Source organism: Paraburkholderia sp. USG1 (assembly GCF_031570135.1).
Lineage (GTDB): Bacteria > Pseudomonadota > Gammaproteobacteria > Burkholderiales > Burkholderiaceae > Paraburkholderia > Paraburkholderia dioscoreae.
This window is the reverse complement of sequence record NZ_JAMWXW010000015.1, coordinates 115344-172760: the sequence shown is the minus strand read 5'-3', so window position 1 is coordinate 172760 and position 57417 is coordinate 115344. Positions and strand designations below refer to the sequence as shown.

Below are 57417 nucleotides of genomic sequence, written 5' to 3'. Positions count from 1 at the left end.
TGTTGTTGAGCCGGTGCGCCGGAGTTGGCGTCGTACGCGCTGGTCTGAGCGCCAGGAACCGGCGTCGGCGACACAGCGCCAGCCTCACGCGCCTGGATCTGCGCGGCGCTCATGCCGGGCGGTGGCGGCTCAAACGGATCAGCTTGTGCCGATGCAGTGAGCGGCTGAGCCTCCGCAGTCAAAGGTGCGCGAGGCGCCGCTGCAACGCGGGCCGTCTGCTGCGGCTGGGATTGGGGCTGCAGCGCACCTGCGGCATAGACCGGCGGCTGTGTCGCCGTCTTCGCCGAGGTCGGCGCCACCACGGTCGCCGTCGTGCCCGCCGCACCAGCATACGCCGGCGTTGTTTGCGCCACCGGCGCGACGCGCTCAGGCTGCGGTGCCGCAGCCTGATAGCTCGGCGTATCGAACGGCGTTGGCGTTGCAGCCGGCGCGGCCACGCGACGAATGCCGTCGAAGCGTTTGGCCCAATACGGATTGGTCAGGTAATCGAGCCGCACCGTGCCGCCGGTCGACGGCGCGTTGACGAAGCGCAGCTTGCCGACATAAATGCCGACATGCGAATGCGCGCGCCCCGTCGTGTTGAAGAAAATCAGATCGCCCGGCGCGATCTCGTCCGGTTCTATCGACTCGCCGCGCCCACTCATGTCCGCCGTCGTGCGCGGCAGATTCACGGAAGCCGCGCGCGAGACCACGTAGCGAACCAATCCGCTGCAATCGAAGCCGCTATCTGGAGTATTGCCACCCCAACGGTATGGAATGCCGACCAGGCTCATCGCCTGAATCGAGATTTCCTCGCGGCCGATGCTGTGATCGACGAAATTCGGAAACCCGGGCGGCGGAGCGTGATAAGCGCCGTTCGCCACCACGACCGCGCTACTCGATCCGCGTGACGACGTCTTTTGCGGCGCACCGGCACAGGCGGCGAGCAGCAGAACGGTCAGCAACGAAAAGGCGAGTCGGCGCATGAAGACGAGGAGAGCGGTAAACGCTCGTTTAATGGCGGACGATGTCGGGATGGTAGCCCTTGGAGCCTCGCTCCGGCAAGAATTCTTCATAAATTACATGAAGTTCATGCGCTAAGTGTTGCCAGTCGGGAACGCACCACCAAGAAAAAAGCCACGTCCGGAATGCTCCGGACGTGGCTTCGTACTGAAGCTAACTAACTGAAACCTAGAGAATTTCCGACGCGTAGTCGGCGAGACGCGAACGCTCGCCGCGTGCCAGTGTCACATGCCCGCTGTGCGCCCAGCCCTTGAAGCGATCGACCACGTACGTCAGACCCGAACTGCCTTCCGTGAGGTACGGCGTGTCGATCTGCGCGATGTTGCCCAGACAGATGATCTTCGTGCCAGGGCCCGCACGAGTGACCAGCGTTTTCATCTGCTTCGGCGTCAGGTTTTGCGCCTCGTCGATGATCAGATACTTGTCCACGAACGTGCGGCCACGCATGAAGTTCATGCTCTTGACCTTCAGGCGCGAGCGGATCAGCTCCTGAGTCGCGGCGCGGCCCCATTCGCCGGCGGCGTCGTCGGTTTTCTGCAGGACTTCGAGGTTGTCGTCGAATGCACCCATCCACGGCTGCATTTTTTCCTCTTCCGTACCTGGCAGGAAGCCGATGTCTTCACCAACCGGCACCGTTGCGCGCGTCACGATGATCTCGTTGTAGCGCTTGTCGTCCAGCACCTGCGCGAGACCGGCGGCGAGCGCGACCAGCGTCTTGCCGGTGCCGGCCTGACCCAGCAGCGTGACGAAGTCGATTTCCGGGTTCATCAGGAGGTTCAGCGCGAAGTTCTGCTCGCGGTTACGCGCCGTGATGCCCCACACGTTGTTCTTGTGGTGGCCGTAGTCGCGCAAGGTTTGCAGCAGCGCCGTCTTGCCGTTCAGTTCGCGCACCAGCGCGTGAAACGCCGGCTCGCCGTTCTGCGGCTCCAGATAGACGAACTCGTTGACCAGCATCGACGCGCACAGCGGACCGGTCACGCGGTAATACGTGGTTCCGGTCTTGGTGTCCTGCCAGCTCTCCATGCCCTTCGCGTGCCTGGTCCAGAAATCCTGCGGCAGCGCGCGAATGCCGGAATACAGCAGATCGCTGTCTTCGAGCACCTGGTCGTTGAAGTAGTCTTCAGCCGGCAGGCCGAGCGCATGCGCCTTGATGCGCATGTTGATGTCTTTCGACACCAGCACGACCTGGCGATCCATCCGGTCGCGCTGCAACGCGCGCACCACGCCGAGGATCTGGTTGTCGGCTTTGCCTTCCGGCAGACCTTCCACCGGTTCGATGGCGGTGAGCTTGGTCTGGAAGTACAGGCGCCCGGAAGCCTCGCGGCTGCCCAGACGCGCGAGCGATATGCCGTCGGACATATTGCCGGCGTTCGCCACGAGCGCGTCCAGCGTGCGGCTCACCTGACGGGCGTTGCGCGCGACTTCCGACATGCCCTTCTTGTGGTTGTCGAGTTCTTCCAACGTCATCATTGGCAGATAGACGTCGTGTTCCTCGAAACGGAACAGGCAGCTCGGATCGTGCATCAGCACGTTCGTGTCGAGCACGAAAAGCTTCTGGACTTCGACCGGTTCGGTGGCCGTGCCGCGTTTCCTGCCGGTGCCGCGCGTGTTCGGCGCGGCGGCTGCGGGTGTGCTCGCCTCAGCCTGCTTCGCACTCGGCGCACGCGCGACGACCGGCTCTGCGGGCGCAGCCGGCTCGGCTTGCGGACGGGCAGCGGGAACCGGCTGCAACAGGGCGGCCGTCTGCTTCGATTTGCGGCTGCGGGTGGGCGCGGCCTCGCCCGAGGATTCGGATACAGCCGGAGCCGCCGACGACGTCGGCACAGGCCGCAAAGTGGTCGCGGCATTGGCGGCGTGCGCCATCGGCGTGGCGACGTTTGCGCGGCCATAGTCGGCCGACTCTGCGGATTCCCCAACGGTCGCCTGTTTCTTCGCGGCGGAGCGCGCCGGGCTGGCGGCTTTGGCCTTGTATTCGTCAGGCGGCAGGAGATTGCCGAGCTTGCTGGGGGGGGTAGGCAAAGGCATGGTTTCCCTCGAATTAATCGGGTCGCATATCGTGCGCCGCCTGTCGCATTCTGCCGGTGCCAATGGATGCGCACGCAGTTTGCGCCCGGAGGCGCGCATTCGGTCTAGAGATGCCGGTTCGCCTGGTCTTCGATCGGCTCCTTAACGGAAGCGCGTGGCCGAGTGAACGAACGGCCGCGCGCAATTAAAAAAGCCGCCGCCCCGGCGTACGGGGCAAGCGGCTCGCCTACAGTGCTCGCGTTGCGCCTCACGACTCCGACGGCACCCGGGAAAAACCGGAAACGGCCGTCAAGTCTGGCGCAGCGGCGAAGAATTTGGGGTGTACAGGCACTCATTGCAACCCAATATAACGCGCCTCAAAGCGCTTGTACAGCCTCCAGAATATCGTCGACGTGGCCGGGCACCTTCACGCCGCGCCACTCCTGGCGCAGCACGCCTTCAGCGTCGATGAGGAACGTGGAGCGTTCAATTCCCCGTACTTCTTTGCCATACATTTTCTTCATTTTGATGACGTTGAAGAGCGCGCACAGCGTTTCCTCGGGATCCGAGATCAACGGGAAGGGCAGTTCGAGCTTTGCCTTGAAATTGTCATGCGAGCGCAGGCTGTCGCGCGACACGCCGATGATCTCCGCGCCGGCCTTCCTGAACTTCGGATACAGATCGCGGAACTGCAGACCTTCGGTTGTGCAGCCCGGCGTGTTGTCCTTCGGATAAAAATACAGCACCACCTTCTTGCCCCGCAGCTTGGACAGCGTGATCTCGCCGCCGGTAGCGGGGGCGGTGAAGTCGGGGATGGGTTGGTCGACTGCGATGGGCACGAGGTTCTCCGGTTGTTATGGCCGGCGCCGGAAGATTGCGGCGGCGCCGGCCTGGCGTCGAGACTTTTGGGAGGGGCGGCCGGCGCGCGGCATGTTCTCGCGCGGCGCTCGGGTCGTCAGGGCCGGCTGCGGGCTGACCAGTCAGGGCTGGACAATCAGTTCGCCGGAGCGCCCTGGAATTTCGCCCCATGTAACAGGGTACGATGGCAGCGTGCTGCGGTCTAGCGCCGCGTAATAATCGCCCATCGTCGCGAAGGTGTGGCCTTGCGCGCGCCAGCCTTCCAGAAGCTGTTCGAAAATCGGCGCGAGCTTTTGCCCTTCGAGTTCCGCGTGCAGCGTGTACACCTGGTCGTGCGGATTGTTTTCCGTATGCTTGAGCATCCACGCGGCGACATTGTGCGGCTCGACACCGTCCACGCCGAGCACTTCGTCGAGCGTGGGCAGCGTGGTGGGCATCTGCACATGCGTGAGCGTTCGCCCGCCGACCACCGGCAGATACGGCGAGTGGCCGCGGCCGTCGGACGCGTAGTGCATGCCCCACGCGTCGATCTGCTCGAACGCGTGGCCGTTCATCTGCCAGCCGGCCGCGCCGTGCGTGACCGGCGGCGTGCCGAACACTTCGACGAAACGGTCGTGGCTTTGCTGCATCTGCGCCGTGGTCCATGCGCGGTCTTTCGAGCGCACGTTGTCCTGCCAGTAGACGTGATCCCACGTATGAATGCCGCACTCGAAGCCGGCTTCGTGGATCGCGCGCATTTCCGCTGCGGCCTTGGCGCCGATGTCCGGGCCGGGCAGCAATACGCCGTACATCAACTGTTTGATGCCGTAGTGTTCGACCACCGAGGTGCGCGACACCTTCTGCAAAAAGCCCGGCCGCAGCACGCGGCGCATCGCCCAACCGGTGTGGTCGGGCCCGAGGCTGAAGAGGAAGGTGGCGCGCGCCTTGAAGCGGTCGAAGATGCGCGCGAGATTCGGCACGCCTTCGCGGGTGCCGCGCAGCGTGTCGACGTCGATCTTCAGGACGATACGAGCCAAGGATCGGCCCTTATTGCTGTTCGACGAGCGCGCGCGCTTCGCCGACGTGGCCGCGATACGCTTCGAAAATCTTGCGCAGCGCTTCGTCGAAGGTCGACTTGGGCGCCCAGCCGAGTTCCTGCATGGTGTTGTCGATCTTCGGCACGCGGTTCTGCACGTCCTGATAGCCCGCGCCGTAGTACGCGCCCGACGAGGTTTCGACCAGTTGCACCTGCTTGGCCGTGTCTGCGTATTCCGGGAATTCGGCGGCGAGCGTCAGCATCTTGTGCGCGAGTTCACGCACCGAGAAATTGTTGGTCGGGTTGCCGATGTTGTAGATCTTGCCCGTTGCCACGCCGTCCTTGTTCTCGATGATCTTCATCAGCGCGCCGATGCCGTCGTCGATGTCCGTGAACGCGCGCTTTTGCGCGCCGCCGTCCACGAGGCTGATGTTCTCGCCGCGCACGATATGGCCGAGGAACTGCGTGACCACGCGCGAGCTGCCTTCCTTCGGCGTGTAGATCGAGTCGAGGCCCGGGCCGATCCAGTTGAACGGACGGAACAGCGTGAAGTTCAGGCCTTCCATGCCGTAACCCCAGATCACGCGGTCCATCAACTGCTTGGAGCACGCGTAGATCCAGCGCGGCTTGTTGATCGGACCGTACGACAGTTGCGATTCTTCCGGATCGAACTGCTCGTCCGTGCACATGCCGTAGACCTCGGACGTGGACGGGAACACGAGGTGCTTGCCGTACTTGACGGCCGAACGCACGATCGGCAGGTTCGCCTCGAAGTCGAGTTCGAACACGCGCAGTGGCTGCTTCACGTACGTGGCGGGCGTGGCGATCGCGACCAGCGGCAGGATCACATCGCACTTCTTGACGTGATATTCGACCCACTCCTTGTTGATCGTGATGTCGCCTTCGAAGAAGTGCATCCGTTCATGATTGATCAGGTCGCCCAGACGTTCGGTCTGCATGTCCATCCCGAACACTTCCCAATCGGTCGTTTCGAGAATGCGTTTGGACAGGTGATGGCCGATGAAGCCGTTCACACCCAGAATCAGGACTTTTTTCATGAGTAACGGGGAGTTTGAATGAGCTGGGCAAATTCGGCCGGAGTGACGACAGTCTCGCTGCCGCCGTGCTGGTGCCGCAATTCGTGGATGGCGATCGTGCGGCCGTCGCCGCATATCGCGAAAATGGCATTATCGCTTACGTGCAGGCCCGCGGGCAAATCCGAGCGAAGCGCGCCGGGCGCGGCCAGCCGCGCGCGCGCAACCATGAAGCGGTGCCCGCCGAGGTCCGTGAACGCGCCCGGATAGGGCGGCGCGACCGCACGGATCAGGTTGTAGACCTGCTGCGCCGGTTGCGTCCAGTCGATGCGGCCGTCTTCCGGCTTGCGGCCGCCGAAATAGCTGCCGTGCGAGATATCGTTCGGCAGATGCGGCGCTTCGCCCGCCAGCAAGGACGGCAGCACGCGCCACAGCGTCTGCTCGGCGGCCACCGTGACTTTGTCGAACACTTGGCTCGCGGTGTCGTCGGGCAGGATCGGCACCGGCGTTTGCGCGACGATCGCGCCCGCGTCCGGCTTGGCCGCCATTTCGTGCAGCGTCGCGCCGGTTTCGGTTTCGCCGTGAATCACCGCCCAGTTGGTCGGCACGCGGCCGCGGTACTTCGGCAGCAGCGAGCCGTGCATGTTGTACGCGCCTCGTGCGGCGAGCGCCAGCAACTCGACCGGCAACATATGGCGGTAGTAGAACGAGAAGATGAAGTCCGGGCGCGCGGCACTCACCGCGGCGTGCAGCTCGGGACTTTTGGGATCGTTCGGCGTCATCACCGGAATACCGTGTTCGGCCGCGACGGAGGCGACGCTGCCGAACCAGATGTTTTCGGTCGGGTTGTCTTCGTGCGTGACGACGAGCGCCACGTCCACGCCGCGCGCGAGCAGCACCTGCAGGCAGCGCACACCGACGTTGTGATACGCGAATACGACGGCGCGCGGCTTCATGGAGTGGGACCCTGGTCGAGGAGCGGCGCGGCCTGCACGGCCTGTACGACCGTCTGGCGCGGCGCTTCGGCGACGGTCGTGCCGTCGCGCTGTTCAAGAATGGTTTGCACGAGGTAGCGTGGACGCGCGCGCACCTGCTGATAGATCCGGCCGATATATTCGCCGAGCAGACCGAGCGCGAAGATGATCACACCGAGCAGGAAGAAGGTGATGGCGAACAGCGTGAACACACCTTGCACTTCCGCGCCGATGATGAAGCGGCGAATCAGCAGCAGCACGAACAGCGCCGCGGACCCGAGCGACAGGATCACGCCGATGAACGACAGCCATTGCAGCGGCACCACCGAGAAGCCGGTCACGAGGTCGAAATTCAGGCGGATCAGCGAATACAGCGAGTACTTCGATTCGCCGGCAAAACGCTCTTCGTGCGCGACCTCGACTTCCACCGGATTCTGCGCGAACGTGTACGCGAGCGCCGGAATGAAGGTGTTGATTTCGCCGCAGCGATTGATCGTGTCGATGATATGCCGGCTGTACGCGCGCAGCATGCAGCCCTGGTCGGTCATCTTGATGCGGGTGATGCGCTCGCGCAGCCGGTTCATCGCACGCGAGGCCTTGCGGCGCCACAGGCTGTCCTGGCGCTGCAGGCGAATCGTGCCGACGTAGTCGTAGCCTTCGCGCATCTTGTTGACCAGCTTGGCGATCTCTTCCGGCGGATTCTGCAGGTCGGCGTCGAGCGTGATGACGATCTCGCCGCGCGATTGCTCGAAGCCCGCCAGAATCGCCATGTGCTGGCCGTAGTTGCCGTTCAGCAGAATCACGCGGGTCGAGTCGGGACGCGCACGGAACTGCTCGGCGAGCAGGGCCGCGGACTTGTCGCGGCTGCCGTCGTTGATGAAGATCACTTCATAACCGGTGCCGAGCGCGTCTAGCGCAGGATAGAGGCGCGCGAACAGCGCAGCCAGACCGGCTTCCTCGTTGTACACCGGGATGATGACCGACACTTCCGGTGCGACGGCGCGATGTTCCGAATAACTCATTTCCGCTTATTTTCCGTATTGTTCGCAAATTTCATTGACCGCGCGGCACACGCGTTCCACGTCGCTTTCGTTCATCAGCGTGAAGAGCGGTAGCGTGACGGTGGTTGCGCCGAAACGCTCCGCATGCGGGAACATGCCTTCCCTGAAACCGCGTGCCCGGTATAGCGAGAACAGGTGGATCGCCGGGTAGTGCACGCCCGAACCGATGCCGCGCTCTTTCAGTTGGCCCATGAAGCCGGCGCGGTCGATCGAGAGTTTTTCGAGCGGCAGCGTGATCTGGAACATGTGCCAGTTGCTGTTTTCAAAATCAGCAAACGGCAGGCCGACTCCCAGTTTCGTCGCCGCGCTACCCTCGAAGCCCGCGAAATACGCACGCACCAGTTTCCGGCGCTGCGCGAGAAAGCGCTCCAGATGTGGCAACTGACCGAGCCCGACGCGCGCGGCGACGTCCGTCAGGTTGTACTTGCCGCCGAGCACGTCGCAGTCCATGCCGTCGAAGCCGGTGCGCGTGATGCCTTGCAGACGGTATTTCTGCGCGAGAATGGCTTCTTCTTCGTTGTTCAGCACCAGCGCGCCGCCTTCGATCGAGGTCAGGTTCTTGTTCGCGTGGAAGCTGAACGAGACCATGTCGCCCAGCCGCCCGATGCGCTCGCCTTTCCACGTCGAGCCGAACGCCTGCGCGGCGTCTTCGATCACCCGCAGCTTGTGGGCGCGGGCAATCGCATACAACCGGTCCATATCGACCGGCAGGCCCGACAGATAGACCGGAATCAGCGCCTTGGTACGCGGCGTGATGGCCTTTTCGAGCAGATCGAGGTCGATGTTGCGGGTGACCGGGTCGATGTCGGCGAACACCGGCGTCGCGCCGACTTCATAGATCACGTTGCTGGTCGAGACCCACGAGGCCGGCGTCGTGATGACCTCGTCGCCTTCACCCACGCCGGCAATGCGCAGGCCGATTTCCAGCGTCGCCGTGCCGGAATTGAACGTGCGCACCGGGCGGCCGCCGCAGAATTCGGAGAGCGCCGCCTCGAATTTCTGGTTCTGCGGGCCGGTGGTGATCCAGCCGGAGCGCAGCACGTCGGCGACGCCCTGAATCGTTTCCTCGTCGATCTCGGGTTTCACAAAGGGCAAAAACGGGACTGTTGACTGGCTCATGAATGCTTCGCTCGATTGAAAGGGGGCGCAACCCGAAGGGCGCGAACTAAACCACACACCATGCGCAACCGGGGCCGCGGCTAAAACAGGGCGCAACCGCGCAGCATACCGTGGTCAACCTTACGTATTCCTTAGCCGGCCGGATTGCCGGCTTAAGGTCTTTGCCGCCTGCGTCTGTTCAGGCGGCGCCGGCAATAAACAGTAATAGATTGTGTCCGGCACGCCGCCGGGCCGTTACATCTAGCTGCGAGCCAATACCAGCACGCCGATCAGGATGATGCCGATGCCGATCATTTTCTGTACCGACAACACTTCGCCGAACAGGTACCACGCCGCGAACGCGTTGACGACGTAGCCGAGCGAGAGCATCGGATAGGCGATCGATACGTCCACCCGCGACAGGCCGACGATCCACACGGCCACGCTGATCACATAGCAGGCCAGTCCGCCGATGATCGGCGGCTGGGTTGCGAGGCGAAAGGCGATGGGCAGGATGTTCGCACGGGTGAATTCGAAGTGTCCAACGGCATTCGTTCCGGCTTTGAGCAGCAACTGCGCGCCGGCGTTCAACGTGACGCCGGCAAGAATGCAAAAGAGGGAAATCGGGTTCATCGAACGGTTAGATCCTGATATGGGGTCATTGTTGTGCTTTTTCTACCGGCGCCGACTCTGGCGCCGGTGTCACGGCCGCCGGCCCGCCGGGCACGGCGAGCGGCTTCTCCACCACCACGCGGCGCGAGTCGCGGGCGATCACCTGCATCGGCAGGCCTTCCTTGAGGAGCCGGTCGTAGGTCGGCGGCGGGATCAGCGCGAGCGCATAGCGGTCGGCCTTCCAGCGCTCGATCCACGCATCGACGGACGGAATCCATTTCTGCGGTTCGACGGAGACGCCGAACGCCAGTTCGTCGGGATGCTCGACCATGATCATGGCGTGGTCGACATAGAACGGCAGCGTGTGGTCGAGCACGCCCACCGAGTAGAACGGCGTATCCGCCGGCAACCTGGCGATCTCCGCCTTGATGGCGGGCGCGAGCGGCGCACCGGAGCTCAGGCGGCCGAACACGTCGTGACCCGTGCCGGCGATGGTGCCGAGCAGCAGCCACGCCGCGCCGAAAGTGGCGACGGCGCCGAGGCTGCCGGCGCGGCTGCGGCGGTTCAGCCACAGCGCGGCCAGCGTCAGCACGAAGGCGACGGCGAGCGCCGCCAACACCCACGTGCGGTATTCGGCATACAGTTCGGCCGGATTGCGGGCACTGCCGAAACGCGGCAGGAACAGCGCACCGAACGCGGCCGCGACGAGAAAGAGCGCATAGCCGGCGAGATGGCGGCGCAACTGGTCGCGCGTGACGAGCGGCAGGTACATGCCGATCAGAAGCGCGATCGGCGGCGCGATCGGCAGCGTGTAGGACAGCAGCTTCGAATGCGACGCACTGAAGAACAGGAAGATGAAGACGGTCCACGTCAGCATCAGGGTGACCGGCGCGAAGCCGTTCGGCTGGCGCGGCAGGCGCCATGCGTGGCGCACGCTTTGCAGCGTCACCGAGAGCCACGGCAGGAAGCCCACCAGCAGCACCGGCACGAAGTAGTAGAACGGCCCCGGACGGTTCTGCTCAGGCGTCAGATAGCGCTTGAACTGCTGAACGATGAAAAAGAAATTGAGGAATTCCGGGTTGCGCTGCTGCACCAGTACGAACCACGGCGTGACGATCGCGAAGAACACGATCAGGCCGCCGATCAGATGCAGGCGCTTCCACACGGCCCAGTCGCGCGCGATCAGCGTGTAGAGCACGAGCACGGCGCCCGGCAGGATCACGCCGACGAGTCCCTTGGACAGCACCGCCAGCGCCATCGAGCCCCAGCACACCCACATCCAGCCGCGCACGCAGCCGGTCCGCAGGTTGGGGCGCTGCGCGAGCAGCAGTGCGCACAGCGTCAGTTCCATCCAGAACGACAGGCCCATGTCGAGCGTGTTGAAGTGGCCCATCAGGTTCCAGTACGGCGAGGTCGCCAGCACGATCGCCGCAAATACGCCGGTCGCCGCGTTGAACACGCGCGCGCCGGTGAAGCCGATCAGCAGTACGCCGGCAAAGCCCGTCAGTGCGGTATAAAGCCGCGCCTGCCATTCGCCGATGCCGAACCACGCGAACGTGAGCGCGTTCGCCCAGGTCTGCAGCGGCGGCTTCTCGAAATACTTGTAGCCGTTGTAGCGCGGCGTGATCCAGTCGCCGGTGACGAACATCTCGCGTGCCATTTCGGCGTAGCGGCCTTCGTCGCTCGGCAGCAGGTGGCGCCAGCCGAGCGGCACGAACCAGATCACGGCGAGGGCCAGCACCAGCAGCAGAATCGTGGTGCGGTTGAGCGGTAGCCTGGAAGGCGTATCGTTCATGGATTTCAACCTTTGTGGCGACGCCGCGCGGGCGGCGAAGCGGTGTTGTTCGGAAATGGCGACCGGCTATGCGCGGCGGCCCTCCGCGAAGCGACCAGCGCTGCGCGGGACTGCCGTGAGCGAGGCGCGCGCGCGTCAGACTCTGCGCGCCGCATTCTGGTTGCCCGCGAGCGCAGCCGGCCTTGATGGCGGCGGCTTCTTCGCCTGCCGTCTACAGCGCGCGGCCACGACGCGCGGCCGTGCTCAGGCTGCCGGTACTGCCTTCGATGGCGCGCAGTGTACGTGATCGGCCGTCACGCGGACAGGGCGCGCAGTGAGCCTGACGAGCCGGCCGGACAGCGTGGCCGCAGCGCACACGGGGTGCGGCACGCTGCGGCCAACCCGTGCTGGCGCGGCTGCGCGGCACGCGCCTATGCTTCGATCAACAGCGCGGCCGCGACCTTGCGGCCCTCGGCCATCAGAATGTTGTAAGTGCGGCAGGCGGCCTTGAAGTCCATCGTTTCGACGCCGATCCGCTTCGCGGTCAGCGCGGCGGTCAGGCGTGGATGCGGAAAGCGCAGCCGCCCGCCGCTGCCGAACACGACCACTTCGGGCGCGGAATCGACCAGCATGGCGAAGTGCTCGGCGCTCAGCTGCTCGAAGGAGGCGATGGGCCAAGGGATGACGGGTGCGTCCGGCAGCACGAGAAGGCTGCCTGAATGGCGCACCAGATTGATTTCGACGTAGTCGGCGCCGTAACCGGTGACGGTGTTGAGGGCGCCGCTCGAATCCTGATGTAATTTCAAATTGGTTTTCCGAAGTCGTCGTGAGACATCATGCGTGTTGGCGGCCTGACCGGGCTGGGCCCGGGCGGGGCGATTCGACGCGAGTGGGACACGCGCATGGGGCACAAGCGAGGCAAAAGCGGGGCAAATGCGGCCGAAAAGGCTTGCCGTTGCGGTTGGTGCATTGCGGAAGTCGGCCAAAATCCGCTAAATTATAACTTTTTAGCCGCCTTGCGGCGCCCCTCGCTCATATGCCGCCACAAGCCGCGCTGAGTCGGCGGGTGCGGCCCACCGGCTATCCGCCTTGGTTTTGCCCGCTTTCGGCCGCTTTTCGTCTGCTGTGTCTGTGTTCGTCAACGCGAAGAGGGTTCGCGAAGCGGCCTGCGCAGCGGCCCGACGAATGGGCTCCGTGATTGACCTGACCCGATCCGCGTCCGCCGGTCGTCGCTTGCCGTCGCCGTCCGTGCCGCGTCCGAATTCCCCATATCGGCGAACCTGCCCGGCCCTGTTGCTGTTTGCCCGCGCCGGTTTGCCCAAGCCATCAACCAGGATGAAGTGCCCGCCGTGAAACCGATACTCAAATCCAACAAGTTGTTGAATGTCTGCTACGACATTCGCGGGCCCGTCCTCGAACATGCGAAGCGGCTCGAAGAAGAGGGCCACCGCATCATCAAGCTGAACATCGGCAATCTCGCGCCGTTCGGCTTCGACGCGCCGGACGAAATCATTCAGGACATGATCCTGAACCTGCCGGGGTCGTCGGGTTATTCCGATTCCAAGGGTGTGTTCGCCGCGCGCAAGGCGATCATGCATTACACGCAGCAAAAGGGCGTGCACGGCGTAGAACTGGACGACATCTATATCGGCAACGGCGCCTCGGAGCTGATCGTGATGGCGCTGCAGGGGCTGCTCAACGACGGCGACGAAGTGCTGCTGCCCGCACCGGACTACCCACTGTGGACCGCCGGCGTGAGCCTGTCGGGCGGCACGCCGGTGCACTACATCTGCGACGAATCGAATAGCTGGATGCCCGACCTCGACGACATTCGCGCGAAAATCACGCCGAACACCCGCGCGCTCGTGGTCATCAACCCGAACAACCCGACCGGCGCGCTGTATTCGGACGAACTGCTGCTCGGCCTGATCGAGATCGCCCGCCAGCACGGCCTCGTGATTTTCGCCGACGAGGTCTACGACAAGATCGTCTACGACGGCAAGAAGCACACGTCGATGGCGGCGCTCTCCGAAGACGTGCTCACGGTCACGTTCAACAGCCTGTCGAAGAGCTACCGGTCATGCGGTTATCGCGCCGGCTGGATGTTCATCTCGGGCCTGACCGCCGGCGAGAACCGCCGCCATGCCAAAGACTACTTCGAAGGGCTCGGCATTCTGGCTTCCATGCGCCTCTGCCCGAACGTGCCCGGCCAGTACGCGATCCAGACCGCGCTCGGCGGCTACCAGAGCATCAACGACCTGATCGTGCCGAGCGGGCGCCTGTACAAACAGCGCGAACTCGCGTATGACATGCTGACGGCGATCCCCGGCGTGAGTTGCGTGAAGCCCGAAGCGGCGCTGTACATGTTCCCGCGGCTGGACCCGAAGATCTATCCGATCCAGGACGATCAGCAGTTCATTCTCGACCTTCTGCTGGAAGAGCGCGTGCTGCTCGTGCAGGGCACCGGCTTCAACTGGCCGACGCCGGATCACTTCCGCGTCGTGTTCCTGCCGAACGTGGACGACCTTGCGGATTCGATCAACCGGATCGCGCGTTTCCTCGACGGCTACCGCAAGCGTCACACAGCCTAGCGCACAATAGGAACAGGGCGCACGGCGCGGCACGTCTTACAGGCGAGTATGCCTGGGCACATGCCGCGCCGGGCGACCCGCGCCGGACCCGAGACCCGTTTACTTTTAATCATCTACTTGAAAACACACGCTGCATGGAACCGATCAAAGTTGGACTGCTGGGCTTCGGCACGGTAGGCAGCGGCACCTTCACGGTACTGCGCCGCAATCAGGAAGAAATCAAACGCCGCGCGGGCCGCGGCATCGAGATTGCGCGCATTGCCGTGCGCAATCCCGCCAAAGCGACAGCGGCGCTCGGCGCCGAGGCCGGCACGGTGGCGCTGACCGATGAGTTCAATGCGGTGGTCGACGACCCGTCGATCGATATCGTGGCCGAGATGATCGGCGGCACGGGCGTGGCGCGCGAGCTCGTGCTGCGCGCGATCCGCAATCGCAAGCATGTGGTGACCGCCAACAAGGCGCTGCTCGCGGTGCACGGCACGGAGATTTTCGAAGCGGCGCGCGCCAACGGCGTGATGGTGTCGTTCGAGGCGGCGGTGGCGGGCGGCATCCCGATCATCAAGGCGCTGCGCGAAGGGCTCACGGCCAATCGCATCCAGTACATTGCGGGCATCATCAACGGCACGACGAACTACATTCTCTCGGAAATGCGCGACCGCGGGCTCGACTTCGCGACCGCGCTGAAAGCCGCGCAGGAGCTCGGTTACGCCGAAGCCGATCCGACCTTCGACATCGAAGGCGTGGACGCCGCGCACAAGGCGACCATCATGAGCGCGATCGCGTTCGGCGTGCCGGTGCAGTTCGACAAGGCCTACGTCGAAGGCATCAGCAAGCTCGCGGCGATCGACATCAGATATGCCGAGGAACTCGGCTACCGTATCAAGCTGCTCGGCATTGCGCGCCGCACGGACAAGGGCATCGAATTGCGCGTGCATCCCACGCTGATTCCGGAAAAGCGCCTGCTGGCGAACGTGGAAGGCGCGATGAACGCGGTCGTGGTGCACGGCGACGCGGTCGGCACCACGCTTTACTACGGCAAGGGCGCGGGCGCCGAGCCCACGGCTTCCGCGGTGGTGGCCGATCTGGTCGACGTGACGCGTCTGCACACGGCGGACCCGGAGCATCGCGTGCCGCATCTGGCGTTCCAGCCGGACAGCCTGTCGAACACCCCGATCCTGCCGATCGACGAAGTCACGAGCGGCTACTACCTGCGTCTGCGGGTGGCGGACGTGACTGGCGTGCTGGCCGACATCACGCGCATTCTGGCCGACACCGGCATTTCGATCGACGCGCTGCTGCAGAAGGAATCGGAGCAGGTCGACGCGAACGGCAAGGGCGAAACCGACATCATCCTGATTACGCACGAAACGGTCGAAAAGCACGTCAACGCTGCGATCAAGACGATCGAAGCGCTGAAGACCGTTGTCTCGCAAGTCACGAAGCTGCGCATGGAAGCGCTGAACTAGGCCGAACTATGAACTACCTCTCCACGCGCGGCGCCGGAGCCGGCGAGCACCATACCTTTTCCGACATCCTGCTGGGCGGTCTCGCGAAGGACGGTGGCCTGTACCTGCCCGCCGAATATCCGCGCATCACCGGCGACGAATTGACGCGCTGGCGCACGCTGCCGTACGCGGACCTGGCCTTCGAGATCCTGTCCAGATTCTGCGACGACATTCCCGCCGAAGACCTGCGCGCACTCACGCGCAAAACGTACACCGCGGCCACCTACTGCAACGTGCGCGACGACGAAAGCGCCGCGCAGATCACGCCGCTGAAGACGCTCGGCGTCGAGGACGGCGCGCCGCTGTCGCTGCTGGAGCTGTCCAACGGACCGACGCTCGCGTTCAAGGACATGGCGATGCAGTTGATCGGCAACCTGTTCGAATACACGCTGGCAAAGCACGGTCAAACGCTGAACATTCTCGGCGCGACTTCGGGCGACACCGGCAGCGCCGCGGAATACGCGATGCGCGGCAAGAAGGGCATCAGCGTGTTCATGCTCTCGCCGCACAAGAAGATGAGCGCGTTCCAGACCGCGCAGATGTACAGCCTGCAGGATCCGAACATCTTCAACATCGCCGTGGAAGGCGTGTTCGACGACGCGCAGGACATCGTCAAAGCCGTGTCGAACGATCACGCGTTCAAGGCGAAGTACAAGATCGGCACGGTCAACTCGATCAACTGGGCGCGCGTCGTCGCGCAGGTCGTGTATTACTTCAAGGGTTACTTCGCGGCCACGAAGTCGAACGACGAGCGTGTGTCGTTCACCGTGCCGTCGGGCAACTTCGGCAATGTGTGCGCGGGTCACATCGCGCGCATGATGGGTTTGCCGATCGAAAAGCTGGTCGTGGCGACAAACGAAAACGACGTGCTCGACGAGTTTTTCCGCACGGGTATTTACCGCGTGCGCAAGGCGGCCGAGACGTATCACACCAGTAGCCCGAGCATGGACATTTCGAAGGCTTCGAACTTCGAGCGTTTCGTGTTCGATCTGCTGGGCCGCGATCCGGCGCGCGTGTTGCAACTGTTCCGCGACGTCGAAGAGAAGGGCGGTTTCGACCTCGCCGCGAGCGGCGACTTTGCGCGCGTGCAGCAATTCGGTTTCGTGTCGGGCCGCAGCAGCCACGAGACCCGCGTGGAGACGATTCGCGACGTGTTCGAGCGTTACGACACGATGATCGACACGCACACGGCCGACGGCCTGAAGGTCGCACGCGAACATCTGCAGCCGGGCATTCCGATGATCGTGCTGGAGACCGCGCAACCGATCAAATTCGGCGAGACGATCCGCGAAGCGCTGCTGCGCGAACCGGAGCGGCCGGCGGCTTTCTCGGGCCTCGAATCCCTGCCGCAGCGCTTCGAAGTGCTGCCCGCGGACATGCAGCACGTGAAGGACTTTATCGTGGCGAACGTGGACGCGTAAGCGAGTCACAGTTGTCGAAGCGTGACCGGATCTGCGGCTCACGCAGCCGTCCGGCACGCTCCCCGCACGCCGTGCGCTCCACGTCGAACGGCGCTTGCCGCGAAACCTCGCGGCAAGCGCTCAAACACCAGAAATTCCCCCATAACGCCACGCAGCCCAGGCTTCCTGCTTCGACCGCTACAATATTCTTTTAACCTGCGGCTCCGAGACCCGAGATGTCCACACCCATGCCCCGCGCGCCGATGCTTGCCACCGCCGAAGCGCTGGCGACCCTGCTCAGCGCAGCGAGCCCGATTGCCGGCACAGAGTCGATCCCCACGCTGGATGCGCTGAACCGTGTTCTCGCGGCCGACGTCACTTCACCGCTCGACGTCCCGCCAATGAACACCAGTTCAATGGACGGCTACGCGATCCGCACGGCGGACCTGACGGTTCGGGACTACAGCCGCTTGCCGGTTTCGCAGCGCATTCCTGCCGGCCACGCGCCGGAGCCCCTGAAGCCCGGTACGGCGGCGCGCATCTTCACGGGCGCCACGGTGCCGCCCGGCGCCGACGCGATCGTGATGCAGGAGCAAACCGAAGCCGCCGACACAGACGTCGTGATCCTGCACAGTCCGGAACCGGGCGAATGGATTACAGCGCAAGGCGCGGATATCCGCAGCGGTTCGGTCATCCTTCCGGCGGGCACGCGGCTTACGCCGCAGGCATTGGGGCTCGCCGCGTCGGTCGGTTGCGCCGAACTCGCGGTGCGGCGGCGCGTCAAGGTTGCCGTATTTTTCACCGGCGACGAGCTGACCATGCCGGGTGAGCCGCTGAAGCCTGGCGCGATCTACAACTCGAACCGTTTCACGCTGCGTGGCCTGCTGGAAAAACTCGGCTGCGAAGTGACCGATTACGGCATCGTCGCCGACAAGCTCGATGCGACCCGCGCGACCTTGCGTGAAGCCGCCGAGGCACACGACCTGATCCTCACGTGCGGCGGCGTGTCGGTGGGCGAGGAGGATCACGTGAAGCCGGCTGTGGAAGCAGAAGGGCGTCTTGCCATGTGGCAGATCGCGATGAAGCCGGGCAAGCCGCTCGCCTTCGGCGCGGTGCGCCGTGCAGCGCGGCGTGGCGAGACCGCGGCGGCGCCGGATTCGGCGTCGGCGGAGACCTTCTTTATCGGTCTGCCGGGCAATCCGGTGTCCAGCTTCGCGACCTTCCTACTGTTCGTGCGCCCGTTCATCCTGAGTCTGGCCGGCGTGCAGGCGGTCGCGCCGCGCGCGCTGTCGCTGCGCGCGGACTTCACGCAGAGCAAGGCCGATCGCCGCAACGAATTTCTGCGCGCGCGTATCAATCCGGCTGGCGGGCTCGATCTGTTTCCGAACCAGAGTTCGGCTGTGCTGACCTCGACCGTCTGGGGCGATGGCCTGATCGACAACCCGCCGAATCACGCGATCAGCGCCGGCGAGACCGTACGCTTCATTCCTTTTTCCGAATTGTTGAACTGAGGCCGGTAACCGCCGGCGCCATCCCGATGAAGATCCAACTCCGATATTTTGCGAGCGTGCGCGAAGCGCTCGAATTGGCCGACGAAACCGTCGATCTGCCCGACGGCATCGCGACCGTCGGCGACGTGCGCGCGTGGCTGCGCGTGCGCGGCGGTATCTGGGCGGATACGCTGGCCGAAGGCCGCGCGCTGCGCATGGCACTCAACCACGTCATGACCGGCGCCGGCACGCGCGTCACCGAGGGCTGCGAAGTCGCGTTCTTTCCGCCCGTCACCGGCGGCTGAGTCGCCACGCCGCTTAATCGCATAGGAGCCGCAGATGCCCGTTCGTATCCAGACGGAAGACTTCGACCTCACCGCCGAGGTCGCCGGATTGCGCGCGCGCAACCCGAAGATCGGCGCGGTCGCCTGTTTTGTCGGCACCGTGCGCGACCTGAACGACGGCAGCACGATCGAGACGATGGAGCTCGAACACTATCCCGGCATGACGGAGAAGTCGCTGGAGGCGATCATCGTCAGCGCGCGTGAACGCTGGCCGGGCATCGAGGTGCTGATCGTGCATCGGGTCGGCAAGCTGTATCCGCTCGATCAGATCGTGCTCGTGGCGACGACGGCCGCGCATCGCGGGGAAGCGTTCGCGTCGTGCGAATTCGTGATGGATTATCTGAAGACCCAGGCGCCGTTCTGGAAGAAAGAGAAAACCGAGGCCGGCGAGCGCTGGGTCGACGCCCGTGTCACCGACGACGCGGCGCTCGCCCGCTGGGGCATCGAATCGGACAACCGGACGGTGGAATAGGCGTGGCGGTGGGGTTGCGGCATGATGGGAGTCAGCAGGCGTTTGTGGCGGCTCTCAAACGGTTCTGAAGCGCGCTTGGCACCATAGCATGCGCGCGCATCTTGCGAGCGCGTGACGGGCCCAAATAGCCTGACGCCGTGTTGATGCAGACAGCCCCGAAGCAGTCCCGAAGCGTCAGCCGCACGGCGCCAGCGTCGATAGACCCACTAAATCACTCGTCCCGAGCTTGACCGACAACCCGCGTCGGAAATGGCTCGCCTGGCGCGCGTGCCGCATGAGCGGCATCGTCACCCTCGCGCGGCGGCCGTTTGGGCGCAACGCGTTCGAGCAGCGCCTGTTGTTCCTCCGGGATCTTGTAATCCCAGCCGAAACGACTCAACTGCAGGCTCTGGGCGATACGCAGCGCCGGTTCCATGAAACGGACCGCCGCAGCCGGCTCATAGCGCGACTGGACCGTGTCCAGAAACAGATACAACCAGCGGCTGAAGTGCTGCGGCTCGATTCCCTCGAGCGGCTGGTGCGCCTGCTGCACGTTGCCGCGGTATTGCTTTGCGCCGAGTACAAGGCTGCCCCAGAACGTACACATCTTGGGCAGATGATCGTCCCAGCGGCCTGCGAGTGTCGCGTCGAACACCGGCCCAAGCAGCGCATCGGCACGCACACGGTCATAAAAGGCGTAGACCAGTTCGCGGATATTCGTTTCGGTGGGACGGGCGGCGCGTTCGACCGCCGGCGCGGCAGGGAAAGACGGGTTCATGCTGATTCCAGAAAATGCGGCGCTTCGTTGTAAGTTGCCACACGGCGCCGCGCAGCGTCAGAAATGGCCTCAAAGTGGAGTCCAAACGAAAGGAAGTAGGCTGCGAATACCCCGCTTTTCGTAAGAATGCCCCAGGCAGGAAACGTTACCATTACTGCCGAAAGTTCAACACCGCCTGTCTGCGCAGAACAGGAAAACATGCGCAGCGCCTGCATCTTAGGGCGAAGCGACGGCACACGGCAACCCTTGCATCGACGCGGTTATCTCCGGATCGCGGCTTGCGCTCATCGTGATACCTGCACCCATGAGACTGACCGACTATACGGATTACTCACTACGCGTTTTGCTATACCTTGCCGTGCGCGGCGAAGGGTTATCGACGATCCGGGACATTTCGGACGCGTACGGCATTTCCAAGAATCACTTGATGAAAGTCGTGCAGCAGCTCGGCGAACTGGGTTGGGTCGAGACGGTGCGTGGGCGCAACGGCGGATTGCGGCTCGCCGATCGAACCAGCGCGCTGACGGTCGGCGAAATCGTGCGCGCGACGGAAAGCGACTTTGCACTCGTCGGCTGTTTTCCGGACCAGCAGGGCGAGCGCCGGGCTTGCGTCATTACGTCGCAGTGCCGTCTGCGTGGCGCGCTCGAGGCGGCACGCCACGCCTTTCTCTCCGAGCTCGACCGGCATACCATTGGCGAGGTGGCGCAGCCGCACGGGCCGCTGTCCGCGCTGCTCGGCCTGAGCAGCGTGATTCCGATCGTGCCGGTCGCGCCGGCCGGCGGCGGCTCCGCGCCGCTTGCCTGAAGGCGGTGCGGCAGTTCTCTTGCGTCAAACGTCAAATATTCGTCGCCTGATGCAAAAAAGCGCTTGAAACCTGGATAAAACACCTCATTTTGGTGGTAATCGAAATTGGAGGTCTCTTGATGAGAATCGACAAACTCACCACTAAATTCCAGGAAGCACTGGCCGATGCGCAAAGTCTGGCTGTCGGCCACGACAATCAATACATCGAACCGGTTCACGTCCTGTCGGCGCTCGTCGCCCAACAGGATGGTTCGGCGCGTTCGCTGCTCTCGCGTGCGGGTGTGCATGTGCAGGCGCTGCAAACGGCGCTCGGCGACGCCATCACGCGTCTGCCGCAGGTGCAGGGCACCGACGGCAACGTGCAGATCGGCCGCGATCTGACCGGCCTCCTGAACCAGGCCGACAAGGAAGCGCAAAAACTCAACGACACGTTCATCGCGAGCGAGATGTTCCTGCTCGCCGTCGCGGACGACAAAGGCGAAGCCGGCCGTCTCGCGCGTCAGCACGGCTTGTCTCGCAAGTCGCTGGAAAGCGCGATCGCCGCAGTGCGCGGCGGCTCTCAGGTGCACAGCCAGGACGCCGAAAGCCAGCGTGAAGCGCTGAAGAAATACACCGTGGATCTGACCGAGCGCGCGCGGGCCGGCAAGCTCGATCCGGTGATCGGCCGCGACGACGAAATCCGTCGCTCGATCCAGATCCTGCAACGCCGCACCAAGAACAACCCTGTGCTGATCGGCGAACCGGGCGTGGGTAAGACCGCGATCGTCGAAGGTCTGGCGCAGCGTATCGTCAACGGCGAAGTGCCGGAAACGCTCAAGGGCAAGCGCGTGCTGTCGCTCGATATGGCGGCGTTGCTGGCCGGCGCCAAGTATCGCGGCGAATTCGAAGAGCGCCTGAAGGCCGTGCTGAACGACATCGCGAAAGACGAAGGCCAGACCATCGTCTTCATCGACGAAATTCACACCATGGTCGGCGCGGGCAAGGCCGAAGGCGCGATGGACGCGGGCAACATGCTCAAGCCGGCGCTTTCGCGCGGCGAGTTGCATTGTGTCGGCGCGACCACGCTCGACGAATATCGCAAGTACATCGAAAAGGATGCCGCGCTCGAACGCCGCTTCCAGAAGGTGCTGGTCGACGAACCGACGGTCGAAGCCACCATCGCGATCCTGCGCGGTCTGCAGGAAAAGTACGAGCTGCACCACGGCGTCGATATCACCGACCCGGCGATCGTGGCGGCGGCTGAACTGTCGCATCGCTACATCACGGATCGGTTCCTGCCGGACAAGGCCATCGACCTGATCGACGAAGCCGCTTCGAAGATCAAGATGGAAATCGATTCGAAGCCGGAAGAGATGGATCGGCTCGACCGTCGTTTGATCCAGTTGAAGATCGAGCGCGAAGCCGTCAAGAAGGAAAAAGACGAAGCGTCGCAGAAGCGTCTGCAACTGATCGAGGAAGAAATCGAGCGGCTGAACCGCGAATATTCGGACCTCGACGAAATCTGGACCGCGGAAAAAGCCGCGGTGCAAGGCAGCGCGCAACTGAAGGAAGAGATCGAAAAAACGCGTGCGGAAATCACGCGCCTGCAACGTGAAGGCAAGCTCGAGAAGGTCGCCGAGTTGCAGTACGGCAAGCTGCCGGGACTCGAAGCGCAGTTGAAGGAAGTGACCAAGGCCGAGGCGAGCGAGCAGAACAATCCGACGCGTCCGCGCCTCTTGCGCACGCAGGTCGGTGCGGAAGAAATCGCTGAAGTCGTGTCGCGCGCCACCGGCATTCCCGTGTCGCGCATGATGCAGGGCGAGCGCGAAAAGCTGCTGCAGATCGAAGAGAAGCTGCACGCGCGCGTGGTCGGCCAGGACGAGGCGATCAGCGCGGTGGCCGATGCGATCCGCCGCTCGCGCGCGGGTCTGTCGGATCCGAACCGGCCGTATGGTTCGTTCCTGTTCCTCGGCCCGACCGGCGTGGGCAAGACCGAGTTGTGCAAGGCGCTCGCGTCGTTCCTGTTCGATTCGGAAGATCATCTGATCCGTATCGACATGAGCGAGTTCATGGAGAAGCATAGCGTCGCGCGTCTGATCGGTGCGCCGCCGGGATACGTCGGCTATGAAGAGGGTGGATACCTGACCGAAGCCGTGCGCCGCAAGCCGTATAGCGTGATCCTGCTCGACGAGATCGAGAAGGCGCATCCGGACGTGTTCAACGTGCTGCTGCAAGTGCTCGACGACGGCCGCATGACCGACGGACAGGGCCGTACCGTGGACTTCAAGAACACGGTGATCGTGATGACGTCGAACCTCGGTTCGCAGGTGATCCAGGCGATGGTCGGCGAGCCGCAGGAAGCGGTGAAGGACGCGGTCTGGGAAGAAGTGAAGCTGCACTTCCGGCCCGAGTTCCTGAACCGGATCGACGACGTCGTGGTGTTCCATGCACTCGACCGTTCGAACATCCAGTCGATCGCACGGATCCAGTTGCAGCGTCTGCAGGAGCGGCTCGCCAAGCTCGATATGCAACTGCTGGTGTCGGACGAGGCGCTCGAACACGTCGGCAAGGTCGGCTACGATCCGCTGTTCGGTGCGCGGCCGTTGAAGCGTGCCATCCAGCAGGAGATCGAGAATCCGGTCGCCAAGCTGATTCTGGCCGGCAAGTTCGGTCCGAAGGACGTGATTCCGGTCGAAGTGGAAGACGGCAAACTGGTGTTCGAACGCGTCGTGCATTAACAAGACGCGCTCGGCGAACGACGGAACGGCAGCGGTCGAGCTGTTCCCGCCGAAGTAAAAAACCGGCAACGAAGGTGACTTCGTTGCCGGTTTTTTTTGCCCGCTGACCGCGTGGGCTGCGCGATTGCCAGTGGGCGCTTGTGCTTAAGCGGTGCCCTTGCCGAACAGCGCCGACAGGCCGCCGAGCGCGCCGAGCACGGTGGTGGCGTTCAGCTTGCCCTCGGCCGGCACTTCGCCTTCCGGCGTGGCAGCGTTGACGACGTGCGGCAGAATCTGTGACAGCAGGCCGGTGACCTGATCCGGCTGCACGCCGGCTTTTGCCGCGAGGTTGGTGACGGTCTCGGAGCCGAGTACGCTGTGCAGCGCGTCGGCCGCGATCGGCTGGTTCTCGCCGTTGCTGACCCATGAGGTCACGACGTCGCCGAGACCTTTTTCCTTGAAACGGTCGATCAGGCCGTTCAGGCCGCCCGGCTGGCTATTGACGAATTCGAGTGCGGCCGCAACCAGGGCTTGCTGGCCTCCGCCTTCGGGCGACTTGCCAACCAGGGAACCGAGTGTGTCGAGTAGGCTCATGACGGTCTCTCTTGAATGCCGACACGTGTCTGACGGGTCGGCGGGTAAAAACGCCGCGCGCTTGCGCGGCGCCGTGGAAGGAAGGCGGTCGGCGGCGGGAGGGCGCCGGTGATTCGTCGCATGGGGATCATGCGCGTATCGCACGGGCCGTTACGCTGCTGGCGCTCAATCCTGTTTCGTACTCCGTTTCATTCGCGTCCGGTCCGCGTCCGGTTCAGGCACCGCCCGAGGCCGCCGCAGCCGATGCGGCCTTGCTCTTCTTTGCTTTCTTCTTCGAAGCCTTGCTGCCGGAGGCATCGGCCGGCGCCGCCGCGGTTGTCGCGGCCGGCGCGGAAGCCGCCGCCTCGGAAGCCGCGGCCTTGCTCTTCTTCTTCGACTTCGACGCCTTCGCACCGGAAGCTTCAGATGGCGCGGCCGGCGGGGTGGTCGCGGCTGGCGCTGCCGGGGTGGCTGCGGTGGTGGCTGCAGGCGCGGCGGCCGGTGCTGCCTTGGTGCCGGCGGTGCCGGCCGCCTTGGTGGCGGGCTTGGCGCCGGTCGGCGGCGTGGATGAGCCGTTGATCGTCAGGCCGGCTGCTTCGAGGTTGGTCACCGATTTCGTGCCGATGCCCTTGACGCGTGTGGCGAGATCATCGGCGTTCTTGAACGGGCCATTCTTTGTGCGTTCGTCGATGATCGCTTTCGCATGCACCGGCCCGATACCCTTGACCGATTCGAGCGCCGCCTGGTCGGCGGAATTCACTTCGACGGCCGCAGCGAATCCGGCCGACAGCGACAAAGCCAAAGCGACGCAAAGCATTAAAAGCTTCTTCAGCATGGCAAGCACTCCATTGAGGGCAAAAAAAGTTAGCCGCAAAGGGACGATTCAGGACGACTCGGGACGACGCATCCTGTCAGCAGATGCTGCGCTTAAGCATAGAACAAATTGCGCGCCCTTATTTGCGAACGCGGACGATTTATACCGATCGATTCGTGACAAGTAAATCAATGTGAACAGGATTTAAACCTTTTGCCTGGTTATTAGGCTGTTGTGAGCTTATCGAGCAAAACGCACATGCCATAAAGAATGAACGCGAGAACCGCGGAGAGAACAAATGACAGCACGACGCGCTTGACTTAGAGTGCACTCGAAGTCCTAACCTGAGTTCCGTCATGTCGAATATCTCGAAAGCACTCACCATCGGCCAGGTTGCTGAAACGATCGGCGTCTCGACACATACGCTGCGCTATTACGAACAGGCGGGCTTGATCCGCGCGGTCGGGCGCACGGCGGCGGGGCATCGGCTGTATTCGCCGGCGGATCTCGACTGGCTGCGGTTCCTGATGCGGCTCAAGGCGACCGGCATGCCGATCGCCGGTATGCAGGCGTTCGCGGCGCTGCGCGCGCAAGGTCAACCGACCGTGGGCGCGCGCCGCGACATGCTGGTGGCGCATCGGGATGCAGTTTTGGCGCGCATCGCCGGGTTGCAGCTCAATCTCGGCGCGATCGTCGACAAGATCGCGCACTACGAAGCAGCCGAGCGCACACCCGCCGCGGATCATTCGACACGACACACCGACGAAACGACCGGCGAAACCCGGGCACATTCACATCAGGAAAAGGACTCATCATGGACCACCCACACAACGACCGCTACACCCGAGGCTGGGACAAACTGAAGGAAATCGACGGCTCGGCCGGCGAGCAGGTGATCGCCGCGCTCGCACCGATCGCGCCGGATTTGGGCCGTCTGCTGATCGAATTCGGTTTCGGCGATATTTACAGCCGGCCGCAACTCGATTTGCGCGCGCGTGAAATCGCGACGATCGCGTCGCTAGCCACGCTCGGCTGCGCGCAACCGCAGTTGAAGGTGCATATCGAGGCGGCGTTGAACGTCGGCTGCACGCGCGAGGAGATCGTCGAGGTGTTCATGCAGATGGCGCTTTATGCGGGGTTTCCGGCGGCGCTGAATGCGCTGTTCGCGGCGCGTGAGATTTTCGAGCGACACGATCGGGCATTGAGCGAGGCGCAACCCCCTGCAAACGCGGCGCAGATGCCGGAGGAGGCGCACGCGGGGTGAGAATCCGCGGCCACTCCGTCAAGCGGCCGAATCGGCCTGAAGCGCCGTCTCGCGACGCAAATGCCGCTTGCTCACCACCCGCCAGTACATCAGCAAGCCAATGCCGGCAATCGCCAGACTCGCGGTATTCGCCACCCAGAAGCCGCGCGCGCCAGTCAACCATTCCGGTGTGATACCGGTCACGTTGAAGCCGAGCACATAGCCGCCGCCGAGCCCCACGCCCCACAGCGCCACCGCGTAGATCACGGTCGGCACGACCGCCACCTTGTAGGCGCGCAGCACGAACGCGGTTGTGATCTGCAACGCATCGAACAGGTGATAGCAGGCGACGATCAACACCAGCGGCAACGCCGCCGCCACGACCTGCGCATTCGGCGTATAGCCTTCGATGATAAATGGCCGCAGCGCCAGCACGATCGCGGCATAACAGCAGGCGATCGTCACGGCCATCGTGATGCCGTGACGCGACAGCGTGCGCGCCGCTTCCGGGCGATGCGCGCCGAGCGCCTGCGCGACCAGCGTCGACGAAGCAATGCCGATCGACAGCGGCGTCATGTACAGCACTGCGCCGATATTGCCGGCGATCTGGTGACCGGCCAGCGTCGTCGTGCCGAAGCGCGCAATGAAGAGCGCCATGAACGTGTAGGAGGTGACTTCGATCAGGTACGACAGGCCCATTGGAATGCCTAGCCGCAGTTGCGCCGCCTGACGCCGCCAGACCGGCCAGCAGAACCGTGCGAAGATTGCGAACGGCGTGAATACGTCGACGCGCGTGAGCAGCACCATGCCGAGTATGGCAAGCCCCCAGTTGATCGTGGTGCTGGCGAGCGCGCAACCGGGGCCGCCGAGCGCCGGCACGCCGAGGCCGCCGAAAATGAACCATGTATTGAGCGGCACCTTGAGCAGCAGCGCGCCGATCTGCAGGATCATCACGAGCCGCGGTTTGCCGACCGCGTTGGTGACCGAACTGTAGACCCGAAAGGCGAGGCCGGCGGGCAAGCCGAAGGCCAGAATCCGCAGGTAGGCAACCGTGCGGTCGTGCAGCGCCTCGGGCACGCGCGCCAGATGCAGCACGGGGCCGGGGAAAAACAGAAGCAGGAAGCCGATCACGGTCAGCGCCAGCGCGAGCCACAAAGCCTGGCGAACTTCCTCGCCGATCTCGCTATAGCGGCGCGCGCCGTAGAGTTGCGCGGTGATCGGCTGCAGCGCGGTCAGAATGCCGGTCAGGCCGATGTAGACGGAGATATAGATCGACGAGCCCAGGCCGAGCGCGGCCAGATCGACCGCCGAGTAGCGGCCCACCATCGCCGTGTCGATCACGCCGAATGCGATGATCGCCAGCTGGCCGATCAATACCGGCCAGGCGAGCGCGGCGATTTTCCGTACGTCGGCGAACATGGTCAGCCGGACTTCTTGTGCCAGTTGCGGCGTTTGACGACCGGCGGCTTCGGACGGTCGATGCGTACGTACAGGCGGAAGCGTTCGTCGCGGTCGGCCACGCGGCGGCCTTCCCACACCAGTTTCCAGACGAAGTCGGACATTGCGCTCGGTTCGCCGTAATCCTGCGTGTCCTGGCGCAGGATCACGTCGCAGTCCTGGTCGAAGGAGAAATGCATGTCGCCGAAATAGGCGAAGGTCGCGATCTGCGCATTGCCGAGGCGCACCGGTGAGATGCAGGTGTAGTCGTCCGGCAGATGTGCGGCGATCTGTTCGGCAACGTCTTTATAGGTCCGGCTGTAATTGACGACCGGCAGCCATAACGTCATGAGCAGCACCCACATCAAGGTGGTGCCGGCGCTCGAGAGCACCACGCTGCGCCACAAGACTTTCGGATGACGGGCAAGGCGCCATTGCACCAGCACGAACCAGCAGATCGTCACGGCGACCGCGCAGACGAACGACAGCACCTTGAACTGCGGCGCGAAGCCCGGCGCGAGCCGTGCGAGATTGCGCGCAAGCGGATACGGGAAGCCGGTCAGCCCCGCGATATAGACCAGCCAGACGAAGCTGCCGAGAATCGTGAAGCTCAGGAGCGCGAACCAGTCGATCGCATTGATCGCGCCGCGTTTGAGCGTGGGCAGCGCGAAAGCGGCCAGCACGGCGAGCGGCGGCAGCAGCAGCATGTACAGCCGGTTCGATTGATGGCTCTGCAGGATCACCAGCACCAGCAGCGGCCCGATCACCGAAAGCGGGATCGCCACATGCGGCGCGCGCCGCAGGCCCGACCAGCTGAACCACGCCCAGAGTGCCAGCGGCCACGCCGGCCAGGTGAAGAGCGGCAGATTCTTGAGCGCATAGCCGGCGACCGAGCCGGGCGGCCCGGCGAACGAACTCAGGCTGACATGCACCCATTGATTGAGGTACCAGACGGCGTCGTCGGGGAAAGTGGCGAGCGCGGCGACCGGCCACGCCGACGACAGCACCAGCGCCACCGGCAGACCCGCCAGCAGCAGCCAGCGCGAGCGCGTCTCGCGCACGATCAGGGTCATCGCCAGCGTGCCGAGCAGTAGCGCACCGACCAGCACCGGGCTGCTGGCCAGGGTGACGAGGGCGATGGCGAGGCCCCAGATCAGCGCACCTTGAACCGGTTTGTCGATCATGCGCACGAGCCCATATACGAGCATCGCGATACCGAAGAACTGCGCGAGCTGCGGCGTGGTTTCGTGGCCGCGCTCGGCGAGGCCGAAGCAGGCGAGCAGGATCAGCAACGCGCCGTCGGCGAGGGTACGGCCATAGTCGCGCGGTTCCGGCTCGCCGCCGAACGCGTATTTGAACGGCTGGACTTCGGCGCGCCGGCCGAGCAGGTAAGCGGCATACCACACGAACGCGCAACCCGCGCAGAACATCAGGCCCGTGAAGACGCGCGAGGCGTTGCTCGCGTCGACCCATGGCGCGAGCGCGCGGATCGCGCTGGCGCCGAACCAGTAGCCGAGCGGGCCGTCTTCGGTGAGATATTTGCCGACCAGGTTGGGCAGAAGCCAGTCGTGCGCGCTGCCGTTCGCCATGGTCCACATGACGCCGAAGCCGGCTGCATCCTCGTTCTTCCACGGATCGCGGCCGAATAGTCCAAACGATGCGTAGACGATACAGATGGTCAGCAGCAGCCAGCGCGGCAACGCACTGGTCGCTGAGGCAGTGAGGCGAACGACAGGTCTCATGCGGTGTGTGGATATCGGATAAGCGGTGCAGCCGGGACCGGACGGCATGTCCGGCTGGAATGGCCAATTTGGAGCATCCGGCATTGTAGTCGTGCCGTGCGATGCGCGTCACGGCCGGTAACGGCTCGCAACGTGGATGGAAAAGCTGTAACACGGGTTCGGCAGTGCGCCGTGTTCGTTCCCGGCCATCGCTGATCAATCGGCAAGGCGACAAAAAAGGGCAGCTCGCGCTGCCCTTTTTGCTCCTGCTGCGCTGCCGGCCAGAGCCGGCGACGAGGCGGGTATTACTTCGCTGCGACCTTGCCGGTAGCGCGCGAGCCGAACTTGTTGCGGAACTTCTCGACGCGGCCTGCCGTGTCCATGATCTTTTGCTGGCCGGTGTAGAACGGATGCGATTCCGACGACACTTCGATCTTGGCGAGCGGGTAGGTCTTGCCTTCGAATTCGGCGGTTTCACGCGTCTGGATGGTCGAGCGCGTCACAAACTTGAAGTCGTTCGACACGTCGATGAACAGAACTTCGCGGTAATCCGGGTGAATGCCTTCTTTCATGGTCTTTCCTTTAATCTGGCGGTAGCCAACCCGCGTGCGACCGTATTGAACGGACCGCATCTAGGCGCGAGCCACTTGCCTATGGTCGAAAAACGGCGATTATGCCAGAAAATCAGTCGCTTGACGACTTTTGTGGCCGCCTTTTGGTCACCTTTGGGCCGCGGTGAGTGCCGGTTTCGCCGCTTGCCTGCCGGATCGCAGCCTGCGCGCGACCGGGACTGGACGGCCTTGTCCAGTGGGCGTTGCGCGTCAGCCGGCGGTGAACGTCAGGCCGACCCGCGCCGGATCCTGCCGGTAAAAGCGCGCGAGCAGCCGGTACAGCTCCGGATATTCGGCTTCGAACGCTTGCGGCCTGACAAACAGCGCCTCGCTGCAAACGGCAAAAAATTCCGATGGATGGTCCGCCGCGTACGGATCGATCAGCGAGTCGCGCTCGAAGCGCGCCCAGCGGCGCTCCGGCACCGCGTCGACCTTGGCGCAGAAGCGGTCGTAAGCGTGGTCGAACACGTCGGCCCACGCCTGCGAATCGAGCGGTGCGTGCCAGCGGCGCATCAGCGGCGGGTGGCCGTCCGCCTCGCCGTTCAGCATGTCGATCTTATGCGCGAACTCGTGAATCACGACGTTGTAGGCGTCCGTGCCGTCCGTCATCTGCGCGTCTTCCCACGACAACACCACGGGCCCGCCTTCCCACGCTTCGCCGCTCGCGTCCTGTTCGACTTCGTGCACCACGCCGTCTTCGTCCTCGACGGTCTTGCGGATCACGAATTCGCCCGGATAGACGATCACGCCGACCCAGCCGCGATACAGATCGAGGCTCAGGTTCAGCACCGGCAGGCATGCCTGGGCGGCGATCGCCACGGTCATTGCGTCGGTGAGCTCGAGCTCGTGCGCGGTCGAAAATTCCTTTTGCGCGAGGAAAAGGCTCGTCAGTTCGCGCAAACGCAGGAGATCCGGCGCGTCGAGGTGCGCGAGGAACGGCAGGCCGTCGAGCGTGGCTCGCCAGAGCGAGTCGTCGATCGCGTAGTCGCGCAGCGCGCGCTCGCGGCGGCGTGTGCCGAGCCATTGAGTGAGTTTCGAGAGCATGGCCTGATGCAACCTTTAGTCGATCTGTTTTTGCCACGCGGCGAAAATGCCGCCGCATATCGCCACGCCGACCAGGAAATAGAAACCGTCCAACGAGGCCAGAAAGCTGGCCTGTTGCGCGACCGTGCGGCTGATTTCCACGAGCGCCAGCGAGTGCGCCTCGGACGGTGAGCGACCTGCGGCGGCAAAACCTCGCGTCAGCGTGACGAGTGAATTCTGGAACACCGGATTGTACGGATTCACGAACTCCGCGAGGCGTGTTTGGTGCAGCGTCTGCCGATGCTGCTCGACGATGATCACGGAGGCCGTCGCGAACGAGATCGTCACCTGCCGCACGATGTTTTTCAGCCGGTAGCCGTGCGTGAATTCTTCGATGGCGAAGATCCTGAAAGTGAGATTGGCCACCGGCAACACGATGAACAGCAACAGCAGGCCGCGCAGCAGCAGGGGCAGCATCAGCGCCGCCTCGCCGACGCCGGGCGACATGCGCGTCATCCACGCCGCGGCGAACGCGGCCACGGCGAAACCCGGCACGATGATCCACTTCTTGCGTGGCAGCAGCTTCGCATAACGCAGGTAGACGAACAGCGCGCTGGCGGAAATCAGCGACGTCACGCCGACCAGTTGCCCGGTGTTTTCGACCGGATAGCCGAGACCGCCTTCGAGAAAGCGCGAGATCAGATAGCTGAACACGGTCGAGATGTAGTAGTAAAACATATAGAGTACGAGCCCGGCCTGGAACACCTTTTCGCGCAACGCATTGAGGCGCACGAGCGGCGCGGGATGATGCCACTGATGATAGGCGAACCAGCCTGACGCGACGATGCCGGAGACGGTCAGCAGAATCAGTCCCGGCGACGCGCTGAACAACTGGAAGCGCACCTGTTGCATGACGATTTGCAGGGCGCCTTGGGCGAACGCGAAGATGAGATATGGCCAGAAATGTGCGGCGCCGCGTTCCTCGGGCAGGCGGTTGCCCGAGTCGGGCAACGCGAGCAAGGCCAGCACGGCGAACAGCACGCCCACGGGCGCGGTGCATGCGAACAGCGCGCGCCAGTCGAAATACGCGACCAGCTGGCCGCCAATCAGCGGCGCGAGCGCACTGCTCAGGACGATCAGCACGAGAAACGCGCGGGTGGCCGCGGGCCGCTGCTGCGGCTTGAAACTCATCTGGATCAGGATGCGGCAGGTGCCCATCATCGGGCCGATGAAGTAGCCTTGAAAGCCGCGCGCGAACGCCAGTTCGATCGACGATTCGCATAGCGTCGCAGCCACCGAGCCGGCGGAATAGAGCAGCATGCAGCCGGCCACGTAGCGCCGGTAGCCGAAGCGTTCGACCCACCACTGTTGCTGCAGGATGCCCAGCACCGCCGCGACCGCATAGGCGCTCGACGCCCACACCAGTTCATCGGGCGACGCGTTGATGCCGCCCGCGATATAGCTGGTGAAAAAAGAGAAGATCGAATTGTCGAAATAGTCGAGGCCGGTGACGACGGCCAGCACCCATGGGAAAAAGTCGCCGCGCAGTTTTTCGACGCTGAACAACGGCACGCGGGACGACGTCGTGCTCATCAGAATTCGTCCGGCGCGGAGTCGTCCGGGTTGTCGACGCGCTTCGCGGGCGGCGTGCTGCGTGTTTTCGCGCGCGCGCTGCGGCGCTGCGCGAGCAGCGCGTCGGCATTCTCGCCGGCGAGGCGCCGCTGGAGATAGTCGAGATCGGGGCTCAGCTCGGCGCGCAGCTTCTGCGCTTCCTTCAGTTCGCGGCGCATCGTGTCGATGCGCGCGTCGAGCGCTTCGACCTGTTGAGCGATGGCGTCGTGAATCTGCCGCAGCGATTCGGTGGAGTAGCGGTGGCCTCCGTCGACAGGTTCGAGCGGGCGTGCGACAGATGGCGCTGGCAGCCGAAAGGCGAGGGGTGAAATCTGCCGCGCGAAAACGGCAAAAGGACGGACGAAAAAAAACCGCTCGTTTGCGACGAGCGGCTTCTTTATGCGGTGCGGATGCTGTGGTGAGTGCCGCTATATCGGCACAGGAGCTTGGCCTTAGCTGCCGCCGCCACGGCGCATCATGTCGAAGAACTCGGAGTTGCTCTTTGTCTGGCGGATCTTGTCGAGCAGGAATTCCATCGACTCGACTTCGTCCATGTCGTGAATGAACTTGCGCAGCACCCAGATCTTTTGCAGCACTTCGGGTTTGATCAGCAGTTCTTCGCGACGGGTGCCCGACTTGTTCAGGTTGATCGACGGATACACGCGCTTTTCGGCAAGGCGACGTTCCAGGTGCACTTCCATGTTGCCGGTGCCCTTGAATTCTTCGTAGATCACGTCGTCCATGCGGCTGCCGGTTTCGATCAGCGCCGTGCCGATGATGGTCAGCGAACCGCCTTCCTCGATATTGCGCGCGGCGCCGAAGAAACGCTTCGGACGTTGCAGCGCGTTGGCGTCGACACCACCCGTCAGCACCTTGCCCGAGGCCGGCACGACGGTGTTGTAAGCGCGCGCGAGACGCGTGATCGAGTCCAGCAGAATCACCACGTCGTTCTTCATTTCGACGAGGCGCTTGGCTTTTTCGATCACCATTTCGGCCACTTGCACGTGACGCGCGGCCGGTTCGTCGAACGTGGAGGCGATCACTTCGCCCGCCACCGAACGCTGCATTTCGGTCACTTCTTCCGGGCGTTCGTCGATCAGTAGCACGAACAGCACGACATCCGGATGGTTCTGCTTGATCGCGTGCGCAATGTGCTGAAGCATCACGGTCTTGCCCGACTTCGGCGAGGCGACCAGCAGGCCGCGCTGGCCTTTGCCGATCGGCGCGATCATGTCGATGATGCGGCCCGTGACGTTTTCCTCGCCGCGCATTTCACGTTCGAGCAGCAGCACCTTGTTCGGGTGCAGCGGCGTCAGGTTTTCGAACATGATCTTGTGCTTCGAGGCCTCCGGCGGCTGGCCGTTGACCTTGTCCACCTTCACCAGCGCGAAATAGCGTTCGCCGTCTTTGGGCGTGCGCACTTCGCCTTCGATCGTGTCGCCCGTATGCAGGTTGAAGCGGCGGATTTGCGACGGGCTGATGTAAATATCATCCGTGCTGGCGAGGTACGAGGTTTCCGGCGAACGCAGGAAGCCGAAGCCGTCCGGCAGCACTTCGAGCGTGCCGTCGCCGAAGATCGTGTCGCCCGTTTTGGCTCGTTTTTTTAGAATGGCGAACATCAATTCCTGCTTGCGCAGGCGGTTCGCACTTTCGATCTCGAGGCCATTGGCCATCTCGATCAATTCGGACACGTGCAGAGTCTTAAGCTCGGATAAATGCATACGGAGAACCCGCAGGAGAAGGTGCGACGAAATGAAATCTGGGAGGAGAGTGAGCGGAACCGCTCAAGGACTTACACGTCTTTTCGACGTTTTGCGGATTCTAGCATAGCACACGCCAATTTCCGCCAGTGCGACGGCATGGCATCTTTCTTGTTGAGCGTGTTGCCGGCTGACAACACGCTCAACACAACGCACCCGCAGGCCCCAGCGGACCCCGAGCGCGCCGATGCGGCCGCTTTTACAGGTTGCCGTCGAGGAACGCGGTAAGTTGCGACTTCGACAACGCGCCGACTTTCTGCGCGGCGACAGCGCCGTTCTTGAAAAGAATCAGCGTGGGGATGCCGCGCACGCCGAACTTGACCGGAGTCGATTGGTGTTCGTCGACGTTGATCTTGGCGATTTGCAGGCGATCGGCGTAATCCTTCGCGACTTCGTCGAGGATCGGCGCGATCATCTTGCACGGACCGCACCATTCAGCCCAGAAATCGAGCAGCACGGGTTTATCGGATTTCACGACGTCCTGTTCGAACGATGCGTCGCTAATATGCTTGATTTGTTCGCTCATTGTATGAATACCTCTATCGGTTCGAGGCCCGCCTGAATTGCTCGCCACGATACGTCAAAATCTAAGGAAACTTCCGTTCGCTTTGCCGCAACCAGAGCCTTGCCGACACATGCCGGAAAAGGTGAAAACCTGTTACGGAATATGCGGAAGGCTCGCGCTCGCGGGTCATCCGTACGGCAGTTTAGCTTAATTCGCTATGCGTTGCCGGGGGCGATAGTACTCATCAGGGGCAGTGGGGCCAACGGCTGCCGATGAAGTGCCACCGTGTTTCATCAACCACGACGTAGCGTATCTGGTGGCTCGGCGGCCAAACTCAAGTGGCTGCATTGCGGGCGGCCGCGATGTTGATACGGCCTTGTCTATATGAAGCGAAGGTCGCGATTCAGCGCACTGTTGACGCTTTGGTCGTATTAACAGTCGCGCGACAGGCCAAGCGATGATAGAATGTTTCGTGACGGGCCTCCTCGCATGGAGGGATGGTCAACCTGGTCAGGTCGGGAACGAAGCAGCCACAGCCGTTTTCCACCAGTGCCGAGGGTCGGGCTCGTCACCTTCCTCTTTTGTATTTCCTCTGTTTTCCGTTTTGTTCTGCGGTGTGTCCTGCGCGAGTTCTTCCGCAACGCATTCCTTCTTCTGTTATCCCTGGATACGTTGAGTACAGGCGCATGCAGCCATGCTCCGTGGTGTTTCCGCGCGCGCCTCGTCTATTTTTTTCTATCGGTCCGTTAGCCAGTTTCAATGATGTGGCAGCATGCGTTCGAGCGCTGTCGCGAATCGTTTTGCGCGGCATTGTTACTGATACAATTTCCTGATGACCTATCAAGTTCTCGCACGCAAATGGCGGCCGAAGGATTTCGCTTCGCTCGTCGGACAGGAGCACGTGGTGCGCGCGCTCACGCACGCGCTCGACGGCGGCCGTCTGCACCATGCCTATCTGTTTACCGGCACACGCGGCGTCGGCAAGACCACGCTGTCGCGCATCTTCGCCAAGGCGCTGAATTGCGAAACTGGCGTGACCTCCGCGCCGTGCGGCGTATGCCGCGCGTGCCGCGAGATCGACGAAGGGCGTTTTGTCGATTATGTGGAGATGGACGCGGCGAGTAATCGCGGCGTCGACGAAATGGCTGCGCTGCTGGAGCGCGCCGTTTATGCGCCGGTGGATGCGCGCTTCAAGGTCTACATGATCGACGAAGTGCACATGCTGACCAACCACGCCTTCAACGCGATGTTGAAGACACTGGAAGAACCGCCAGCGCACGTCAAGTTCATTCTCGCCACCACGGATCCGCAAAAGATTCCGGTCACGGTGCTCTCGCGCTGTCTGCAATTCAATCTGAAGCAGATGCCCGCCGGTCATATCGTCTCGCATCTCGAGCACATTCTCGGCGAAGAAAAGGTGCCGTACGACGTCCAGGCGCTGCGCCTGCTCGCGCGCGCGGCCGACGGCTCGATGCGCGACGCGCTCTCGCTGACCGATCAGGCGATTGCCTACTCGGCCAACCAGGTCAATGAAGAAGCGGTGCGCGGCATGCTCGGCGCGCTCGACCAGAGCTATCTGATCCGCCTGCTCGACGCCCTCGCTGACGGCGACGGCGCCGCGGTGCTGTCGGTGGCCGACGAGATGGCGTTGCGCAGCCTGTCGTTTTCGACGGCATTGCAGGATCTGGCGAGTCTGCTGCACCGGATTGCGTGGGCGCAGTTCGCGCCGTCGTCGGTACTGGACGAGTGGCCCGAGGCGGGTGATCTGCGCCGCTTCGCCGAAGCGCTGAGCGCCGAGCAGGTGCAATTGTTCTATCAGATCGCGACCATCGGCCGAAGCGAACTGGGTCTCGCGCCGGACGAATACGCCGGCTTCACCATGACGCTGCTGCGCATGCTCGCGTTCGAACCGGCGCCTATGGGCGGCGGGGGGGCCGTGGGTGCGGCGCGTGCGCCGGGCCAGTCCGGCGCGGGCGGAGCGAGACGCGCCGGTGCGCCGGCCGTGGCCGCGCAGCAGGGTGCGTCGGGTTCGCCCGTTTCACAGGCGCGGCCGGTAGCGGCTTCGAGCGCAGTGCCGGGGACTTCGCGTGAAGCGCAGGTGAGCGCTGCCGCGCCGGGCCGCGAAACACAGCCGGGTAAAGTTGTTGTGGCCGATAAGGGCGTCGTGGTTGAGGCAGCGCCGGTTGAATCGGCAACGCGCGCCATGGCGCAAGCCGACAGCACGGTTGAAGTGCAGCCTGCGGCTGGCGACGTTCAGGATGCCGCGGCGGATTCTGCTCAAGGCGCGATCGCCGGGCAGCCGCCTGTCGCAGAACCGGCAATAGTTGCAGAGCCGGCGCCGGTTATCGATGAATTGGAACCGACACCGACGTCCGCGGCGGCTGCCGCCCCGGTACCCGCGTTGGCTCCATGGGACGATGCCCCCGTCAACTCGGCAGCGGGCGAAGTGTCCGCAGCCATTGGCCTCAACGATCCTGCTTCGAGCGATGTCTCCGCGGCCGCAGGCTCCAAAGGTGCGGCTTCGAATGGAGTCTCCGCGTCCGCTGGCCACAGCGGTTCGGTGGCGAACGAAGCCTCCACATCCGCTGGCCTTAACGAATCTGCTTCGAGCGAAGCCTCCGCAATCGCTGATCTCAACGGTGCGGCCCAGAACGGAGCCTCCGCAACCGCAACTCTTAACGACGAAACACGCGCCGGCGAAGCTCCCGCATCTTCGCTGAGCGCACCGGCAGCCGCCGCGTTTGCGCGCACGGAGCAAGCCGCGGCTGCGGCGCCGTCGCAAGAACTACCGCCCGTAGCCGATACTGCACCCCGTCGCGCGGGCGGTGCGAGCGCCGCCCTCGACGTCTTGCGCAGCGCCGGTTTGAAAGTGTCGTCGGACCGTGGCCGCGCGAGCGCGGCAACTGCCGCGAAGCCCGGCGCGCCGGCCACGCCGAAACCCGCCGCCCCGCGCGTCGTCGTTCCCGTGCCGACGCCGGGCGCGCCACGCCGTGCGCCGCAGCAGGATGCCGCACCGGCAGCACCTGCCGCGCGCGCGGCAGGATCAGCGTCTTCGTCGCTAGCGCACCGCAACGGCGCTGAGCAGAATGGCTCGTCGGTGCCGCCGTGGGATGACATGCCGCCGCCTGACGAATACATGCCGCTCACGGCCGCCGACGAAGGCTATTACGGCCTGCCGGACGACGGCTATATGCCCGTGTTCGACAGCGGCCCGGACGATGTCCGCGTGAGCGCCGCGCCGGCGCCCGCGTCGACGCCGGCGCCGGCGCCGGTGATCGACCAACGTCCGCTGCCGCCCGCCGTGCCGCTCGATCCGCTGGGCTTCAAGGGTGACTGGCCGGCGCTTGCCGTCGATCTGCCGCTCAAGGGCATTTCGTATCAGCTCGCGTTCAACAGCGAACTCATGGCGCTCGAAGGCAATACGCTCAAACTGAACGTGCCGGTGCCGCAGTACGCTGAAGCCTCGCAGGTCGCTAAACTGAAAACCGCGCTCGCCGACAGGCTCGGCCAGACTGTCGAGGTGCTGGTCGAAGTCGGTCCGGCGCGCCGTACGGCCGCCGCCCACGACGCCGCCATGCGCGCACAGCGGCAGCAGCAAGCCGAGCGCGAGATCGGCGCCGATCCGTTCGTGCAGTCGCTGATCCGCGAGTTCGGCGCGAGCATCGTGCCCGGCTCGGTCCGCCCGATTACTCCGGACGCCGGTTCCAACGGAGCGCCGTCGGTCCACTGATTCGCCGCGCGATACGCCAGAGCGCGCCCGATTTCCGAATTTCACGCTATCAAGAAGGAGCATGTCCATGATGAAAGGCCAACTCGCCGGGCTGATGAAGCAAGCCCAGCAGATGCAGGAAAACATGAAGAAGATGCAGGAGCAACTCGCACTGATCGAAGTCGAGGGGCAGTCGGGCGCCGGTCTCGTGAAGGTGACGATGACCTGCAAGAACGACGTGCGCCGCGTGTCGATCGACCCGAGCCTGCTCGCCGACGACAAGGACATGCTGGAAGACCTCGTCGCCGCCGCGTTCAACGACGCCGTGCGCAAGGCTGAAGCCACTGCCCAGGAAAAGATGGGCGGCATGACCTCGGGCCTGCCGCTGCCGCCGGGCTTCAAGCTGCCGTTCTGAACGACGCCGCCGCAAGGCGGGGTCCGGGCCGCGGCTGCAGTCGCGGCGGCGTGAACGGCATAATGGAACGCGCGAGCCGTACCTGCCGTCAGGGTTGCACTCGCTGCGCGCGTTCCGCGCCTGACCCGACTGGCCGCGCCTCGGCCGAAATGTGCAGCGCGTGCCTCGCGAGGCCATCGCCGCAATGATGGAAACCGAACGAATCACCTGTATCGTCACCCTCATAACCGGGCACTACCCACTTCGACGCCGATCCGCATGAAACAACCTTCCGCCTTGTCGGCGCTCGTCGAAGCGCTGCGCGCGCTGCCCGGCGTCGGGCCGAAGTCCGCGCAACGCATGGCGTACCACCTCATGCAGCACGACCGCGACGGCGCCGAAAAACTTGGCCACTCGCTGCTGTTCGCCACCGAGCATCTGCAGCACTGCGAGAAGTGCAACACCTTCACCGAGGCGCAGATCTGCGAGGTCTGCCTCGACGAGGAGCGCGATCCCACCTTGCTGTGCGTCGTCGAAACGCCGGCCGACCAGATCATGCTCGAGCAGACCATGACCTATCGCGGTCTTTATTTCGTGCTGATGGGGCGCCTGAGTCCGCTCGACGGTATCGGTCCGAAGGAGATTCATTTCGACCGGCTCGTCCGGCGCGCGTCGGACGGCGTGGTCAAGGAAGTGGTGCTCGCAACCAATTTCACCAACGAAGGCGAAGCGACCGCGCATTACCTCGGGCAGACGCTCAAGGCGCGCGGCCTCGCCGTCACGCGCCTTGCGCGCGGCGTGCCGGTGGGCGGCGAACTGGAGTATGTGGACGCCGGCACGATTGCCCGCGCCATGCTCGATCGCCGCTCGATGTAGCGCGAGGCACCTGTTTCAACTTGACGCAGCGCAGCGCGCGTCGGGATCAGAACAAAGGAGACACATGAGCGTCACCCCTGAATCAGGCGCGGGCGCCGCGCCTCAAGAGAAAACCGGCCCGCTCGCCGGCGTCAAGGTGCTGGAACTCGGCACGCTGATCGCCGGTCCGTTCGCCGCGCGCTTTCTCGGCGAATTCGGCGCCGACGTCATCAAGATCGAAGATCCCAAAGGCGGCGACCCGCTGCGCAAGTGGCGCAAGCTTTATCCGGAAGTCGGCGGCACGTCGCTCTGGTGGGCCGTGCAGGCGCGCAACAAGAAATCCGTCACGATCAATCTGAAGGCCGAAGAGGGCAAGGAAATCGTGCGGCGCCTCGCGAAAGAAGCGGATATCGTCGTCGAGAATTTCCGGCCGGGTTTGCTGGAGAAGCTCGGCCTCGGCTACGACGTGCTGTCCGCGGACAATCCCGGCCTCGTCATGGTGCGCCTGTCCGGCTATGGCCAGACCGGGCCGTACCGCGACCGGCCCGGCTTCGGCGCGATCGCCGAATCGATGGGCGGCCTGCGCCATATCACCGGCTATCCGGATTTGCCGCCGCCGCGCATCGGCATTTCGATCGGCGATTCGATTGCCGCGCTGCACGGCGTGATCGGCGCACTGATGGCGCTGCATCACAAGCAGGTGAACGGCGGCAAGGGGCAGGTGGTCGACGTCGCGCTGTACGAGGCCGTCTTCAACATGATGGAAAGCGTGGTGCCCGAATACGGCGTGTACGGCATGGTGCGCGAGCGCACCGGCGCGTCGCTGCCGGGCATTGTGCCGTCCAATACGTATCCATGCCGCGACGGCAGCATCGTGATCGGCGGCAATAGCGATCCGATCTTCAAGCGCCTGATGATCGCGATCGACCGCGAGGATCTCGCGAACGACCCGGCGCTTACGCACAACGACGGCCGTGTGCCGCGCACCCAGGAAATCGACGGCGCGATCGCCGCGTGGCTCGCCACGCGCACCATCGACGAAGCCCTCGCCGTGCTGAATGCGGCCGACGTGCCGGTGGGCCGCATCTACAGCGTGGCGGACATGTTCACCGATCCGCAGTTCATGGCGCGCCAGATGATCCAGCGTTTCAAGTGGCAGGACGGCCAGGAAATCACGCTGCCGTCGGTCACGCCGAAGCTCTCGGCCACGCCGGGCGAGACGCGCTGGCTAGGCCCGGAACTGGGTGAACATACCGATGAAGTCCTTCAATCACTGGGTTATGATGCAGACCACATTGCAAGGTTGCACGCGCAACAAATAGTCTGAGTGTGCGCGCTGCGGCAAAGCAGAAAAGCCGATAAAAAACGGACAACAAAAGTTTGGAGACTCAAGACCATGCAACGGAGAAGCTTTCTCGCCGGTACTGCCGCACTCGCGGGCGCCACGCTCGCTGCCACGCCGCTCGCCTTCGCGCAGGGCAAACCTGAAACCACCAAGGTGGCGATCGCCGTCGGCGGCAAGAACCTGTTTTACTACCTGCCGCTCACCATCGCCGAGCGCCGCAATTACTTCAAGGACGAAGGGCTCGAAGTCGAAATTTCCGACTTTGCCGGCGGCTCGCAGGCGTTGAAGGCGGCGGTCGGCGGCAGCGCTGACGTGGTGTCCGGCGCGTTCGAGCACACCTTGCTGCTGCAGGCGCAGAAGCAGATGTTCCGCGAATTCGTACTGCAGGGGCGCGCGCCGCAGATCGTGCTCGCGGTTTCGAAGAAAACCATGCCGAACTACAAATCGATCGCCGATCTGAAGGGCAAGAAAATCGGCGTTACCGCGCCGGGTTCGTCGACCTCGATCATGGCGAGCTTTGTTTTGGCGAAAGCCGGGCTAACCGCAAAAGACGTCGCGTTCATCGGCGTGGGCGCGGGTGCCGGCGCCATCGCCGCGTTGCAGTCGGGGCAGATCGACGCCATTGCCAATCTCGACCCGGTAATGACCAAGCTCGAACGCACCGGCGAGATTCGCGTCGTGTCGGACACGCGCACGCTTGCCGATACGCGCAGCGTGTTCGGCGGCGATATGCCGGCGGGCTGCCTGTACGCGTCGCAAAGCTTTATCACGAAGAATCCCAACACCACGCAGGCGTTGACCAACGCGATGGTGCGCGCGCTCAAGTGGTTGCAAACGGCGACCGGCAGCGAACTGATCAACACGGTGCCGGAAGGCTATCTGCTCGGCGACCGCGCGGTGTATCTGGACGCGTGGCAGCACGTGAAGGAGGCCATGTCGCCCGACGGCCTGATGCCGGCGGACGGTCCCGCGACGTCGCTGAAAACGCTGCAGGCGTTCGACCCGAACGTGCAGGGCAAGCCGATCGATCTGTCGAAGACGTGGACCAACGACTTCGTCAAGAAAGCGCTGAGCACCGTCAAGGCTTGAGTCGAACCCGGGCGCGTGGGCCACGAGTCGGCCACGCTGCAAGCCGATGCGCGCCGCGCTCGCCGCGGCCCCGTTGCCATGATGCGACCACACACCGAATCCGATCTTTCGAAGCGAGCTGAACGATGACAGTTGCCGCCCTGGCGCTCGACAACATCACCTGCACGTTCGCTGCGCGCGACAACCACGCGCAGCGCTACACGGCGGTGAAGGACACGACCTTGCGCATCGCGCCGGGCGAGTTCGTCTCGGTGGTCGGTCCGACTGGCTGCGGTAAATCCACGCTGCTCAATGTCGGCGCGGGGCTGCTGGCGCCCTCGTCGGGGACGGTCAGCGTGTTCGGCGAGCCGCTCCGCGGCATCAACCGGCGCGCCGGCTATATGTTCCAGGCCGACGCGCTGATGCCGTGGCGCTCGGCCATCGACAACGTCATGGCCGGCCTCGCTTTCCACGGCGTGCCGCCCGCTGAAGCACGCGTCAAGGCCGACGAGTGGTTGAAACGCGTCGGCCTCGGCGGCTTCGGCGATCGTTATCCGCATCAGTTGTCGGGCGGCATGCGCAAGCGCGTCGCGATGGCGCAGACGCTGATTCTCGATCCGGACATCATCCTGATGGACGAGCCGTTTTCCGCGCTCGATATCCAGACGCGTCAGTTGATGGAAAACGAGTTGCTCGACCTGTGGGCCGCCAGGCGCAAAGCGGTGTTGTTCATCACGCACGATCTCGACGAAGCGATCGCCATGTCGGATCGCGTAGTGGTGCTCTCGGCGGGGCCGGGCACACACCCGATCGGCGAATTCACGATCGATCTGCCGCGTCCGCGCGATGTGGCGGAAATCCGCGCGCATCCGCGCTTCGTCGAGTTGCATGCGCAGATCTGGAGCGTGTTGCGCGACGAGGTGCTCAAAGGCTATCAACAGCAGCTCACCGCCGTTTAAGCGCGTCACGTAATTGCGTCACGTAGGGGCGTCGTGTATTGGCGTCGATCAATCGTCCAAGGCAAACCGAGTCATGTGGAAGACGTTGCGCCCAAACCGGGCGAATCTGGTGATCTGGCAATGGCTGCTGCTGGTGCTGTGCTTCGTACTCTGGTACGTGCTGACCAGTCCGACGCTGCTGCCGGCGTTCTATTTCGACGACCCGAATAAAGCGGCGTTCTTCTTCGGCGAGCCGCAGAAGGTGTTGCAGCGGATCTGGGAGTGGTTCACGGGCGGCGAGATCTATCTGCACCTGTGGATCACGCTGGTCGAAACCGTGCTCGCGTTCACGCTCGGCACCGCGCTCGGGCTCGGCGTGGGCTTGTGGCTCGCGCTCTCGCCGCTCGCGAGCGCGCTGTTCGATCCGTATATCAAAGCCGCTAACTCGATGCCGCGCGTGATTCTCGCGCCGATCTTCGGCGTGTGGTTCGGGCTGGGCATCTGGTCGAAGGTGGCGCTCGGTGTCACGCTGGTGTTTTTTATCGTGTTCTTCAACGTCTATCAGGGCGTGAAGGAAGTCAGTCCGGTCGTGCTCGCCAACGCGCGCATGCTCGGCGCGAACCGCAAGCAGTTGCTGCGCTTCGTCTATTTGCCGAGCGCGATGAGCTGGGTGTTTTCCAGCTTGCATACGTCGGTGGGGCTGGCGTTCGTCGGCTCGGTGGTGGGGGAGTATCTCGGCTCCGCGCGCGGCGTCGGCTATCTGATTCTGCAGGCCGAAGGCACCTTCGATATCAATACCGTGTTTGCGGGGATTCTGGTGCTGACCGCGTTCGCGCTGATTCTGGATGCGATTGTCGGCATGGGCGAGCGGCGCCTGATGAAGTGGCAGCCCAAGACAGGCGACACGGAAAAGCTGTAGGCCTACGAGCGCAAACTTGCTCAGCAGCGAGCTTTAACGAAAAACGGCGCACGGGTTGGAAAACCGCGCGCCGTTTTTTCGACCACCAGAACGAAGCGCTCGATCAGGCGACGTCGATGCTTCGACTAAGGCGTAATCACCACCTTCCCGATCACGCGACGCTCAGCCATGTCACGCAACGCGCGCCCAGTGTCCTCGAGCGGATAGCGCGCCGACACGTACGGCTTGAGCTTGCCCTCACCGATCCAGCGTGTCATCTGCTCGAACGCCGCGTGATTATGCTGCGGCTCGCGCTTCGCGAAGTCGCCCCAGAACACGCCGACCAGACTCGCGCCTTTGAGTAGCGTCAGGTTGAGCGGCAGCTTCGGAATCTCGCCGTTGGCAAAGCCGACCACCAGATAACGTCCGCGCCAACCGATGCTGCGAAACGCCGGCTCCGCATACACGCCGCCGACGGGGTCGTAGATCACATCCGGGCCTTTCCCGTCGGTAAGCGCCTTGATGCGCTCGCGCAGATCCTCGGTGCTGTAGTTGATGGTGGCGTCCGCGCCGTGCTTGACGCAGATCGTGAGTTTCTCGTCGCTCGATGCCGCCGCGATCACGCGCGCGCCGAGTGCCTTGCCGATTTCGACGGCCGCGAGCCCAACGCCGCCGGCCGCGCCCAGCACCAGCATCGTCTCGCCGGCTTGCAACGCGCCGCGATCGACCACGGCGTGATGCGAGGTGCCGTACGCCAACGTAAAGGCCGCGGCCAGTTCGAATTCGACACCGTCCGCCAACGGCACGCAGGCCGAGGCCGGCGCCAGCGCCTGGTCCGCGAAACCGCCCTGACCGGTGAAGGCAACCACGCGCGAGCCGGGCTTGAACTGCGTCACATCCGCGCCGACAGCGCGCACCACGCCCGCGACTTCCGAGCCGGGCGTGAAGGGCAGAGGCGGTTTGAACTGGTATTTGTTCTCGATGATCAGCACGTCGGGAAAGTTGACGGCTGCGGCTTTGACGTCGATGACGACGTGACCTGGCGGCGGTTCGAGGTCCGGCAGGTTTTCGACGACCAGGCTCTCCGGCGGCCCATATTGATTGCAGCGAATCGCGCGCATCGTGTCTCCATATCGATCAGGGGTTCGCAAGTATTCTGAGTGTAAAACAATCAGCACGACCGTGCGTTTTTATTGCGCTGCGCGCGTCCGGCGGGTGATTGCCGGATGATCGATGCACGGCTGGCTGGCGACTCGCGCGAGGTATTCGCAATGCTCACGCGTGCGCTTTGCATAAGGCGTGGGCACGGCCGGCAGTCTCGTTCGCGCGTCTTCTTTCCTCGGTTACAATCGCCGCATGCGAATCCTACTCAGCAATGACGACGGTTATCTGGCGCCCGGCCTTGCTGCGCTTTACGAAGCGCTCAAGCCGATCGCGGACGTCACCGTGATGGCACCCGAACAGAATTGCAGCGGCGCCTCGAATTCCCTGACGCTGTCGCGGCCGCTTTCGGTACTGCGTTCGGCCAATGGTTTCTATTACGTGAACGGCACGCCCACCGACTCGGTACACATCGCGCTGACAGGCATGCTCGACCATCGGCCGGACCTGGTGGTCTCGGGCATCAACAACGGTCAGAACATGGGCGAAGACACGCTCTATTCGGGAACCGTCGCCGCCGCCACCGAGGGCATCATGTTCGGTGTGCCGGCCATTGCCTTCTCGCTCGTCGACAAGGACTGGGTGCATCTCGAAGACGCCGTGCGCGTCGCCGCCGAAATCGTCGCGCACTATCTTGAGCAGCCGTTGCCCGGGCATCCGCTCCTGAACGTCAACATTCCGAATCTGCCCTACGACCAACTCGGCGACTGGCAGATCACGCGCCTCGGCAAGCGGCATCCGTCGCAGCCGGTGATCCGGCAAACCAATCCGCGCGGCGAACCGATCTATTGGATCGGCCCGGCGGGCAGCGCGCGCGACGCGAGCGAAGGCACCGACTTTCACGCGGTCGCCAACGGCCACGTGTCGATCACGCCGCTGCAGCTCGATCTGACCCACACGCAGATGCTGCCCGCAGCGCGCGACTGGGCGCGCGCCGGCAGCGGCGCTTCATGACCAGCGAGCGCGCCAAGCGCTTTCCGCTCGGCCTCGAGGACCTGGTGCGCGAACCGCGCCGGCCCGAAGGGCGTCCGGGCGAAATTCGCGCGGCGGCGCTTGCCGCGAGCGCGGCGCTGAACGCACGTCCGCAGCCGGCGAAGAACTCGTCGCCCGGGTCCGCGGGTAAGTCCCAGTCGCGGCAGGCGAACCCGCAGACTGCGGCGCAGGCGAAGCTCCAGACCAAGCCATCCGCGGCGACTCCGCCGAAGCCGCTGGCCGCGCCTTCCGCCAAAGCGCCGGTGAAGGCGCCGCTGAATGCATCGATGATGAAAACGCCGGCCAAGGCCGCCGTGCAGAATTCCACCGCGCGTCCCTCGCCGCAGCCGGCGGTTCCGGCCAAACCCGCCGCCCGCGCCACCGAGCGCAGCGCCGCGCCGAACGTTGCTTTGAACGGCGCATTGGCGCTGACTTCGGAACGGGTTCGCGAACGGATGGTCGAACGCCTGCGTGCGAACGGCGTGACCGATCAGCGCGTGTTGAACGCGATGTCGGTGGTGCCGCGCCACATGTTCGTCGACCCGGGGCTCGCCGCGCAGGCCTATGAAGATGCCGCATTGCCGATCGGTCATCACCAGACGATCTCCAAGCCCTCGGTCGTTGCACGGATGATCGAGCTGGCCGCCGCCGGTCGTGCGCTGAACAACGTGCTCGAAATCGGCACGGGCTGCGGTTATCAGGCGGCCGTGCTGAGCCAGGTCGCGCGCGAGGTTTACTCGATCGAGCGCATCAGGCCGCTGTCGGAGCGCGCCAAGACCAACCTGCGGCCGCTGCGCATTCCGAACATTCGCCTGCACTATGGAGACGGGCGGTTGGGTCTGCCCTCGGCGGCGCCTTTCGATGCGATCGTGATCGCCGCGGCGGGGCTCGACGTACCGCAAGCATTACTTGAACAACTCGCGATCGGCGGCCGTCTGGTCGCGCCGGTCGGCTCGCAGGAAGGCCAGAACCAGGTGCTGACTCTGGTCGAGCGCCTCGGACCCGCGCAGTGGCGCGAGTCGCGGCTTGATCGCGTTTTCTTTGTACCCTTAAAATCCGGAGTGATTTGACACCGATGAGTATGTTGCGCGCGATGCAAAGAACCAGACTGAATGCCCCCATGACCGTAACCCAGCGTAGCGTGTGCGTGCTCGCCTTGTCCCTGTTGATGACGGCCTGTGCGTCGCGGCTCGATCAGGCGCCTGTCGTCGACCGCTCCGGCGGCGCCACGCTCGGCACGCAAGCTGCGCAACCGGCCGTGCCGCTCGGGCCGCCGCCGCCGGGCTACTATCGCGTGAAGCCGGGCGACACGCTGTATCGGATCGCGTTGGAGAACGGCCAGAATTACCGCGACATTTCGGCGTGGAACAATCTGACCAACCCGAATCAGATCGAAGTCGACCAGTTGCTGCGCGTCGTGCCGCCGGGCGCAAATACCGCGGCGCTCACGCCGGGTGTCGCGACCGCACCGATCGGCGGCGGCGCTGCGGTGCAAAGCGCGCCGCTCGGCGGCACGCCGCCGTCCACGGGTGCTAACGCAGGTGTCGCGGCACCGCCGCTCTATGGTTCGGCTGCGAACAACGCGTCGTCGGCGCCGCCTGCCAACCCGGGCGCGGCGAGCGACTCGAATGCCGGCGCGTCCGGCAGCGTGGTCTTCGCATGGCCGGTGCGCGGGCCGCTGCTTGGCACCTTCAACGACTCGACCAACAAGGGCGTGAATATCGGCGGCGCCGCGGGCGATCCGGTGAAAGCTTCGGCGGATGGCCGCGTGGTTTATGCCGGAAATGGGCTGCGTGGTTACGGCAATCTCATTATCATCAAGCATGACGCAACTTATCTCACCGCGTATGCACACAACCGCGCTTTGATGGTAAAAGAGGGGGACGCGGTGACGAAGGGGCAGAAGATCGCCGAGATGGGCAATAGCGATTCCGACCGCGTGATGTTGCATTTCGAAGTTCGCCGGCAGGGTAAACCTGTCGACCCACTGAAGTATTTGCCGCCGCAATAAGCGATACGACCATGCCGAAATCGAAGCGCCCGCCACAGCAAGCCGAGTCTGAGACGATCAGCCACGCTATGTCCGCTTCGGTGGATGAAAGCGGCGCTTCGGAAGTGGAAGAGGAGGTCGCGGAGGAGCGCGATCTCGACGAACGCCAGGGCGGCGCGGACGAAGGCGGCGACGCCCGCGAAGGCGCGAGCGAAGTCGCGCCGGACGCGGACGACTTCCGCGCGCTGTTGCAAGCCGAACTGACGGCCGACACGATTCAGCACTATCTGAACCGTATCAGCGTCAAGCCGCTCCTGACCGTCGAGGAAGAGCAAAAGTATTCGCGTCTCGCCAAGGCGGGCGAGTTCGAAGCGCGGCAGGTCATGATCGAGCGCAATTTAAGGCTCGTTGTCAGCATTGCGAAGGGCTACCTGAACCGTGGCGTGCCGCTGCTCGATCTGATCGAAGAAGGCAATCTCGGCCTGATGCACGCGATCGAAAAATTCGATCCGACGCGCGGCTTCCGGTTTTCCACCTACGCGACCTGGTGGATCCGCCAGAGTATCGAGCGCGCGATCATGAACCAGGCGCGCACCGTCCGTTTGCCGGTGCACGTGATTCGCGAGCTCAATCAGGTGCTGCGCGCCAAGCGCCATCTGGAAAAGAATTCGATGAACTCCGGCGAAGCCGCCGAGCGCCGCGACGCCAGCATCGACGACATTGCCTATCTGACCGGCAAGACCACCGACGAAGTGACGGACATCCTCGCGCTGAACGAGCACACCGCGTCGCTGGACGCGCCGCTCGATCTCGATCCGGCGAGCAGCCTGCTCGATCTGCTGTCGGACGACCAGAGCCAGTCGCCGGACGCCGAAGTGCAGCACCGCGAACTGGAAACGCTGACACGCGCGTGGCTGGCGCGTTTGTCGGACAAGCATCGTCACGTGATCGAGCGCCGCTTCGGCCTGAATCACATCGAGCCCGCCACGCTCGAAGAGCTGGCCGACGAAATGGGCCTCACGCGCGAGCGTGTACGCCAGATCCAACAGGAAGCGCTCGTGCGACTAAAGCGCTTCTTCGCCTCCAACGGTGTTCGGAAAGACGCCGTTCTATAACCCGATGACACCGATTCTTGTTTTCGACATCGAGACGATTCCCGATGTCGCCGGCATTCGCCGCCTCGAAGATCTGCCCGCCACGCTGAGCGACGCCGAAGTCGCCGAGCATGCGTTCGCCGCGCGCCGCGAAAAGACCGGCGGCGATTTTCTGCCGCATCATCTGCAACGGATCGCGGCGATTTCCTGCGTGTTCCGCGACAACAACGGTTTCCGGGTGCGCTCGCTCGGTACGCTGGAAGACGGTGAGGCCGCGCTGGTGCAGTCGTTTTATCGCGTGATCGAGAAGTACACGCCGCAGCTCGTGTCGTGGAACGGTGGCGGATTCGACCTGCCGGTGCTGAACTACCGCGCGCTCGTCAACGGCATTCCCGCCTACAAGTTCTGGGATCTCGGCGAGGACGACCGCGAGTTCAAGTGGAACAACTACATCAGCCGCTATCACGCGCGTCACACGGATCTGATGGACGTGCTCGCCATGTACCAGGCGCGGGCCAACGCGCCGCTCGACGCGCTCGCCAAGATGTGCGGCTTCCCCGGCAAGATGGGCATGGACGGCAGCCAGGTGTGGCACGCATACCAGGAAGGGCGTATCGAAGAGATCCGCAATTACTGCGAGACCGACGTCGTCAATACTTACCTGCTCTATTGCCGCTTCCAGTTGATTCGAGGCGCGTTTTCGCCCGCGGAGTATGCTGACGAGATCAATCTGGTCAAGAATGCGCTGGCGCTGGAAACGGCGCCGCAATGGGCCGAGTATCTGGCGGCATTCGATCAGTAAGCCGCTCGCGGTCGAGCCGCGAAGGGGGCTCGCAGATGGCGAGGCTGCTGTGGCCTTTCGCTCCAAAAGCTCAAAAGCTACAAGGCGGTGCGAGGCGCTCGTCTCCGGCTCCCGCCGCCACCGGCGTGATCGTATCGTGGCTAGTGTGGCTGACGGCCATTCCCGCCGCGCCGAGTGATGGCGACGCACGGCGCTTCGTCTACAATCTCGCCTTTCCCCCAAGTTTGTCAGGAAGTAGCAGGTGTCCCGAACTGCCCCCCATCGCCGCGCGCCGAAGCGCTACAAGACGCCCCCGCCCGCGCCGGTACACGTCGTCACCGGCAATGAGCCGGTCATCGAAATCGTTTCGCTCGATATGGAAGCGCGCGGCGTCGGCCGCACCGAGACCGAAGACGGCACCCCCGGCAAGGTGATCTTCGTCGAAGGTGCACTGCCCGGCGAACGCGTGAGTTATTCGACGCATCGCAGCAAGCCGAAATTCGAGCAGGCCGAAGTGGTGCAGGTATTCCGCGAAAGCGTGATGCGCACCAAGCCGAAGTGCACCTACTTCGATATTTGCGGCGGCTGTTCGATGCAGCATCTGGACATTCGCGCGCAGGTGGCCGTCAAGCAGCGCGTGCTGGAAGACAACCTCCAGCATCTGGCGAAGCTGCGCCCGGAAACGGTATTCCGGCCGATTCACGGACCGTCCTGGGGTTATCGCTACCGCGCGCGTCTGGCAGTGCGTTTCCTGCCGGAAAAGGGCGGTATGCGGATCGGCTTCCACGAGAAGAAAAGCAGCTATATCGCCGACATGAAGACCTGCGAAGTGCTGCCGCCGCACGTGTCGGCCATGCTGATGCCGCTGCGCTTCATGGTTCGCAAGCTGTCTATTTACGACCGCATGCCGCAGCTCGAGCTGGCGGTCGGTTCATCTGTGACGGCGCTGGTGGTGCGTAATCTCGAACCCATCACGGCGGCCGACGAACAGGTGCTGCGCGATTTCGCCGACGAGCACAAGGTGCAGTTCTGGCTGCAGCCGGGCGGCCCGGACACGGTCACGCCGTTCTATCCACTCGACGTGCAGCTCGACTACACGCTGCCGGAGTACGGCATCCGCATGCCGTTCAAGCCGACCGACTTTACCCAGGTGAACCACGCCATCAACCGCGTGCTGGTGAGCCGCGCGCTGCGGCTGCTGGCGCCGGCGCGCACCGATCGCGTGCTCGATCTGTTCTGCGGGATCGGTAACTTCACTTTGCCGCTCGCGCGGATTTCGAAGGAAGTGATGGGTATCGAAGGCAGCGAGGTGCTGACTTCGCGCGCGCTCGCCAATGCCGAATTGAATGGCATGGCGGGGCATACGTCGTTTGCGTGCCGCAACCTGTTCGAAGTCACCGCCGACGACATGCGCGCGCTCGGCCACTTCGACAAGTTCCTTATCGATCCGCCGCGCGAAGGCGCGCTGGCCGTCGCCAAGGCGCTGGCGGAGATCGCCCGGAGCGGCAATGGACCGCTGCCGAAGCGCATCGTCTACGTGTCATGCGCGCCGGCGACGCTCGCACGCGATGCCGGTCTGCTCGTGCATGAGGCCGGCTACCGGCTGGTGGGTGCGGGCGTGGTGAACATGTTCCCGCACACGTCGCATGTGGAGTCGATCGCGTTGTTCGAGCGGGACTGAACAGCGCCCCGTCCTGCCGGTGCGGCATGGCAGGGCGGCACGCAGGCAGGCACAAACAGAAACGCCACGACCGAAGTCGTGGCGTTTTCTATTGCCGGCCGGTTTTCAGCGCGCCGCGTGGATCAGAACTGCCACCACGACTTTTCCGTACCCGGCCTTGCATGACCCGTAATGTACGGGCTGTCAGGGAAGGTGCCGGCCAGCACGCGCTTCGTGTCGTCGGCCAGTTGCGGCTGGTTCAGCCGCTGATACGACAGCATCATGATGTGCAGTGCGTCTTCAATCGCCGGTGCGTTCTTGTATTGCGTGAGCGCCAGTTGTGCGCGGTTGATCGCGGCGACGTAAGCGCCGCGGCGGTAGTAGTAATCCGCCGCATGGACTTCGTGCGACGCCAGCGCGTTCACGATATAGCGCATGCGTTGCGCGGCGTCCGGCGCATATTTGCTGTTCGGATACTTGTCCACCACGATCTTGAAGGCGTCATACGATTCGCGCAGCGACTTCGGATCACGCTCGCTCATGTCCTGGCCGGAGAAGCGGCCGAACAGTCCGAGGTCGTCGTTGAAGTGGATCATGCCCTTCAGATAGTACGCGTAGGCGATGTCCGGATGATCCGGGTGCAGTTGGATGAAGCGGTCGATCGCCTGGTCGGCGGCGGCGTTTTCGTTGTCTTTCCAGTTGCAGTACGCGACGTTGATCTGTGCCTGCTGCGCAAAGTGACCGAACGGATCGCGCCCCTCGAGCATTTCGAAGTACTTGGCGCACTTGCCGAAATCACCACCGGTCAAGGCGTCGTTCGCCTCCGTATATAATTTGTTGTTGTTCCACGTTGCCGTCTCGTCGGTCTTTTCCGGCAGGCCGTGGCAAGCCGCCACAATGGCGACGGCTGCGGCGCACGCAATGTATCCGGCCACTTTCCGGGCCGCCTTCTTGATGGCCGCCAAATTGAGCGCCGTTTTAGTGATGGTGTTCAAGGCTCGCATTTTCCAGTCTAGCTTTACGTCCAGGTGACCCAGACTCAATGACCCGCTCAAATACTCCAGGCGCCGCAACCGGTGCCGGGAATAGCAACGAAGATTATAGCGTAAGCGCCGACCCCTCCGACGCGTTGGGCGTCGATTCCCTCGACGACGATCTCGGCAGCGACGCGCTCGGCGCCGCGGCCTTGTCCGGCCTCGTGCCGACCATCGCGAACCGCGTGACGGACGAGACGCCGCGCAGCGTCGTCGTGCCCGACGAACTGGCCGGCGAGCGCCTCGACAAGGTGCTCGCGCGGGTGTTCCCCGAATTCTCGCGCAACCGTCTGCAGAGCTGGATCGAGGCGGAGCGCGTGCGGATCGACGGCAAGCCCGCGAAAATCCGCCAGCCGGTGCCGCTGGGCGCGACCATCGAGCTCGTGCCCGATCTGCTGCCCGAGCAGCTCGCGTTCACGCCGGAACCGGTGCCGCTCGCGATCGTCTACGAAGACGACACGCTGGTGGTGATCAACAAGCCGGCTGGCATGGTGGTGCATCCGGCGGCCGGCAACTGGAGCGGCACGCTGCTCAACGGTTTGCTGTACCGCTACGGCGACGCGGCGGCGGGCTTGCCGCGCGCGGGTATCGTGCACCGGCTCGACAAGGAAACCTCCGGGCTGATGGTGGTGGCGCGCACGCTAGAGGCGCAGACCGACCTCGTGCGCCAGTTACAGGCGCGCACGGTCAAGCGCCGTTATCTCGCGCTGGTATGGGGCAACATGCCCGAAGAGGGCACCATCGACGCGCCGATCGGCCGCGATCCGCGCGAGCGCACCCGCATGGCGGTGGTGACGAGCGCGTCGGGCAAGCCCGCGCGCACGCATTTCCGGCGTGTCGATTCGGCGATCTGGGAGCGTCAGCCGGTGACCGCGATTCATTGCGATCTCGAAACCGGCCGCACGCATCAGATCCGCGTGCATTGCGCGCATATCGGCCATCCGCTGCTCGGCGATCCGGTGTACGGGCGTGCGCGCGGCAAGCGTTCGGTCACGCCGCTGCCCGGCGGCTTCGCGCGCCAGGCGCTCCATGCATGGCGCCTCGGCCTGATCCATCCGAAGACCGGCCGCACGATGCAGTGGCGTGCCGACGTGCCGGAAGACATGGAGGCGCTATCCGCGGCGCTCGGCCTCGGCCGCGACGACGCAGGCGAGTTCGACGAGACGTACTATGAGGAAGACGACTACGAGGCGTCGCTCGACGAGGATGCCGGCGAAGACGACGCGCGCGATCACGACGAAGCCGGCGCCGCCGATGAGCACGCCGACAAGCACGATGAGGACGACGAGGACGATCGCACATGAACGTGCCCGAACTGAGCTTTGACGATGTCGTGCAGCCCACATGGAATGTGTCGCCGCGCGTGCGCGCGCTCGTCACCACGCGTAACGGTGGCGTGAGTGACGCGCCGTTCGGCCGCTGGCACAACGGCGCGGACTTGCCCGGCGGCCTGAATCTGGGCATGAAATCCGGCGACGATCCGGCTGCGGTCGCCACCAACCGCGAACGTCTGCTGAAGCTGGCCGGCGTGAGCGAGGCTGCGTGGCTCGAACAGATTCACGGCGCCGGCATCGTGCGTGCGGAAGAGGTGCTGGCACGGGCGCGCGCGACCGGCACGCCCACGCGCGCCGATGCCAGTGTCACCGATCGCCCCGGCACTGTGTGCGTGGTGATGGTGGCCGATTGCATGCCGGTGCTGTTGTGTGACGAAGCGGGCCGTGCGGTCGGCGCGGCGCACGCGGGGTGGCGCGGACTCGCGGCGGGCATTGTCGAACAGACTGCGCAGCGCGTCGCCGAACTCGCGGAAGTGCCGGCGAGCGCATTGCACGCTTATCTCGGTCCGTCGATCGGACCCGAGGCCTTCGAAGTCGGCCCAGACGTGCGTGACGCGTTCATGAACGGCGTCGGCGGCGCGCAACGCGATGCTACCGCAAGCGCATTCGTCGAGCATCCGCGCAATCCCGGTAAATATCTCGCCGATCTGCCGGCGCTGGCGCGTTTGCGTCTGCAGGCTCTCGGCTTGACACGGATTGCAGGCGGTGATCTTTGCACGGTCACGTTGCGCGACCGTTTCTACTCCTATCGCCGCGATCGCGAGACGGGCCGCATGGCGGCGCTGATCTGGCTGGACGATCAGGCACAGTCGATCGCGGACTGACCGACGCGAACGGCGCGCATCAGTCCGCCTTCTAATCCCGAGGCACACACCCGCATGACGACGTCTCGCGATGTCGACGTCATGCGGGCATGCCACGTCAGAGCATTGCCGCCGCTTTCTACGAGCACGCGTATGAGGGTTTATTCGGAGGGGCCGCGCGTGTTTTGCTGCGCTGCCGGAATTCCCCGGCGACCGCGTAAATCTGCCGCATAAACGGTCCGCATACGAACGGATAAGTGCGCATAAGCCTATGCAATATGGGCGCTTTTTTCGTTCGCGGCGACCGTCAATGACACATGTCCAAAAAGGGCGATCTGCTACACAGGGAAAACGATAATTAAAAAACTATCGCACTGCGGCAAAATCGGGAACAAGCATTGACATGCCTTGCGATGGGGAGCAAGAATGTTCCTCACGGATCCTCGTACAAGGGACAGGGCGTGACGAGGTCGCGAGCAGTTGCTCACGTGCGCACGAACCTGCCTCTCAACCCGTCCGCAAGGACTTACCGGTCAAAAGCAGGCATGGCAGCATCACATTCCTCAGCTTCCCCCAAGACGGACTCCGCGACGGAGCACACGCAGCAGGCCGGTACGAGCGGTGCAGCGCCGGCCCCAGGGATGCAACAGTTATTCGACGCCTGGATGGGCGCCTGGAGTTCGCTTGGCACGCAGCCCGGCAGTAACGGCATGCCTTTCCCTGTGCCTCAAATGCCGCCGCTTCAAATGCCGTTCCAGATGTCGCAAACAGGTCTGCCGCAGATTCCGTCGTTTCCCGGCATGCCGGACTTCGCCAAACTCGCGGCGGGATCGATGCCGGCCATGCCGTCCTTCGCCGGACTGAACATTCCGAGCGCTGCGATTCCCTCCGAGCGACTGCAGAAACTTCAGGCCGACTATTCGCGCGAGGCGATGGAGTTGATCCAGCAGGCCACTACGTCCGCGACCAAAGCACCTGAACTCAAGGACCGCCGCTTCAGTTCCGACGCGTGGAGTTCGGCACCGGCGTATGCATTCACCGCCGCCTGGTATCTGTTGAACGCGCGCTATCTGCAGGAAATGGTCGACGCGCTCGACATTGAACCCAAGGTGCGCGAGCGCATCCGTTTCGCTGTCCAGCAGTGGACGGCGGCGGCATCGCCAAGCAACTTCTTCGCATTGAATCCGGAAGCGCAAAAGACTTTGCTGGACAGCAAGGGTGAGAGCTTGCGCCAGGGCGTGATGAACCTGCTCGGCGATTTGCAGCGCGGCAAGATCTCGCAGACCGACGAATCGCGTTTCGTGGTCGGCGACAATCTCGCGAACACCGAAGGCTCGGTCGTGTTCGAAAACGAGCTGATGCAGTTGATCCAGTACAAGCCGCGCACGGCGAGCGTGCGCGAGCGGCCGCTGCTCATCGTGCCGCCTTGCATCAACAAGTTCTACATTCTCGATCTGCAACCGGAAAATTCGCTGGTGGCCCACGGACTCGATTCCGGGCACCAGGTATTTCTGGTTTCGTGGCGCAATGCCGATCAGTCGATCGCGCATAAGACGTGGGACGACTACATCGGCGAAGGCGTGCTCACTGCCATTGAAACCGTGAGCAAAATCAGCGGCCGCGAACAGATCAATACGCTCGGCTTCTGCGTGGGCGGCACGATGCTGGCCACGGCGCTGGCGGTGGCCGCGGCGCGCGGCCAACATCCGGCCGCGTCCATGACGCTGCTCACCGCCATGCTCGATTTTTCGGACACAGGCGTGCTCGACGTATTCGTCGACGAGGCGCATGTGAAGATGCGCGAGCAGACCATCGGCGGCCAGAACGGTACGCCGCCGGGGCTGATGCGCGGCATCGAGTTCGCCAACACGTTTTCGTTCCTGCGGCCGAACGATCTGGTGTGGAACTACGTCGTCGACAATTACCTCAAAGGGCGTACGCCGGTGCCGTTCGACCTGCTGTACTGGAACAGCGACTCGACGAGCCTGCCCGGCCCGATGTATGTCTGGTATCTGCGCAATACGTACCTCGAAAATCGTCTGCGCGAGCCGGGTGCGGTGACCACCTGCGGCGAGCCGGTCGATCTGTCGAAGATCGACGTGCCCACCTTCATTTACGGTTCACGCGAAGACCATATCGTGCCGTGGCAAACGGCGTACGCGTCGGTGCCGCTGCTGAGCGGGCCGTTGAAGTTCGTGCTTGGCGCGTCGGGCCACATCGCGGGCGTGATCAATCCGCCCGCAAAGAAAAAACGCAGTTTCTGGATGCTGGAAGGCGACGTCAAAACGCTGCCGGAGAACCCGGAGGAATGGCTCGATCAGGCCGCCGAAGTGCCTGGCAGCTGGTGGCCCGAATGGACCACATGGCTCGACCAGTACGGCGGCAAGAAGGTGAAGCCGCGCGCCGCTGCCGGTTCGGCCGAATTCCCGGTGATCGAGCCGGCGCCGGGGCGTTATGTGCGGCAACGGGAGTAGGTTCGAGCCCGCTTATAGCCCGCTTATGGCATGGTTCTTTTCGGTGTGAACGCGCATCTTACCGAGTCAGGGCGCAAGCAGAAGGAACGAGATTTTTTAACTTGACGGGCTGCGGCG

Annotated in this window: 50 protein-coding genes, 1 other RNA gene and 1 pseudogene (1 of these 52 cut by a window edge); 28 read left to right on the top strand and 24 right to left on the bottom strand. The window is 63.9% G+C overall.

All coding sequences use genetic code 11. From position 1 onward, the window contains the following. The 10 genes from NE850_RS21075 to NE850_RS21030 form a co-directional block, all read right to left on the bottom strand. A protein-coding gene (locus NE850_RS21075) for a C40 family peptidase (protein WP_007182103.1) crosses the window boundary here: on the bottom strand, nucleotides 1-965 show its 5' portion. 250 nt of this gene lie to the left of the window's left edge; 965 of the gene's 1215 nt are visible here — the first part of the coding sequence; it begins with the start codon at nucleotides 963-965; its stop codon lies beyond the left edge, outside the window. Between the two features lie 205 nt (nucleotides 966-1170). Further along, on the bottom strand, nucleotides 1171-3027 hold the full coding sequence (locus tag NE850_RS21070; RefSeq protein ID WP_007182102.1) for a PhoH family protein: 1857 nt from the start codon (nucleotides 3025-3027) through the stop codon (nucleotides 1171-1173). A gap of 356 nt (nucleotides 3028-3383) precedes the next feature. Then, on the bottom strand, nucleotides 3384-3845 hold the full coding sequence (locus NE850_RS21065; protein ID WP_007182101.1) for a peroxiredoxin: 462 nt from the start codon (nucleotides 3843-3845) through the stop codon (nucleotides 3384-3386). Between the two features lie 141 nt (nucleotides 3846-3986). After that, nucleotides 3987-4880, bottom strand: coding sequence for a polysaccharide deacetylase family protein (locus tag NE850_RS21060; RefSeq protein WP_007182100.1), 894 nt, complete (start codon nucleotides 4878-4880; stop codon nucleotides 3987-3989). Between the two features lie 10 nt (nucleotides 4881-4890). Then, nucleotides 4891-5937: a bifunctional UDP-4-keto-pentose/UDP-xylose synthase gene (locus NE850_RS21055; RefSeq protein WP_007182099.1), complete on the bottom strand. Its 1047-nt coding sequence runs from the start codon at nucleotides 5935-5937 to the stop codon at nucleotides 4891-4893. Then, nucleotides 5934-6869 (bottom strand): formyltransferase, encoded by a 936-nt coding sequence (locus NE850_RS21050; RefSeq protein ID WP_007182098.1) that lies wholly within the window; start codon nucleotides 6867-6869, stop codon nucleotides 5934-5936. Before NE850_RS21050 ends, NE850_RS21055 begins: the two co-directional genes overlap by 4 nt. Further along, nucleotides 6866-7909 (bottom strand): glycosyltransferase, encoded by a 1044-nt coding sequence (locus NE850_RS21045; RefSeq protein ID WP_007182097.1) that lies wholly within the window; start codon nucleotides 7907-7909, stop codon nucleotides 6866-6868. Before NE850_RS21045 ends, NE850_RS21050 begins: the two co-directional genes overlap by 4 nt. 6 nt (nucleotides 7910-7915) lie before the next feature. Further along, entirely contained in the window at nucleotides 7916-9067 is a 1152-nt protein-coding gene (locus tag NE850_RS21040; RefSeq protein WP_007182096.1) for a DegT/DnrJ/EryC1/StrS aminotransferase family protein, read from the bottom strand. A 240-nt stretch (nucleotides 9068-9307) separates the two neighbouring features. Continuing rightward, nucleotides 9308-9679, bottom strand: coding sequence for an SMR family transporter (locus tag NE850_RS21035; protein WP_007182095.1), 372 nt, complete (start codon nucleotides 9677-9679; stop codon nucleotides 9308-9310). A gap of 25 nt (nucleotides 9680-9704) precedes the next feature. Beyond that, on the bottom strand, nucleotides 9705-11453 hold the full coding sequence (locus tag NE850_RS21030) for a glycosyltransferase family 39 protein (protein ID WP_007182094.1): 1749 nt from the start codon (nucleotides 11451-11453) through the stop codon (nucleotides 9705-9707). On the opposite strand from NE850_RS21030, the gene NE850_RS21025 reads away from it, so the two are divergent. After that, nucleotides 11452-11739, top strand: coding sequence for a hypothetical protein (locus NE850_RS21025; protein ID WP_035518154.1), 288 nt, complete (start codon nucleotides 11452-11454; stop codon nucleotides 11737-11739). The genes NE850_RS21030 and NE850_RS21025 overlap by 2 nt on opposite strands. 124 nt (nucleotides 11740-11863) lie before the next feature. Here NE850_RS21025 and NE850_RS21020 read toward each other — a convergent pair whose 3' ends face one another. Next, nucleotides 11864-12238 carry an Mth938-like domain-containing protein gene (locus NE850_RS21020; protein WP_007182093.1) on the bottom strand — a complete coding sequence of 125 codons (375 nt, stop codon included), beginning with the start codon at nucleotides 12236-12238 and terminating at the stop codon, nucleotides 11864-11866. A 534-nt stretch (nucleotides 12239-12772) separates the two neighbouring features. Here NE850_RS21020 and NE850_RS21015 point away from each other — a divergent pair. The 6 genes from NE850_RS21015 to NE850_RS20990 all read left to right on the top strand — a co-directional run bounded on the left by NE850_RS21015 (nucleotide 12773) and on the right by NE850_RS20990 (nucleotide 19234). Next, on the top strand, nucleotides 12773-14023 hold the full coding sequence (locus NE850_RS21015; RefSeq protein WP_007182091.1) for a pyridoxal phosphate-dependent aminotransferase: 1251 nt from the start codon (nucleotides 12773-12775) through the stop codon (nucleotides 14021-14023). A gap of 134 nt (nucleotides 14024-14157) precedes the next feature. Further along, complete coding sequence (locus NE850_RS21010) at nucleotides 14158-15489, top strand: homoserine dehydrogenase (RefSeq protein ID WP_007182090.1); 1332 nt, start codon at nucleotides 14158-14160, stop codon at nucleotides 15487-15489. Nucleotides 15490-15497: 8 nt separating this feature from the next. Then, nucleotides 15498-16949 (top strand): threonine synthase, encoded by a 1452-nt coding sequence (thrC, locus tag NE850_RS21005; protein ID WP_310699363.1) that lies wholly within the window; start codon nucleotides 15498-15500, stop codon nucleotides 16947-16949. 242 nt (nucleotides 16950-17191) lie between these two features. Beyond that, nucleotides 17192-18439 (top strand): gephyrin-like molybdotransferase Glp, encoded by a 1248-nt coding sequence (gene glp / locus NE850_RS21000; RefSeq protein WP_165187434.1) that lies wholly within the window; start codon nucleotides 17192-17194, stop codon nucleotides 18437-18439. Nucleotides 18440-18465: 26 nt separating this feature from the next. Continuing rightward, nucleotides 18466-18723 (top strand): molybdopterin converting factor subunit 1, encoded by a 258-nt coding sequence (gene moaD / locus NE850_RS20995; RefSeq protein WP_007182087.1) that lies wholly within the window; start codon nucleotides 18466-18468, stop codon nucleotides 18721-18723. 34 nt (nucleotides 18724-18757) lie between these two features. Then, nucleotides 18758-19234: a molybdenum cofactor biosynthesis protein MoaE gene (locus tag NE850_RS20990; protein WP_007182086.1), complete on the top strand. Its 477-nt coding sequence runs from the start codon at nucleotides 18758-18760 to the stop codon at nucleotides 19232-19234. 211 nt (nucleotides 19235-19445) lie between these two features. Here NE850_RS20990 and NE850_RS20985 read toward each other — a convergent pair whose 3' ends face one another. Continuing rightward, nucleotides 19446-19991 (bottom strand): group III truncated hemoglobin, encoded by a 546-nt coding sequence (locus NE850_RS20985; RefSeq protein WP_165185809.1) that lies wholly within the window; start codon nucleotides 19989-19991, stop codon nucleotides 19446-19448. Nucleotides 19992-20295: 304 nt separating this feature from the next. On the opposite strand from NE850_RS20985, the gene NE850_RS20980 reads away from it, so the two are divergent. Beyond that, the gene (locus NE850_RS20980) at nucleotides 20296-20796 is read left to right on the top strand and encodes an Rrf2 family transcriptional regulator (protein ID WP_007182084.1); all 501 of its coding nucleotides are present in this window, start codon (nucleotides 20296-20298) and stop codon (nucleotides 20794-20796) included. Nucleotides 20797-20915: 119 nt separating this feature from the next. Further along, the gene (gene clpB / locus NE850_RS20975; RefSeq protein WP_007182083.1) at nucleotides 20916-23513 is read left to right on the top strand and encodes an ATP-dependent chaperone ClpB; all 2598 of its coding nucleotides are present in this window, start codon (nucleotides 20916-20918) and stop codon (nucleotides 23511-23513) included. A 144-nt stretch (nucleotides 23514-23657) separates the two neighbouring features. Here clpB and NE850_RS20970 read toward each other — a convergent pair whose 3' ends face one another. After that, a complete protein-coding gene (locus NE850_RS20970; RefSeq protein WP_007182082.1) occupies nucleotides 23658-24086 on the bottom strand; it encodes a YidB family protein in 429 nt (142 codons plus the stop codon). Between the two features lie 214 nt (nucleotides 24087-24300). Beyond that, on the bottom strand, nucleotides 24301-24900 hold the full coding sequence (locus tag NE850_RS20965) for a helix-hairpin-helix domain-containing protein (protein WP_007182081.1): 600 nt from the start codon (nucleotides 24898-24900) through the stop codon (nucleotides 24301-24303). A gap of 335 nt (nucleotides 24901-25235) precedes the next feature. Here NE850_RS20965 and NE850_RS20960 point away from each other — a divergent pair, with 335 nt between their 5' ends. Then, nucleotides 25236-25742, top strand: a complete 507-nt coding sequence (locus NE850_RS20960) for a MerR family transcriptional regulator (RefSeq protein ID WP_007182080.1) — start codon at nucleotides 25236-25238, stop codon at nucleotides 25740-25742. Then, complete coding sequence (locus NE850_RS20955; protein WP_165185811.1) at nucleotides 25694-26143, top strand: carboxymuconolactone decarboxylase family protein; 450 nt, start codon at nucleotides 25694-25696, stop codon at nucleotides 26141-26143. Before NE850_RS20960 ends, NE850_RS20955 begins: the two co-directional genes overlap by 49 nt. Before the next feature lie 18 nt (nucleotides 26144-26161). On the opposite strand, the gene NE850_RS20950 is transcribed toward NE850_RS20955, so the two are convergent. From NE850_RS20950 to trxA, 8 genes and pseudogenes are all read right to left on the bottom strand, one after another. Then, nucleotides 26162-27541, bottom strand: coding sequence for an MATE family efflux transporter (locus tag NE850_RS20950; protein ID WP_007182078.1), 1380 nt, complete (start codon nucleotides 27539-27541; stop codon nucleotides 26162-26164). Between the two features lie 2 nt (nucleotides 27542-27543). Continuing rightward, a complete protein-coding gene (locus NE850_RS20945) occupies nucleotides 27544-29301 on the bottom strand; it encodes a glycosyltransferase family 39 protein (protein WP_035518152.1) in 1758 nt (585 codons plus the stop codon). A gap of 284 nt (nucleotides 29302-29585) precedes the next feature. Next, a complete protein-coding gene (locus NE850_RS20940; protein ID WP_007182076.1) occupies nucleotides 29586-29852 on the bottom strand; it encodes a type B 50S ribosomal protein L31 in 267 nt (88 codons plus the stop codon). Between the two features lie 249 nt (nucleotides 29853-30101). Further along, complete coding sequence (locus NE850_RS20935) at nucleotides 30102-30935, bottom strand: zinc-dependent peptidase (RefSeq protein ID WP_007182075.1); 834 nt, start codon at nucleotides 30933-30935, stop codon at nucleotides 30102-30104. Nucleotides 30936-30950: 15 nt separating this feature from the next. Continuing rightward, a complete protein-coding gene (locus NE850_RS20930; protein WP_007182074.1) occupies nucleotides 30951-32507 on the bottom strand; it encodes an MFS transporter in 1557 nt (518 codons plus the stop codon). Next, nucleotides 32507-32815 (bottom strand): annotated as a pseudogene (locus NE850_RS20925) (MerR family transcriptional regulator); the annotation flags it as partial. The pseudogene NE850_RS20925 and the gene NE850_RS20930, both read right to left, overlap by 1 nt. Nucleotides 32816-32977: 162 nt before the next feature. After that, nucleotides 32978-34246, bottom strand: a complete 1269-nt coding sequence (rho, locus tag NE850_RS20920) for a transcription termination factor Rho (protein ID WP_006048863.1) — start codon at nucleotides 34244-34246, stop codon at nucleotides 32978-32980. Nucleotides 34247-34484: 238 nt separating this feature from the next. Then, nucleotides 34485-34811, bottom strand: a complete 327-nt coding sequence (trxA, locus tag NE850_RS20915) for a thioredoxin TrxA (protein WP_006048864.1) — start codon at nucleotides 34809-34811, stop codon at nucleotides 34485-34487. Nucleotides 34812-35264: 453 nt separating this feature from the next. Between trxA and ffs the strand changes: the two genes are divergently transcribed. The 8 genes from ffs (at nucleotide 35265) to NE850_RS20875 (ending at nucleotide 44018) form a co-directional block, all read left to right on the top strand. Next, nucleotides 35265-35363, top strand: an RNA gene (gene ffs / locus NE850_RS20910) — signal recognition particle sRNA small type. Nucleotides 35364-35622: 259 nt separating this feature from the next. Then, entirely contained in the window at nucleotides 35623-38520 is a 2898-nt protein-coding gene (dnaX, locus tag NE850_RS20905; protein ID WP_310699362.1) for a DNA polymerase III subunit gamma/tau, read from the top strand. A 67-nt stretch (nucleotides 38521-38587) separates the two neighbouring features. Beyond that, the gene (locus NE850_RS20900) at nucleotides 38588-38914 is read left to right on the top strand and encodes a YbaB/EbfC family nucleoid-associated protein (protein ID WP_007182071.1); all 327 of its coding nucleotides are present in this window, start codon (nucleotides 38588-38590) and stop codon (nucleotides 38912-38914) included. Nucleotides 38915-39172: 258 nt separating this feature from the next. Further along, nucleotides 39173-39769: a recombination mediator RecR gene (recR, locus tag NE850_RS20895; protein WP_007182070.1), complete on the top strand. Its 597-nt coding sequence runs from the start codon at nucleotides 39173-39175 to the stop codon at nucleotides 39767-39769. Between the two features lie 64 nt (nucleotides 39770-39833). Beyond that, nucleotides 39834-41075, top strand: a complete 1242-nt coding sequence (locus tag NE850_RS20890; RefSeq protein ID WP_007182069.1) for a CaiB/BaiF CoA-transferase family protein — start codon at nucleotides 39834-39836, stop codon at nucleotides 41073-41075. A gap of 69 nt (nucleotides 41076-41144) precedes the next feature. Beyond that, nucleotides 41145-42182 (top strand): ABC transporter substrate-binding protein, encoded by a 1038-nt coding sequence (locus tag NE850_RS20885; protein WP_007182068.1) that lies wholly within the window; start codon nucleotides 41145-41147, stop codon nucleotides 42180-42182. 125 nt (nucleotides 42183-42307) lie between these two features. Continuing rightward, entirely contained in the window at nucleotides 42308-43120 is an 813-nt protein-coding gene (locus tag NE850_RS20880; protein WP_007182067.1) for an ABC transporter ATP-binding protein, read from the top strand. A 73-nt stretch (nucleotides 43121-43193) separates the two neighbouring features. Beyond that, on the top strand, nucleotides 43194-44018 hold the full coding sequence (locus NE850_RS20875; RefSeq protein ID WP_007182066.1) for an ABC transporter permease: 825 nt from the start codon (nucleotides 43194-43196) through the stop codon (nucleotides 44016-44018). A gap of 125 nt (nucleotides 44019-44143) precedes the next feature. On the opposite strand, the gene NE850_RS20870 is transcribed toward NE850_RS20875, so the two are convergent. After that, entirely contained in the window at nucleotides 44144-45118 is a 975-nt protein-coding gene (locus NE850_RS20870; RefSeq protein WP_007182065.1) for an NADPH:quinone oxidoreductase family protein, read from the bottom strand. Nucleotides 45119-45353: 235 nt separating this feature from the next. Between NE850_RS20870 and surE the strand changes: the two genes are divergently transcribed. The 6 genes from surE to rlmD all read left to right on the top strand — a co-directional run bounded on the left by surE (nucleotide 45354) and on the right by rlmD (nucleotide 51676). Next, nucleotides 45354-46112 carry a 5'/3'-nucleotidase SurE gene (surE, locus tag NE850_RS20865; RefSeq protein WP_165185822.1) on the top strand — a complete coding sequence of 253 codons (759 nt, stop codon included), beginning with the start codon at nucleotides 45354-45356 and terminating at the stop codon, nucleotides 46110-46112. Beyond that, the gene (locus NE850_RS20860; RefSeq protein WP_165185825.1) at nucleotides 46109-47200 is read left to right on the top strand and encodes a protein-L-isoaspartate(D-aspartate) O-methyltransferase; all 1092 of its coding nucleotides are present in this window, start codon (nucleotides 46109-46111) and stop codon (nucleotides 47198-47200) included. Before surE ends, NE850_RS20860 begins: the two co-directional genes overlap by 4 nt. A gap of 5 nt (nucleotides 47201-47205) precedes the next feature. Then, nucleotides 47206-48141, top strand: coding sequence for a peptidoglycan DD-metalloendopeptidase family protein (locus tag NE850_RS20855; RefSeq protein WP_310699361.1), 936 nt, complete (start codon nucleotides 47206-47208; stop codon nucleotides 48139-48141). A gap of 11 nt (nucleotides 48142-48152) precedes the next feature. After that, nucleotides 48153-49235 (top strand): RNA polymerase sigma factor RpoS, encoded by a 1083-nt coding sequence (rpoS, locus tag NE850_RS20850; RefSeq protein WP_165185828.1) that lies wholly within the window; start codon nucleotides 48153-48155, stop codon nucleotides 49233-49235. Nucleotides 49236-49239: 4 nt separating this feature from the next. Continuing rightward, the gene (locus NE850_RS20845; protein ID WP_007182060.1) at nucleotides 49240-50016 is read left to right on the top strand and encodes a 3'-5' exonuclease; all 777 of its coding nucleotides are present in this window, start codon (nucleotides 49240-49242) and stop codon (nucleotides 50014-50016) included. A 241-nt stretch (nucleotides 50017-50257) separates the two neighbouring features. Continuing rightward, nucleotides 50258-51676: a 23S rRNA (uracil(1939)-C(5))-methyltransferase RlmD gene (gene rlmD / locus NE850_RS20840; protein WP_007182059.1), complete on the top strand. Its 1419-nt coding sequence runs from the start codon at nucleotides 50258-50260 to the stop codon at nucleotides 51674-51676. Between the two features lie 122 nt (nucleotides 51677-51798). Here rlmD and NE850_RS20835 read toward each other — a convergent pair whose 3' ends face one another. Beyond that, nucleotides 51799-52659, bottom strand: coding sequence for an outer membrane protein assembly factor BamD (locus tag NE850_RS20835; protein ID WP_007182058.1), 861 nt, complete (start codon nucleotides 52657-52659; stop codon nucleotides 51799-51801). Between the two features lie 38 nt (nucleotides 52660-52697). Here NE850_RS20835 and NE850_RS20830 point away from each other — a divergent pair, with 38 nt between their 5' ends. The 3 genes from NE850_RS20830 (at nucleotide 52698) to phaC (ending at nucleotide 57300) form a co-directional block, all read left to right on the top strand. After that, nucleotides 52698-53993 (top strand): RluA family pseudouridine synthase, encoded by a 1296-nt coding sequence (locus tag NE850_RS20830; protein ID WP_007182057.1) that lies wholly within the window; start codon nucleotides 52698-52700, stop codon nucleotides 53991-53993. Next, nucleotides 53990-54847: a peptidoglycan editing factor PgeF gene (pgeF, locus tag NE850_RS20825; RefSeq protein ID WP_007182056.1), complete on the top strand. Its 858-nt coding sequence runs from the start codon at nucleotides 53990-53992 to the stop codon at nucleotides 54845-54847. The genes NE850_RS20830 and pgeF overlap by 4 nt, the downstream gene beginning before the upstream one ends. Before the next feature lie 620 nt (nucleotides 54848-55467). After that, nucleotides 55468-57300, top strand: a complete 1833-nt coding sequence (gene phaC / locus NE850_RS20820) for a class I poly(R)-hydroxyalkanoic acid synthase (RefSeq protein ID WP_035518148.1) — start codon at nucleotides 55468-55470, stop codon at nucleotides 57298-57300. Nucleotides 57301-57417 lie beyond the last annotated feature (117 nt).

Coding starts and splice junctions, on each gene's coding strand:
- NE850_RS21070 (WP_007182102.1), bottom strand. CDS start 3,027: ATGCCTTTGCCTACCCCCCCCAGCAAGCTCGGCAATCTCCTGCCGCCT.
- NE850_RS21055 (WP_007182099.1), bottom strand. CDS start 5,937: ATGAAAAAAGTCCTGATTCTGGGTGTGAACGGCTTCATCGGCCATCAC.
- NE850_RS21050 (WP_007182098.1), bottom strand. CDS start 6,869: ATGAAGCCGCGCGCCGTCGTATTCGCGTATCACAACGTCGGTGTGCGC.
- NE850_RS21045 (WP_007182097.1), bottom strand. CDS start 7,909: ATGAGTTATTCGGAACATCGCGCCGTCGCACCGGAAGTGTCGGTCATC.
- NE850_RS21040 (WP_007182096.1), bottom strand. CDS start 9,067: ATGAGCCAGTCAACAGTCCCGTTTTTGCCCTTTGTGAAACCCGAGATC.
- NE850_RS21035 (WP_007182095.1), bottom strand. CDS start 9,679: ATGAACCCGATTTCCCTCTTTTGCATTCTTGCCGGCGTCACGTTGAAC.
- NE850_RS21025 (WP_035518154.1), top strand. CDS start 11,452: ATGGATTTCAACCTTTGTGGCGACGCCGCGCGGGCGGCGAAGCGGTGT.
- NE850_RS21030 (WP_007182094.1), bottom strand. CDS start 11,453: ATGAACGATACGCCTTCCAGGCTACCGCTCAACCGCACCACGATTCTG.
- NE850_RS21010 (WP_007182090.1), top strand. CDS start 14,158: ATGGAACCGATCAAAGTTGGACTGCTGGGCTTCGGCACGGTAGGCAGC.
- thrC (WP_310699363.1), top strand. CDS start 15,498: ATGAACTACCTCTCCACGCGCGGCGCCGGAGCCGGCGAGCACCATACC.
- glp (WP_165187434.1), top strand. CDS start 17,192: ATGCTTGCCACCGCCGAAGCGCTGGCGACCCTGCTCAGCGCAGCGAGC.
- moaD (WP_007182087.1), top strand. CDS start 18,466: ATGAAGATCCAACTCCGATATTTTGCGAGCGTGCGCGAAGCGCTCGAA.
- NE850_RS20990 (WP_007182086.1), top strand. CDS start 18,758: ATGCCCGTTCGTATCCAGACGGAAGACTTCGACCTCACCGCCGAGGTC.
- NE850_RS20985 (WP_165185809.1), bottom strand. CDS start 19,991: ATGAACCCGTCTTTCCCTGCCGCGCCGGCGGTCGAACGCGCCGCCCGT.
- NE850_RS20980 (WP_007182084.1), top strand. CDS start 20,296: ATGAGACTGACCGACTATACGGATTACTCACTACGCGTTTTGCTATAC.
- clpB (WP_007182083.1), top strand. CDS start 20,916: ATGAGAATCGACAAACTCACCACTAAATTCCAGGAAGCACTGGCCGAT.
- NE850_RS20970 (WP_007182082.1), bottom strand. CDS start 24,086: ATGAGCCTACTCGACACACTCGGTTCCCTGGTTGGCAAGTCGCCCGAA.
- NE850_RS20965 (WP_007182081.1), bottom strand. CDS start 24,900: ATGCTGAAGAAGCTTTTAATGCTTTGCGTCGCTTTGGCTTTGTCGCTG.
- NE850_RS20960 (WP_007182080.1), top strand. CDS start 25,236: ATGTCGAATATCTCGAAAGCACTCACCATCGGCCAGGTTGCTGAAACG.
- NE850_RS20955 (WP_165185811.1), top strand. CDS start 25,694: ATGGACCACCCACACAACGACCGCTACACCCGAGGCTGGGACAAACTG.
- NE850_RS20950 (WP_007182078.1), bottom strand. CDS start 27,541: ATGTTCGCCGACGTACGGAAAATCGCCGCGCTCGCCTGGCCGGTATTG.
- NE850_RS20945 (WP_035518152.1), bottom strand. CDS start 29,301: ATGAGACCTGTCGTTCGCCTCACTGCCTCAGCGACCAGTGCGTTGCCG.
- NE850_RS20940 (WP_007182076.1), bottom strand. CDS start 29,852: ATGAAAGAAGGCATTCACCCGGATTACCGCGAAGTTCTGTTCATCGAC.
- NE850_RS20935 (WP_007182075.1), bottom strand. CDS start 30,935: ATGCTCTCGAAACTCACTCAATGGCTCGGCACACGCCGCCGCGAGCGC.
- NE850_RS20930 (WP_007182074.1), bottom strand. CDS start 32,507: ATGAGCACGACGTCGTCCCGCGTGCCGTTGTTCAGCGTCGAAAAACTG.
- rho (WP_006048863.1), bottom strand. CDS start 34,246: ATGCATTTATCCGAGCTTAAGACTCTGCACGTGTCCGAATTGATCGAG.
- trxA (WP_006048864.1), bottom strand. CDS start 34,811: ATGAGCGAACAAATCAAGCATATTAGCGACGCATCGTTCGAACAGGAC.
- dnaX (WP_310699362.1), top strand. CDS start 35,623: ATGACCTATCAAGTTCTCGCACGCAAATGGCGGCCGAAGGATTTCGCT.
- NE850_RS20900 (WP_007182071.1), top strand. CDS start 38,588: ATGATGAAAGGCCAACTCGCCGGGCTGATGAAGCAAGCCCAGCAGATG.
- recR (WP_007182070.1), top strand. CDS start 39,173: ATGAAACAACCTTCCGCCTTGTCGGCGCTCGTCGAAGCGCTGCGCGCG.
- NE850_RS20890 (WP_007182069.1), top strand. CDS start 39,834: ATGAGCGTCACCCCTGAATCAGGCGCGGGCGCCGCGCCTCAAGAGAAA.
- NE850_RS20885 (WP_007182068.1), top strand. CDS start 41,145: ATGCAACGGAGAAGCTTTCTCGCCGGTACTGCCGCACTCGCGGGCGCC.
- NE850_RS20880 (WP_007182067.1), top strand. CDS start 42,308: ATGACAGTTGCCGCCCTGGCGCTCGACAACATCACCTGCACGTTCGCT.
- NE850_RS20875 (WP_007182066.1), top strand. CDS start 43,194: ATGTGGAAGACGTTGCGCCCAAACCGGGCGAATCTGGTGATCTGGCAA.
- NE850_RS20870 (WP_007182065.1), bottom strand. CDS start 45,118: ATGCGCGCGATTCGCTGCAATCAATATGGGCCGCCGGAGAGCCTGGTC.
- surE (WP_165185822.1), top strand. CDS start 45,354: ATGCGAATCCTACTCAGCAATGACGACGGTTATCTGGCGCCCGGCCTT.
- NE850_RS20860 (WP_165185825.1), top strand. CDS start 46,109: ATGACCAGCGAGCGCGCCAAGCGCTTTCCGCTCGGCCTCGAGGACCTG.
- NE850_RS20855 (WP_310699361.1), top strand. CDS start 47,206: ATGAGTATGTTGCGCGCGATGCAAAGAACCAGACTGAATGCCCCCATG.
- rpoS (WP_165185828.1), top strand. CDS start 48,153: ATGCCGAAATCGAAGCGCCCGCCACAGCAAGCCGAGTCTGAGACGATC.
- NE850_RS20845 (WP_007182060.1), top strand. CDS start 49,240: ATGACACCGATTCTTGTTTTCGACATCGAGACGATTCCCGATGTCGCC.
- NE850_RS20835 (WP_007182058.1), bottom strand. CDS start 52,659: ATGCGAGCCTTGAACACCATCACTAAAACGGCGCTCAATTTGGCGGCC.
- NE850_RS20830 (WP_007182057.1), top strand. CDS start 52,698: ATGACCCGCTCAAATACTCCAGGCGCCGCAACCGGTGCCGGGAATAGC.
- pgeF (WP_007182056.1), top strand. CDS start 53,990: ATGAACGTGCCCGAACTGAGCTTTGACGATGTCGTGCAGCCCACATGG.
- phaC (WP_035518148.1), top strand. CDS start 55,468: ATGCAACAGTTATTCGACGCCTGGATGGGCGCCTGGAGTTCGCTTGGC.